The sequence below is a fragment of the Alsobacter sp. P4_H11 genome, assembly GCF_056400925.1.
The window spans coordinates 282,433-338,974 of record NZ_JBFUKI010000007.1 but is presented as its reverse complement, the minus strand read 5'-3'; the positions used below and the strand labels follow the sequence as shown (position 1 = coordinate 338,974).

At 66.9% G+C, this 56,542-nt stretch carries 50 protein-coding genes and 1 tRNA gene (2 of these 51 running past the window's edge); 24 read left to right on the top strand and 27 right to left on the bottom strand.

What is annotated here, in order from left to right; genetic code table 11:
- Window positions 1-888 carry the 5' portion of a lytic murein transglycosylase gene (locus AC1DSZ_RS15015; protein WP_476839142.1) on the bottom strand. Its footprint begins 375 nt before the window's first position, so the window shows 888 of its 1,263 coding nt (coding positions 1-888); it begins with the start codon at window positions 886-888; its stop codon lies off the left edge, out of view.
- A gap of 96 nt (window positions 889-984) precedes the next feature.
- Window positions 985-1,974, bottom strand: coding sequence for a UDP-glucose 4-epimerase GalE (gene galE / locus AC1DSZ_RS15010; protein ID WP_476839141.1), 990 nt, complete (start codon window positions 1,972-1,974; stop codon window positions 985-987).
- Window positions 1,975-2,140: 166 nt separating this feature from the next.
- On the opposite strand from galE, the gene AC1DSZ_RS15005 reads away from it, so the two are divergent.
- Window positions 2,141-3,013, top strand: a complete 873-nt coding sequence (locus tag AC1DSZ_RS15005) for a UTP--glucose-1-phosphate uridylyltransferase (RefSeq protein WP_476839140.1) — start codon at window positions 2,141-2,143, stop codon at window positions 3,011-3,013.
- 209 nt (window positions 3,014-3,222) lie between these two features.
- On the opposite strand, the gene AC1DSZ_RS15000 is transcribed toward AC1DSZ_RS15005, so the two are convergent.
- Entirely contained in the window at window positions 3,223-4,713 is a 1,491-nt protein-coding gene (locus AC1DSZ_RS15000; protein ID WP_476839139.1) for an outer membrane beta-barrel protein, read from the bottom strand.
- 147 nt (window positions 4,714-4,860) lie between these two features.
- Here AC1DSZ_RS15000 and AC1DSZ_RS14995 point away from each other — a divergent pair, with 147 nt between their 5' ends.
- The gene (locus AC1DSZ_RS14995) at window positions 4,861-5,862 is read left to right on the top strand and encodes a KpsF/GutQ family sugar-phosphate isomerase (protein WP_476839138.1); all 1,002 of its coding nucleotides are present in this window, start codon (window positions 4,861-4,863) and stop codon (window positions 5,860-5,862) included.
- 4 nt (window positions 5,863-5,866) lie between these two features.
- Here the strand turns inward: AC1DSZ_RS14995 and AC1DSZ_RS14990 are convergent, their stop codons facing one another.
- The 5 genes from AC1DSZ_RS14990 to AC1DSZ_RS14970 all read right to left on the bottom strand — a co-directional run bounded on the left by AC1DSZ_RS14990 (window position 5,867) and on the right by AC1DSZ_RS14970 (window position 14,372).
- A complete protein-coding gene (locus tag AC1DSZ_RS14990) occupies window positions 5,867-6,307 on the bottom strand; it encodes an NfeD family protein (protein WP_476839137.1) in 441 nt (146 codons plus the stop codon).
- Between the two features lie 7 nt (window positions 6,308-6,314).
- On the bottom strand, window positions 6,315-7,295 hold the full coding sequence (locus AC1DSZ_RS14985; protein ID WP_476839173.1) for an SPFH domain-containing protein: 981 nt from the start codon (window positions 7,293-7,295) through the stop codon (window positions 6,315-6,317).
- A 355-nt stretch (window positions 7,296-7,650) separates the two neighbouring features.
- Window positions 7,651-9,072 carry a glutamate synthase subunit beta gene (locus tag AC1DSZ_RS14980; RefSeq protein ID WP_476839136.1) on the bottom strand — a complete coding sequence of 474 codons (1,422 nt, stop codon included), beginning with the start codon at window positions 9,070-9,072 and terminating at the stop codon, window positions 7,651-7,653.
- 126 nt (window positions 9,073-9,198) lie between these two features.
- Window positions 9,199-13,845: a glutamate synthase large subunit gene (gene gltB / locus AC1DSZ_RS14975; RefSeq protein ID WP_476839172.1), complete on the bottom strand. Its 4,647-nt coding sequence runs from the start codon at window positions 13,843-13,845 to the stop codon at window positions 9,199-9,201.
- A gap of 278 nt (window positions 13,846-14,123) precedes the next feature.
- Window positions 14,124-14,372, bottom strand: coding sequence for a hypothetical protein (locus AC1DSZ_RS14970; RefSeq protein WP_476839135.1), 249 nt, complete (start codon window positions 14,370-14,372; stop codon window positions 14,124-14,126).
- Between the two features lie 158 nt (window positions 14,373-14,530).
- Between AC1DSZ_RS14970 and AC1DSZ_RS14965 the strand changes: the two genes are divergently transcribed.
- Together AC1DSZ_RS14965 and AC1DSZ_RS14960 are read left to right on the top strand one after the other, a co-directional pair.
- Window positions 14,531-15,586: a threonine aldolase family protein gene (locus AC1DSZ_RS14965; protein WP_476839134.1), complete on the top strand. Its 1,056-nt coding sequence runs from the start codon at window positions 14,531-14,533 to the stop codon at window positions 15,584-15,586.
- 96 nt (window positions 15,587-15,682) lie between these two features.
- Complete coding sequence (locus AC1DSZ_RS14960) at window positions 15,683-16,660, top strand: hypothetical protein (RefSeq protein ID WP_476839133.1); 978 nt, start codon at window positions 15,683-15,685, stop codon at window positions 16,658-16,660.
- A gap of 75 nt (window positions 16,661-16,735) precedes the next feature.
- On the opposite strand, the gene AC1DSZ_RS14955 is transcribed toward AC1DSZ_RS14960, so the two are convergent.
- Complete coding sequence (locus AC1DSZ_RS14955; RefSeq protein WP_476839132.1) at window positions 16,736-17,203, bottom strand: Hsp20 family protein; 468 nt, start codon at window positions 17,201-17,203, stop codon at window positions 16,736-16,738.
- A 261-nt stretch (window positions 17,204-17,464) separates the two neighbouring features.
- On the opposite strand from AC1DSZ_RS14955, the gene AC1DSZ_RS14950 reads away from it, so the two are divergent.
- Window positions 17,465-17,794, top strand: a complete 330-nt coding sequence (locus tag AC1DSZ_RS14950; RefSeq protein ID WP_476839131.1) for a hypothetical protein — start codon at window positions 17,465-17,467, stop codon at window positions 17,792-17,794.
- A 65-nt stretch (window positions 17,795-17,859) separates the two neighbouring features.
- Entirely contained in the window at window positions 17,860-18,852 is a 993-nt protein-coding gene (locus tag AC1DSZ_RS14945) for an alpha/beta hydrolase (RefSeq protein ID WP_476839130.1), read from the top strand.
- Here the strand turns inward: AC1DSZ_RS14945 and hisN are convergent, their stop codons facing one another.
- Window positions 18,853-19,635 carry a histidinol-phosphatase gene (gene hisN / locus AC1DSZ_RS14940; RefSeq protein WP_476839129.1) on the bottom strand — a complete coding sequence of 261 codons (783 nt, stop codon included), beginning with the start codon at window positions 19,633-19,635 and terminating at the stop codon, window positions 18,853-18,855.
- A 449-nt stretch (window positions 19,636-20,084) separates the two neighbouring features.
- Window positions 20,085-20,975 carry an N-formylglutamate amidohydrolase gene (locus AC1DSZ_RS14935; RefSeq protein WP_476839128.1) on the bottom strand — a complete coding sequence of 297 codons (891 nt, stop codon included), beginning with the start codon at window positions 20,973-20,975 and terminating at the stop codon, window positions 20,085-20,087.
- 154 nt (window positions 20,976-21,129) lie between these two features.
- On the opposite strand from AC1DSZ_RS14935, the gene cpdR reads away from it, so the two are divergent.
- Together cpdR and AC1DSZ_RS14925 are read left to right on the top strand one after the other, a co-directional pair.
- Window positions 21,130-21,495: a cell cycle two-component system response regulator CpdR gene (cpdR, locus tag AC1DSZ_RS14930; RefSeq protein ID WP_244643996.1), complete on the top strand. Its 366-nt coding sequence runs from the start codon at window positions 21,130-21,132 to the stop codon at window positions 21,493-21,495.
- Window positions 21,496-21,564: 69 nt separating this feature from the next.
- Window positions 21,565-21,639, top strand: a tRNA-Val gene (locus AC1DSZ_RS14925).
- 375 nt (window positions 21,640-22,014) lie between these two features.
- Here the strand turns inward: AC1DSZ_RS14925 and AC1DSZ_RS14920 are convergent.
- The 8 genes from AC1DSZ_RS14920 to AC1DSZ_RS14885 form a co-directional block, all read right to left on the bottom strand.
- Window positions 22,015-23,016, bottom strand: a complete 1,002-nt coding sequence (locus AC1DSZ_RS14920) for a HupE/UreJ family protein (RefSeq protein WP_476839127.1) — start codon at window positions 23,014-23,016, stop codon at window positions 22,015-22,017.
- 32 nt (window positions 23,017-23,048) lie between these two features.
- On the bottom strand, window positions 23,049-23,909 hold the full coding sequence (locus AC1DSZ_RS14915) for a peptidyl-prolyl cis-trans isomerase (RefSeq protein ID WP_476839126.1): 861 nt from the start codon (window positions 23,907-23,909) through the stop codon (window positions 23,049-23,051).
- Window positions 23,910-23,920: 11 nt separating this feature from the next.
- Window positions 23,921-25,726, bottom strand: coding sequence for a DUF3604 domain-containing protein (locus AC1DSZ_RS14910; RefSeq protein ID WP_476839171.1), 1,806 nt, complete (start codon window positions 25,724-25,726; stop codon window positions 23,921-23,923).
- 203 nt (window positions 25,727-25,929) lie between these two features.
- Complete coding sequence (locus tag AC1DSZ_RS14905; RefSeq protein WP_476839125.1) at window positions 25,930-27,954, bottom strand: DUF3604 domain-containing protein; 2,025 nt, start codon at window positions 27,952-27,954, stop codon at window positions 25,930-25,932.
- A gap of 27 nt (window positions 27,955-27,981) precedes the next feature.
- A complete protein-coding gene (locus AC1DSZ_RS14900) occupies window positions 27,982-29,010 on the bottom strand; it encodes a SphA family protein (protein WP_476839124.1) in 1,029 nt (342 codons plus the stop codon).
- Window positions 29,011-29,067: 57 nt separating this feature from the next.
- A complete protein-coding gene (locus AC1DSZ_RS14895; RefSeq protein ID WP_476839123.1) occupies window positions 29,068-30,204 on the bottom strand; it encodes an HlyD family secretion protein in 1,137 nt (378 codons plus the stop codon).
- A complete protein-coding gene (locus AC1DSZ_RS14890; protein ID WP_476839122.1) occupies window positions 30,204-30,398 on the bottom strand; it encodes a hypothetical protein in 195 nt (64 codons plus the stop codon). Before AC1DSZ_RS14890 ends, AC1DSZ_RS14895 begins: the two co-directional genes overlap by 1 nt.
- Before the next feature lie 2 nt (window positions 30,399-30,400).
- On the bottom strand, window positions 30,401-30,769 hold the full coding sequence (locus AC1DSZ_RS14885) for a DUF3302 domain-containing protein (protein WP_476839121.1): 369 nt from the start codon (window positions 30,767-30,769) through the stop codon (window positions 30,401-30,403).
- A gap of 296 nt (window positions 30,770-31,065) precedes the next feature.
- Here AC1DSZ_RS14885 and AC1DSZ_RS14880 point away from each other — a divergent pair, with 296 nt between their 5' ends.
- On the top strand, window positions 31,066-31,758 hold the full coding sequence (locus tag AC1DSZ_RS14880; protein WP_476839120.1) for a Crp/Fnr family transcriptional regulator: 693 nt from the start codon (window positions 31,066-31,068) through the stop codon (window positions 31,756-31,758).
- A 440-nt stretch (window positions 31,759-32,198) separates the two neighbouring features.
- Here AC1DSZ_RS14880 and AC1DSZ_RS14875 read toward each other — a convergent pair whose 3' ends face one another.
- Both AC1DSZ_RS14875 and AC1DSZ_RS14870 read right to left on the bottom strand, forming a co-directional pair.
- Entirely contained in the window at window positions 32,199-33,974 is a 1,776-nt protein-coding gene (locus AC1DSZ_RS14875) for an amidohydrolase (RefSeq protein ID WP_476839119.1), read from the bottom strand.
- 134 nt (window positions 33,975-34,108) lie between these two features.
- Window positions 34,109-35,791 (bottom strand): amidohydrolase, encoded by a 1,683-nt coding sequence (locus tag AC1DSZ_RS14870; protein ID WP_476839118.1) that lies wholly within the window; start codon window positions 35,789-35,791, stop codon window positions 34,109-34,111.
- A gap of 368 nt (window positions 35,792-36,159) precedes the next feature.
- On the opposite strand from AC1DSZ_RS14870, the gene AC1DSZ_RS14865 reads away from it, so the two are divergent.
- The 6 genes from AC1DSZ_RS14865 to AC1DSZ_RS14840 all read left to right on the top strand — a co-directional run bounded on the left by AC1DSZ_RS14865 (window position 36,160) and on the right by AC1DSZ_RS14840 (window position 41,775).
- Complete coding sequence (locus tag AC1DSZ_RS14865; protein WP_476839117.1) at window positions 36,160-37,239, top strand: DUF389 domain-containing protein; 1,080 nt, start codon at window positions 36,160-36,162, stop codon at window positions 37,237-37,239.
- A gap of 338 nt (window positions 37,240-37,577) precedes the next feature.
- Window positions 37,578-38,564 (top strand): ABC transporter substrate-binding protein, encoded by a 987-nt coding sequence (locus tag AC1DSZ_RS14860; protein WP_476839116.1) that lies wholly within the window; start codon window positions 37,578-37,580, stop codon window positions 38,562-38,564.
- Between the two features lie 102 nt (window positions 38,565-38,666).
- Window positions 38,667-39,503: an ABC transporter permease gene (locus AC1DSZ_RS14855; protein ID WP_476839115.1), complete on the top strand. Its 837-nt coding sequence runs from the start codon at window positions 38,667-38,669 to the stop codon at window positions 39,501-39,503.
- On the top strand, window positions 39,500-40,306 hold the full coding sequence (locus AC1DSZ_RS14850) for an ABC transporter ATP-binding protein (RefSeq protein ID WP_476839114.1): 807 nt from the start codon (window positions 39,500-39,502) through the stop codon (window positions 40,304-40,306). The genes AC1DSZ_RS14855 and AC1DSZ_RS14850 overlap by 4 nt, the downstream gene beginning before the upstream one ends.
- Before the next feature lie 9 nt (window positions 40,307-40,315).
- Complete coding sequence (locus AC1DSZ_RS14845; RefSeq protein WP_476839113.1) at window positions 40,316-41,071, top strand: ABC transporter permease; 756 nt, start codon at window positions 40,316-40,318, stop codon at window positions 41,069-41,071.
- 20 nt (window positions 41,072-41,091) lie between these two features.
- Complete coding sequence (locus tag AC1DSZ_RS14840) at window positions 41,092-41,775, top strand: fumarylacetoacetate hydrolase family protein (RefSeq protein ID WP_476839112.1); 684 nt, start codon at window positions 41,092-41,094, stop codon at window positions 41,773-41,775.
- A gap of 94 nt (window positions 41,776-41,869) precedes the next feature.
- Here AC1DSZ_RS14840 and AC1DSZ_RS14835 read toward each other — a convergent pair whose 3' ends face one another.
- Window positions 41,870-42,538 carry a GntR family transcriptional regulator gene (locus AC1DSZ_RS14835; RefSeq protein ID WP_476839111.1) on the bottom strand — a complete coding sequence of 223 codons (669 nt, stop codon included), beginning with the start codon at window positions 42,536-42,538 and terminating at the stop codon, window positions 41,870-41,872.
- Between the two features lie 242 nt (window positions 42,539-42,780).
- On the opposite strand from AC1DSZ_RS14835, the gene AC1DSZ_RS14830 reads away from it, so the two are divergent.
- Both AC1DSZ_RS14830 and AC1DSZ_RS14825 read left to right on the top strand, forming a co-directional pair.
- Window positions 42,781-43,635, top strand: a complete 855-nt coding sequence (locus tag AC1DSZ_RS14830) for a fumarylacetoacetate hydrolase family protein (protein WP_476839110.1) — start codon at window positions 42,781-42,783, stop codon at window positions 43,633-43,635.
- 12 nt (window positions 43,636-43,647) lie between these two features.
- The gene (locus AC1DSZ_RS14825) at window positions 43,648-44,913 is read left to right on the top strand and encodes an LVIVD repeat-containing protein (protein ID WP_476839109.1); all 1,266 of its coding nucleotides are present in this window, start codon (window positions 43,648-43,650) and stop codon (window positions 44,911-44,913) included.
- Between the two features lie 18 nt (window positions 44,914-44,931).
- On the opposite strand, the gene AC1DSZ_RS14820 is transcribed toward AC1DSZ_RS14825, so the two are convergent.
- Both AC1DSZ_RS14820 and AC1DSZ_RS14815 read right to left on the bottom strand, forming a co-directional pair.
- Complete coding sequence (locus AC1DSZ_RS14820) at window positions 44,932-45,660, bottom strand: FadR/GntR family transcriptional regulator (protein ID WP_476839108.1); 729 nt, start codon at window positions 45,658-45,660, stop codon at window positions 44,932-44,934.
- A gap of 43 nt (window positions 45,661-45,703) precedes the next feature.
- Window positions 45,704-46,690, bottom strand: a complete 987-nt coding sequence (locus tag AC1DSZ_RS14815; RefSeq protein ID WP_476839107.1) for an aldo/keto reductase — start codon at window positions 46,688-46,690, stop codon at window positions 45,704-45,706.
- A gap of 147 nt (window positions 46,691-46,837) precedes the next feature.
- On the opposite strand from AC1DSZ_RS14815, the gene AC1DSZ_RS14810 reads away from it, so the two are divergent.
- The 7 genes from AC1DSZ_RS14810 (at window position 46,838) to AC1DSZ_RS14780 (ending at window position 54,246) form a co-directional block, all read left to right on the top strand.
- The gene (locus AC1DSZ_RS14810; protein WP_476839106.1) at window positions 46,838-48,613 is read left to right on the top strand and encodes an ABC transporter permease; all 1,776 of its coding nucleotides are present in this window, start codon (window positions 46,838-46,840) and stop codon (window positions 48,611-48,613) included.
- 40 nt (window positions 48,614-48,653) lie between these two features.
- Entirely contained in the window at window positions 48,654-49,769 is a 1,116-nt protein-coding gene (locus AC1DSZ_RS14805; RefSeq protein WP_476839105.1) for an ABC transporter ATP-binding protein, read from the top strand.
- Window positions 49,770-49,772: 3 nt separating this feature from the next.
- Window positions 49,773-50,696, top strand: coding sequence for an alpha/beta hydrolase (locus tag AC1DSZ_RS14800; RefSeq protein WP_476839104.1), 924 nt, complete (start codon window positions 49,773-49,775; stop codon window positions 50,694-50,696).
- A gap of 56 nt (window positions 50,697-50,752) precedes the next feature.
- Entirely contained in the window at window positions 50,753-51,775 is a 1,023-nt protein-coding gene (locus AC1DSZ_RS14795; RefSeq protein WP_476839103.1) for an ABC transporter substrate-binding protein, read from the top strand.
- A gap of 11 nt (window positions 51,776-51,786) precedes the next feature.
- Window positions 51,787-52,770, top strand: coding sequence for an aldo/keto reductase (locus AC1DSZ_RS14790; protein WP_476839102.1), 984 nt, complete (start codon window positions 51,787-51,789; stop codon window positions 52,768-52,770).
- A gap of 101 nt (window positions 52,771-52,871) precedes the next feature.
- Window positions 52,872-53,051 (top strand): hypothetical protein, encoded by a 180-nt coding sequence (locus tag AC1DSZ_RS14785; RefSeq protein ID WP_476839101.1) that lies wholly within the window; start codon window positions 52,872-52,874, stop codon window positions 53,049-53,051.
- Window positions 53,052-53,208: 157 nt separating this feature from the next.
- Complete coding sequence (locus AC1DSZ_RS14780; protein ID WP_476839100.1) at window positions 53,209-54,246, top strand: alpha/beta hydrolase family protein; 1,038 nt, start codon at window positions 53,209-53,211, stop codon at window positions 54,244-54,246.
- 245 nt (window positions 54,247-54,491) lie between these two features.
- Here AC1DSZ_RS14780 and AC1DSZ_RS14775 read toward each other — a convergent pair whose 3' ends face one another.
- The 3 genes in view from AC1DSZ_RS14775 to AC1DSZ_RS14765 are tightly spaced (at most 60 nt apart) and all read right to left on the bottom strand, a layout consistent with a single transcriptional unit that may run on beyond the window.
- A complete protein-coding gene (locus AC1DSZ_RS14775; RefSeq protein ID WP_476839099.1) occupies window positions 54,492-55,163 on the bottom strand; it encodes an SDR family oxidoreductase in 672 nt (223 codons plus the stop codon).
- A 60-nt stretch (window positions 55,164-55,223) separates the two neighbouring features.
- Entirely contained in the window at window positions 55,224-56,171 is a 948-nt protein-coding gene (locus tag AC1DSZ_RS14770; RefSeq protein ID WP_476839098.1) for a Bug family tripartite tricarboxylate transporter substrate binding protein, read from the bottom strand.
- Window positions 56,172-56,182: 11 nt separating this feature from the next.
- Window positions 56,183-56,542, bottom strand: the final stretch of a protein-coding gene (locus AC1DSZ_RS14765; RefSeq protein ID WP_476839097.1) for a sulfatase. 1,185 nt of this gene lie beyond the right edge of the window; the window shows 360 of its 1,545 coding nt (coding positions 1,186-1,545); its start codon lies beyond the right edge, outside the window; it ends in the stop codon at window positions 56,183-56,185.

The following is a 56,542-nucleotide window of genomic DNA, read 5'->3' as shown; positions in this document are numbered from 1 at the left end:
CTGCGGCAGGCGCCGGCCGTCGGCCCGCTGCGCGCCCAGCACGGCCCAGTGGGCGAAGCTCGACGCGTGGGTGCGGTAATCGAAGCGGCGCGGCAGGCGCACCTCCACGGCCCAGGGCAGCCCATGCTTCCAGCCGTGCTTCTTCAGGTAGTTCGCCGTGGACGCGAGCGCGTCCGGGATCGAGGTCCAGATGTCCTTGTGGCCGTCGCCGTCCTGGTCGACGGCCCACTTGGTGAAGCTCGACGGCATGAACTGCGTCTGCCCCATGGCGCCCGCCCATGAGCCCTTCATGTCGGCGCGCGCCACATGGCCCTGCTGCAGGATCACCAGCGCGGTGATGAGCTCGTGGCGGAAAAACGTCCCGCGATAGCGGATATGCGCCAGGGTGGCGAGCGAGCGGATCACGTCCTTGCCGCCCGTGAATGACCCGTAATTCGTCTCCATGCCCCAGACGCCCAGCACCACCGAGCGTTCGACGCCGTAACGGCGCTCGATGGCGGCCAGCGTGGAGGCGTATTGGAACGCGACCTCGCGGCCTCGCGCCAGCCGGGCCTCCGACACCGCGCCGTCCAGGTAGGACCAGATCGGCTTCACAAACTCGGACTGCTTGCGGGTGAGCTCGATGATCTTGCCGTCGGGGGTGACGCCCGCGAAGGCCTGGTCGAAAATCTTGCGTGAAACACCGCGCGCCTTGGCGGCGGGCCAGAGGCCGGCCACGAAGGCGTCGAACGACGCGGACGCCGGCCGGGCCTCGGGCGTGAAGCCGGGCGAGCCGAGCGATCCCGTGTTGACCGGGTCGGCCAGGGCGGAGCGAATGGGCTGGGCCACGGCGCCTGCCGCGCCAAACAGCGCGCCCGTTCCGATCGCCGCAACAATCCACCACCGCATGCCAGCACCTCCACCGCGCCCTTCGCGGCTCAAAGCCAGCATGGAAGGGCGTGGTGAAGGGGAGCTTAACCGGCCAGCTCGAGCGCTACGGCAGGTTCAGCGCGCGTTGGGCGTTGTCAGGTGTTTTTCCCATTCGAGCGCGTGGGTCACGATGGTGTCGAGGTCGTCATATTGGGGCGTCCAGCCGAGCACTTCGCGCACGCGCTCGCCGGTGGCCACGATGGCGGCAGGGTCGCCGGCGCGGCGGCCGGACCGGCGGGCCTCGAAATCCACGCCCGACACGCGCTTCACGGTCTCGACCACCTCCAGCACCGAGTAGCCCTGCCCGTAGCCGCAGTTCAGCGTCAGATTATCGCCGCCCGCGCGCAGATGGTCGAGTGACGCGATATGGGCGTTGGCGAGGTCGGTGACGTGAATGTAGTCGCGCAGGCACGAGCCGTCGCGGGTCGGGAAGTCGGTGCCGAAGATCTCCAGATAGGGGCGCTGGCCCAGCGCGGTCTGGCACGCGACCTTGATGAGGTGCGTGGCGGCCGGCGTGGACTGGCCGGTCCGGCCCTTGGGGTCGGCGCCCGCCACGTTGAAGTAGCGCAGCACCACGAATTTCAGCGGGTGGGCGGCGGCCGTGTCGCGCAGGATCCACTCCGTCATCAGCTTGGAGCGGCCATAGGGGGACACCGGCGAGGTCGGGTCGTCCTCGTTGACCGGGTCGCCGCTGACGTCGCCATAAACGGCGGCCGTGGACGAGAACACGAAGTGCTTCACGCCGCACTCCACGGCGGTCTCGATCAGCGCGCGGGCCTTCACGGTGTTGTTCAGGTAATAGCCCAGCGGGTCCGACACGGATTCGGGCACCACGATCTTGGCCGCGAAGTGCACCACGGTATCGACGTCGTGCTCGCGCATCACCGAGGCCACGAGAGCCTGGTCGCCCATGTCGCCGACCACGAGCGGAACGTTGGTCGGCACCGCCGATGCGAAGCCGGTGCTGAGATTGTCGAGCACCACGACCTTCTCGCCGCGGTCCAAGAGGGCCAGCACCATGTGGGAGCCGATATAGCCCGCCCCGCCCGTCACCATCACAGCCATTGCGTCATCTCCAGAAATTCCAGGGGTGCAATCTGCCCCAGAGTGCATAAACTTTCCTGAACTCGTCCGGAACGGATGGTCGTGCTAACGGTTTGCCCGCGAACCACGACCGGCGCCTTGAGGGGCGACCCGTCCCGATCCCCTCCAGTCGAAGCAGTTGCGATCCATGACCAAGAAAATTCGCAAAGCCGTCTTTCCTGTCGCGGGCCTGGGCACCCGCTTTCTGCCCGCCACCAAGGCGGTGCCGAAGGAAATGATGACCGTGGTGGACCGCCCTGTCATCCAGCACGTGGTGGACGAGGCGAAAGCCGCCGGAATCGAGCATTTCGTGTTCGTCACCGGACGTGGCAAGGCGGTGATCGAGGATCACTTCGACATCAATTTCGAGCTCGACCGGACGCTGGCCGAGCGCAACAAGAACAAGGAACTCGAGGCGCTGAAGCGCGACCTGCCCGGCGCCGGGCAGACGAGCTTCACCCGCCAGCAGGCGCCGCTCGGCCTCGGCCACGCGGTGTGGTGCGCGCGCGACATCATCGGCGACGAGCCCTTCGCGCTGCTGCTGCCCGACATGCTGCACCTCGGCAAGACGTCCTGCCTCGGCGACATGATCCGCGGCTATGACGTGCATGGCGGCAACATGATCGCCGCCTACGAGGTGCCGGACAGCGAGACGCACCAGTACGGCATCGTCGGCGTGCAGGACGAGGGCGGCCACCAGCGCATCACCTCGATGGTGGAGAAGCCCGCCAAGGGCACGGCCCCCTCCAACCTGGCAATTTCGGGCCGCTACATCCTGAGCCCCGCGATCTTCGACATCCTGGAAAACCAGGAGCGCGGCGCGGGCGGCGAGATCCAGCTCACCGACGCGATGATCACGCTGGCCAAGAGCGAGCCGTTCTTCGCCCACACCTTCGCGGGCGAAATCTACGACACCGGCTCCAAGATCGGCTTCCTGATGGCGAACGTCGCCTATGCGCTCAGCCGCGAGGACGTGTCGGCCGCCTTCTCGGTCGAGCTGCACAAGCTGCTGGGGCGCTGAGGCAGAAGTTTCCTACTCCACACCCCTCATCCTGAGGAGCCATGCGGCTTCGCATGGCGTCTCGAAGGACGAGGGGCTCAGGAGGCTGGAGCCTTCGTCCACGCTGGATTCCCTCGTCCTTCGAGACGCAGGCCGAAGACGGCATGCTCCTCAGGATGAGGGTATCGAAGCGGTTTCGGTCATTGTCTTGAGCCAGCCCAGCCGTTCGCTCACGGCTGGAGCTTCAGGCCTACCATGAACACGTTGGCGGTGTAGTCCGAGCCCGCCGTGGCGGCGTTCAGGCGCTCATGCGTGAAGCTCGCCTTCATGGCGACCGAGCGCGTGAGCTTGTATTCGAGCTTGAGGCCGGCCGTGTAGCCGCTTTCGCGCAGCGGCTGGCCCACATAGTCGTTCTGGTAGAACGCGCCCACGGCCGAGATGATCAGGTTGCGCAGCAGCGCGTGCGAGACGTCCACCGCGACCGTCCGCACCTGCGCGCCGGCGGCGCCCACCACGGTTGTCTCGGCCAGCGACGACGTGCCGCGCAGCGTCACGGTGGTGAGCGGCGTCGCCGACCAGATCAGGGCCGCGTCCGCGACGGGGCCGCGCAGCCCGCTCAGGCGCGGATCCTCGTAGTCGCGGGTTCCGTAGCCGGCCGAGGCTTCGCCCGTGAGCGTGCGGGTGATCTCGAAGGTGGAGCCGACACGGCCCTGCACGCCCGAGGACGAGCGCTCGTAGCCGCCCACATTGATGGTCGCATCGTAGACGCGGCGATCCACCAGGGCCTCGACAAATGGGATCACGCCCGGCGTCAGCTCGTAGCCGCCGCGCAGGCGCAGCGAATAGGCGTTGAGGTCGCGATTGTCCTGGCTGACTTCGACGCCGTCCGGCTGCGTGACCGCCCCGTATGCGGTGCGGTCGACCGCGCCGCGCACCGAGACGAGGGCTGGTCCGAAGCGCTGCGTCAGCGTGGCGTTCACGCCCGTGTTGAGGATGGTGGACCGCTTGCTGGTCGCGAGAGGCTGCTCGATGCTGCCGGGACGTTCGGTCGCGATCGCGTAGGCGGCGCCGAGATCGAGCTGCGTGTCGCGCAGCACGTCGAGGCGCAGATTGACTTCGCCCTGGCCCTCGGGCCGGTTGGCGGAGCGGACCGCCGGATATTCCATGTAGGCGCCGCGCAGGTCGGCCCTGAAAGCGTGGCGTTCCCACTCGCTGTCGACCCGCAGGCCGCCTTCCTGACGGAACGCCGCCGAGCCCTTGTGGGGGCCCGGGGTGCGGTTCGGGTTCGTGTCGTAGCCGCCCGAGGCCTCGATCGAGGGGCGAAACACGAGGCCGCCGGTGTCGATGCCGAGCGGCTCGTAGGGGTCGGCCTCTGTCTTGCGGCGGCTCTTGCGGGGCGGGTCGAGCGGCGGCAAGCCCGGGGCCGCGAGGATGGGAGCCGGCGACGCCGCGACGGTCGCGGCCGGGACGACGGGCGCGAGCGGGGCGCTCTGGCGCAGGCGGCGCGATTTCGCCGGCTTGGCGGGGCGGATCGGCGCACCCACGGCCGGGTAGGAGCCGCGAAAGCTGGGCTTCGCGGCCTGTGGGACCGGCGGCGCGGCGACGGCGCGTGCGGACGGGTCGGGGCCGACATCCTGTGCGGAGGCCGCGCTCGCATGCGCCAAGGCGGCGACCAGCCCGAGAAGGGCCGTCACAGAGGCGTTCTGGCGAAAAGCGGCCAAGGAAGGCTCCGGCCCGGGGAATGCGGAACGGCCGGCGCGAATGCGGACCGGCTCCGTTAACAGGTCTATAAGATCGATGGTTAACAGCCGGTAAGCAGATGCGGCTCCGGCGTTCCGTCGGCCGCGTCCACGTGCTATGGGCGGGCCATGTCCAAGTCCGCACCCGGCGCGCGAGTCGCGCCTGCGCTTCCGGCGCTGCCGTCCGCCCTCCGCGCCATCGAGGCCGAGCGGGCCGGTCTCGACGCCTTGCTGGAAGCGCTGCAGAACGGTCTCGGCGTTCCCTTCCAGCAGGCCGTGTCGCTGATCGCGGCGGCGGCCGGGCGCGTGATCGTGTCCGGCATGGGCAAGTCCGGCCATGTCGGCCGCAAGATCGCGGCGACGCTCTCGTCCACGGGCACGCCCGCCTATTTCGTGCATCCGGCCGAGGCAAGCCACGGCGACCTCGGCGCCATCCAGGCCGATGACGTCATCCTGGCGCTGTCATGGTCGGGCGAGACGTCAGAATTGTCGGACCTCGTCGCCTATGCGCGGCGGTTCCGGGTAGGGCTCATCGCCATCACGGCCAACCGGGACAGCGCGCTCGGCCGGGAGGCGGATGTCTGCCTGACGCTGCCGAAGGCGCGCGAGGCCTGCCCGAATGGGCTGGCGCCCACCACGTCCACCACCATGCAGCTGGCGCTGGGCGACGCGCTCGCGGTGGCGCTGCTGGAGGGCAGGGCTTTCAGCTCGCATGATTTCCGCGTGTTCCACCCGGGCGGCAAGCTCGGCGCGCAACTGAAGCAGGTGCGCTCCGTGATGCACACGGGCGAGCGGCTGCCGCTTGTGTCGCGCGGCATGCGGATGTCGGACGCGCTGGTGCGCATGAGCGAGAAGGGCTTCGGCTGCGTTGTGGTGGTCGAGGACGACGGCGCCATCGCGGGCATCGTCACGGATGGCGACCTGCGCCGCCACATGCAGCCGGACCTCATGGCGCTGACCGTCGATGTCGTGATGACGCCGCACCCGACCACGGTGGAGCCCAGCCTGCTCGTCGCCGAGGCGCTGGAGATCGTCGAGACGCGCAAGATCGGCGCGCTGATCGTGGCCGAGAATGGCAGGCCGGTGGGCCTCGTCCACGTGCTCGACCTGCTGCGCATCGGGGCCGTCTAGATTTTTAGCGCGCCGGCGCGACCCGCAGCAGCGTGCCGTCGACGCCGACCACCTTCACCTCGGTTCCGCTCGGCAGGTCCGGGCCTTCGACGCGCCAGACCGTGTCGTCGATGCGCACGCGGCCGCGGCCTTCGGCGATTGGCTCCGTGAGCATCACCAACCGGCCCACCATCGCGCCGCCGCGGTCGTTGATGATGCGGTCCTGCGCCTTGGGCTTCAGGTCGCGCATGAAATGGCGGCCGACCGCCACGGACCCGATCGCGAGCGCGGCGAACAGCAGCGCGGTGGCTTCGCCCGACAACGTCACCACGAAGGTGATCACGCCCGTCGCGATGGCGGCGACGCCGAGCCAGAGCATGAAGGCGCCGGGCGCCAGCACCTCGACGCCCACCAGCACCAGCCCGGCGATGATCCAGCCCCAGGGGCCGAGCGAGAGATCGATCATCGCGCCCTCAGCTCTTGGGCGCGCCGGCGCCGGTCGACGGCACCGAGCCGCGGCGTCCGGCCGACTGCGCGCTGTCCGGCCCGAACGCGCCGCGCGACAGCTCGGCGATGCCGGCGATGGAGCCAATGACCGACGACGCCTCCAGCGGCATCATGATGACCTTCTGGTTCGGGGCCGACGCCACGGCCTGCAGGGCCTTCACGTATTGCTGGGCCACGAAGTAGTTGATCGCATTGACGTCGCCCTTGGCGATGGCCTCGCTGACCATCTGGGTGGCTTTCGCCTCGGCCTCGGCGGAGCGCTCGCGCGCCTCGGCGTCCCGGAAGGCGGCTTCCTTGCGGCCCTCGGCTTCGAGGATTTGCGCGGTCTTGTGGCCCTCGGCGCGCAGCACCTCGGCCTGGCGCTGGCCCTCGGCCTCCAGCACCACGGCGCGCTTCTCGCGCTCGGCCTTCATCTGCCGGCCCATGGCGTCCACGAGGTCGCGCGGCGGCACGATATCCTTGATCTCGACGCGGTTGATCTTGATGCCCCAGGGCGAGGTCGCGGCGTCCACCACGCGCAGCAGGCGCTCATTGATCTCGTCGCGATGCGAGAGCAGCTGGTCGAGGTCCATGGAGCCCATGACGGTGCGGATGTTGGTCATCGTCAGCGTCAGGATGGCCTGCTGGAGGTTCGATACCTCGTAGGAGGCAAGCGCGGCGTCCAGAACCGTGTAGAAAGCGACGCCGTCCACCGTCACGATGGCGTTGTCGCGGGTGATGACCTCCTGGCTGGGAACGTCGAGCACCTGCTCCATGATGTTCAGCTTGTGGCCGATGGTCTCCACATAGGGGACGATGAGGCCGAGCCCCGGGCTGAGCGTGCGCGAATAGCGGCCGAAGCGCTCCACCGTGTACTGGTAGCCCTGCGGCACCGTCTTCACGCCCGCCATCAGGGTGACGATCACGAAGATGACCAGCACGATCGCGAAGATCGTGAATCCCGAAATGACCATGCCCGCCCCCTGATTCGGCCCGAGGCCGCCAGCATCATATGGGGGCTTGAGCGCTGCAAGGAAATGACGGGGGTTGGTAGGGACAGCTTCTTGCCGTCGTCTTTGTTGACGAGTGGGCGAATTCTCTCCGTCATCCCCGGCGGCCCGAAGGGCCGGGAAGGGGATCCAGGGGTGAGCGCTTTGCCCTGGATCCCCTTCCCGACCTGCTGCGCAGGTCGCCGGGGATGACGGTGGAGAGATCGGCGGGCTGAGGCCGTCATTGCGAGCGACAGCGAAGCAATCCAGCCTAAAAGCCGGGCCATAAGACTGGATTGCTTCGCCTCCGGCTCGCAATGACGGCGAGGGGGCCCTACCGGGGCAGGATGGTCTCGCCCATGAGATGCAGGTCGATGGCGTGGGCGGCCTGGCGGCCCTCGCGGATGGCCCAGACCACCAGCGACTGGCCGCGGCGCATGTCGCCGGCGGCCCAGACCTTATCCTGCGAGGTGCGGTAGGCGAGTTCGTCGGCCACCACGTTGTTGCGGCGGTCCAGCGCGACGCCGGACGTTTCCACCATGCCGGGCACCTGGGAGCCCGCAAAGCCGATGGCCAGGAACACGAGGTCGGCGCGCAGAATGAACTCGCTGCCGGGGATCGGCACGCGCTTCTCGTCCACGCGGGCGCATTTCACGCCCGTGACCTTGCCGTTCTTGCCCTCGATGCCGAGCGTGGCGGCCTGGAACTCGCGCTCCGCGCCCTCGGCCTGAGAGGACGAGGTCCGCATCTTGGTCGGCCAGTAGGGCCACACGGCGAGCTTGTCCTCGCGCACCGGGGGCTTGGGGCGGATGTCGAGTTGCGTGACTGACAGCGCACCCTGGCGGAAGGAGGTGCCGACGCAGTCGGAGGCCGTGTCGCCGCCGCCGATCACCACGACGTGCTTGCCGCCGGCCGTGATCGGAACCTCCTCGACGGGCTCCTGGCCGACGCGGCGGTTCTGCTGGGTGAGATACGGCATGGCGTAGTGGACGCCGGCCAACTCCTGCCCGGGCAGGCGCGGATCGCGCGGGTCCTCGGCGCCGCCCGCCATCAGCACGGCGTCGAACTCGGCCGTGAGCTCGGCGAAGGGCTTGGTGACGCCAATGTTGACGCCGTAGTGGAAGGTCACGCCCTCCTGCTCCATCTGGGCGACGCGCCGGTCGATGTGGCGCTTCTCCATCTTGAAGTCCGGGATGCCGTAGCGCAGCAGGCCGCCGGCGCGGCTTTCGCGCTCGAAGACATGGACGTCATGGCCGACGCGGGCGAGCTGCTGGGCGGCAGCCATGCCGGCCGGGCCGGAGCCCACCACGGCGACGCGCTTGCCGGTCTTCTGCTCGGGCGGCTCGGGCACGACCCAGCCTTCGGCCCAGGCCTTGTCGGCGATGGCCTGCTCGATGGTCTTGATGGTGACCGGCATGTCCTCGAGGTTCAGCGTGCAGGCTTCCTCGCAGGGCGCAGGGCAGATGCGGCCGGTGAACTCCGGGAAATTATTGGTGGAATGGAGGTTGCGGGCCGCCTCGCGCCAGTTGTTGGCGTAGATCAGGTCGTTCCAGTCCGGGATCTGGTTGTTGACCGGGCAGCCCGGGCCGGAATGGCAGAAGGGCACGCCGCAATCCATGCAGCGCGCGGCCTGGCGGCCGACATCCTTCTCGTCCAGCGGCAGCGTGAACTCGCGGAAATGGCGAATGCGGTCGCCGGCGAGCTGATACTTCTGCTCCTGCCGGTCGAACTCCAGAAAGCCTGTGACCTTGCCCATCGTCGTCTCCGAGGCCTCGCCTCAATTTTCGCACCCGGCTGCGTTGGACCGCGGGCCCTCGGGCCCGCAGCGTCGCACGGTGGCGTTCAAAGATGCGGGCCCGAAGGCCCGCGGTCCGGGTGAGCCTTACTCCGCCGCCTGAAGCGTGCGCAGCTTGTCCATTTCCTGAAGCGCCCGGCGGTATTCCACCGGCATGACCTTCACGAAGCGGGTGCGGTAGTCGGCCCAGTTCTCCAGGATCTCCTTGGCGCGGGTCGAGCCCGTGTGGCGCAGGTGATCGCTGATGAGCTGGTGGAGGCGCTCCTCGTCGTGGCCGGACATGTCGGCCATGATGTCGATGCGCCCCTTGGTCTCCAGATCGCCGCCATGGTGGTGGAGGCGCTCCAAAAGCTCCTCCTCCTCCTCGACGGGCTCCAGATCGACCATGCTGAGGTTGCAGCGCTTGCGGAACGTCTTGTCCTCGTCGAGCACGTAGGCGATGCCGCCCGACATGCCGGCCGCGAAGTTGCGGCCAGTCGGGCCGATCACCACAACGACGCCGCCCGTCATGTACTCGCAGCCGTGGTCGCCCGTGCCCTCGACCACCGCGACAGCGCCGGAGTTGCGCACGCCGAAGCGCTCGCCGGCGACGCCGCGGAAGTAGCACTCGCCCGAGATCGCGCCATACAGCACGGTGTTGCCGACGATGATGGACTGCTCGGCCGGGGCGCGGGCGTCATCCGCCGGGCGGATGATGAGCTTGCCGCCCGACAGGCCCTTGCCGACATAGTCGTTGGCCTGCCCGACCAGCTCCAGCGTGACGCCGGCGGCCAGGAACGAGCCGAAGCTCTGGCCGGCGGTGCCGTCGAGGCGGATCCGGATGGTGTCGTCCGGCAGCCCGGCGTAGCCGTAGCGCTTGGCGACCTCGCCCGACAGCATAGCGCCGGTGGTGCGGTCGACGTTGCGGATCGTGGAGCGGAGCTGCACCGGAGCGCCGCCCTCGATGGCCGGCATGGCCTCGGCGATGAGCTTGCGGTCCAGCACCGCGTCGATCGGGTGCTTCTGGCGCTCGACGTGGCGGACCGGCACGTCCGGGCCGACATCGGGCTTGTGGAAGATGCGGGAGAAATCGAGCCCGCGCGCCTTCCAGTGGTCCACGGCCTCGCGCTTGTCGAGCAGCTCGGAGCAGCCGACCAGGTCCTCGAAGCGGCGGAAGCCCATCTCGGCCATCATCTCGCGCACTTCCTCGGCGACGAAGAAGAAGTAGTTGATGACGTGCTCGGGCGTGCCCTTGAACCGCTTGCGCAGCACCGGGTCCTGCGTGGCGACGCCGACCGGGCAGGTGTTGAGATGGCACTTGCGCATCATGATGCAGCCGGCCGCGATCAGCGGCGCTGTGGAGAAGCCGAACTCGTCGGCCCCCAGCAGCGCGCCGATGATGACGTCCCGCCCGGTGCGCAGGCCGCCGTCGACCTGCAGGGCGATGCGGCCGCGCAGGCGGTTCAGCACCAGCGTCTGCTGGGTCTCGGCGAGGCCCATCTCCCAGGGCGAGCCGGCGTGCTTCAGGGAGGTGAGCGGGCTCGCGCCCGTGCCGCCCTCAAAGCCCGAGATCGTGATGTGGTCGGCGCGCGCCTTGGCGACGCCCGCCGCGACGGTGCCGACGCCCACCTCGGAGACGAGCTTCACCGACACGTCGGCGGCCGGGTTCACGTTCTTCAGGTCGAAGATCAGCTGCGCGAGATCCTCGATCGAGTAGATGTCGTGGTGCGGCGGCGGCGAGATCAGGCCGACGCCCGGGGTCGAGTGCCGGACCTTGGCGATCACGGCGTCGACCTTGTGGCCGGGCAGCTGGCCGCCTTCGCCGGGCTTGGCGCCCTGCGCGATCTTGATCTGCATGACGTCGGCGTTGACGAGGTACTCGGCCGTGACGCCGAAGCGGCCCGACGCGACCTGCTTGATCGCCGAGCGCTTGGAGCGCCCGTCCGGCAGCGGAACGAAGCGCTCCGGCTCCTCGCCGCCTTCGCCGGTGTTGGACTTGCCGCCGATGCGGTTCAGCGCGATCGCGAGCGTCTCGTGCGCCTCCTTGGAAATGGAGCCGAACGACATGGCGCCGGTGGCGAAGCGCTTCACGATGTCGGCCGCGGGCTCAACCTCGTCCAGCGGCACGGGGCTGAGGCCCCGCTCGGCGGCGGTCTGGATCTTGAACAGGCCGCGGATGGTGGTGAACCGGCTCTCCTGCTCGTTCACCTGCCGGGCGAACTCGCGATAGCGGTCCTGGGCGTTGTGGCGCACGGCGTGCTGCAGCGTCGCGACGGTGTCGGGCGTCCAGACATGGTCCTCTCCGCGGATGCGGTAGGCGTATTCGCCGCCGACATCGAGCGCGTTGCGGTACACCGGCGCGTCCCCAAAGGCGTCGCGGTGGCGGCGCACGGTTTCCTCGGCGATCTCCTCCAGGCCGACGCCCTCGATGGTGGTGGCGGTGCCGAAGAAGAACTTCTGCACGAAGGCGCTCTGCAGGCCGACGGCGTCGAAGATCTGCGCGCCGCAGTAGGACTGGTAGGTCGAGATGCCCATCTTGGACATGACCTTCAGGATGCCCTTGTCGACCGACTTGATGTAGCGCTTGACGATCTCGTCCTCGTCGACCTCCTCGGGAATCTCGCCCCGCATGGCGGCCAGGGTGTCAAAGGCGAGGTAGGGGTTGATGGCCTCCGCGCCGTAGCCGGCGAGGCAGCAGAAATGGTGCACCTCGCGCGGTTCGCCGGTCTCGACCACGAGGCCCGCAGAGGTGCGCAGCCCCTTGCGGATCAGGTGATGGTGCACGGCCGCGGTGGCGAGCAACGACGGGATCGCGATGCGGTCCGGCCCGACCTGGCGGTCCGACAGGATGATGATGTTGTAACCGCCATGCACGGCCGCCTCGGCGCGCTCGCACAGGCGGTCGAGAGCGCCCGCCATGCCGGCGGCCCCCTGCTCGGTCGGGTAGGTGAAGTCGATCGTCTTGGTGTCGAAGCGGTCCTCGAAATGACCGATGCAGCGGATCTTCTCCAGGTCGCCGTTGGTGAGGATCGGCTGGCGCACCTCGAGGCGCTTGCGGCGCGAGGAGCCTTCCAGGTCGAAGATGTTGGGCCGCGGGCCGATGAACGACACCAGGCTCATCACGAGCTCCTCGCGGATCGGGTCGATCGGCGGGTTCGTGACCTGGGCGAAGTTCTGCTTGAAATAGGTGAAGAGCGGCTTGGAGCGCGACGACAGCGCCGAGATCGGCGTGTCGGTGCCCATGGAGCCGACGGCCTCCTGGCCGGTGACCGCCATGGGGGACATCAGCAGCTTGAGGTCTTCCTGCGTGTAGCCGAAGGCCTGCTGGCGATCCAGCAGGCTCACGTCGGTGCGCGACTGGCGCGGCTCGACGGGCTTCAGGTCCTCCAGGATGATCTGGCCGCGCTTAAGCCACTCGCGATAGGGGTTCGCGGTGGAGAGCGAGGTCTTGATCTCGTCGTCGGAGACGATGCGGCCCTGCTCGAGGTCGATCAGCAGCATCTTGCCGGGCTGGAGGCGCCACTTGGTGACGATCTTGTCCTCCGGGATCGGCAGCACGCCGAACTCGGACGCCAGCACGACGAGGCCGTCGTCGGTGACGAGATAGCGGGCCGGGCGCAGGCCATTGCGGTCCAGCGTCGCGCCGATCTGGCGGCCGTCCGTGAAGCACACCGCGGCGGGGCCGTCCCACGGCTCCATCAGGGCGGCGTGGTACTCGTAGAAGGCGCGCCGGTCCTCGTCCATCAGCGGGTTGCCGGCCCAGGCCTCGGGGATCAGCATCATCACCGCGTGGGCGAGCGAGTAGCCGCCCTGCACCAGGAACTCGAGCGCGTTGTCGAAGCAGGCGGTGTCGGACTGGCCTTCGTAGGAGATGGGCCAGAGCTTGGAGATCTCAGCGTCGAACAGGTCGCTGTCGACGGAGGCCTGGCGGGCCGCCATCCAGTTCACGTTGCCACGCAGCGTGTTGATCTCGCCGTTGTGGGCGACCATCCGGTAGGGGTGGGCCAGCGACCAGGTCGGGAAGGTGTTGGTGGAGAAGCGCTGGTGCACGAGCGCGAGCGCCGAGGCGAAGCGCGGGTCGGTGAGGTCCTTGAAGTACTCGCCGAGCTGGCCGGCCAGCAGCATGCCCTTGTAGGTGATCGTGCGGGACGACAGCGACACGGGATAGAACCCCTTCGTGCGCGCGTCGCGCATGTCGTAGATGGTGTTGGAGATCACCTTGCGGAGAATGAAGAGCCGGCGTTCGAAGGCGTCGCCGGCCTCCGTGGAGGCGGCGCGGCCGATGAAGACCTGCCGGATGCAGGGCTCGGTCGGCTTCACGCTCTCGCCCAGGCCGGAGCTGTCCACCGGCACGTCGCGCCAGCCGAGGAACTGCTGGCCCTCGTCGGCAATCACCTTCTCGACGATGCTTTCGCAGAGCTTCCGCCCCTCGGGGTCGCGCGGCAGGAACAGCATGCCGGCCGCGTAATCGCCAGCCTGCGGCAGCGCGAAGCCGAGGCGGGTCGCCTCCTCGGCGAAGAAGGCGTGCGGGATCTGCACCAGCATGCCGCAGCCGTCGCCGGCCTTGGGATCGGCGCCAACCGCGCCGCGGTGGTCGAGGTTGAGCAGGATCTGCAAGCCCATCTCGACGATGGCGTGTGACTTGCGGTTCTTCATGTCGGCGACCATGCCGACCCCGCAGGCGTCGCTTTCGCGCGCCGGATCATAAAGGCCCTGGGCCTCGGGCAGGCCGGGGTCGCGCACGACGAGGGGCATGCGATCGGCCGTCGCGCGCTTCGAAGCCTCGAAGCTCGCGCCGATGGGGGCCTGTCCTGTCCGCTCGCTCATGGTCGCCCTCGTGTGGTCCGGTGTCGTCCCTCGAGCCGTCTCTGACGCGGCCCATCCTGCTTCGGCCGGTCGGCGCGGCCCTGCTCGAAGAAGCAGGCTTGCGCCATCCGGGTCGGGGCCTGTCTTGTGATTGGGAGGTCCGGTCGCGCCCCGTTTGCGCCCGCTCCCCGCGGGCGTCCGGTTCCGAGGAACCGGCGTGCGCCCGCTCAGCCCGCGTGTTTGCGGGTGGCGCGTTTACGATCGCGCGTGGCGGCCTTGCCGCGCACCGTCATCGTCGTATCCGCACCCATCATCCGCACGTGGCGTCCGCCATAAAAGAAGGGCCGCAGCCCTGTAAATTGGGACAGCAAGGCTGTCCTATCCGGGCCGGACAATGCCAGATAACCATACGCCGCACAAGGGCCATTTTTCGTCGTTTTCGCAAGAATGTTGCGGTGCCGGTTTCCATCGCGCAAGGAACGGAACGTCGCGGCTGCGGGCGCGCAAGTGTCTGACCCTCGCGGGCGTCGCGGGTCTCGCCGGGCGCACGGCCTCCGTGCGGTGCGGGGGCTTGCTCGCCCGGCGCAGAAATGCATCGTGCGGCGCGACGCCTTCGATCGATGGGTACCCACGCATGAACCTCGCCAGCGACAACGTGGTCGGCGCCAGCCGGCCGGTGCTCGAAGCCCTTCTGGCCGCCAATGACGGCGCCGAGGGCGCCTACGGGGCGGACGCCCATACGGCCAAGGCGGAAGCCATGCTGTCGGCCGTGTTTGAGCGGGAGTGCGTGTCCTCCCTGGTGGCGACCGGCACGGGCGCGAATGCGCTGGCGCTCGCGGCCCTCACGCCGCCTTGGGGAGCGGTGTTCTGCCACGCCGAAGCGCATGTGCTCGACGACGAGTGTGGCGCGCCCGAGATGTTCACGGCCGGGGCCAAGATCGTCGGAATCCCGGGCGTCGCCGGCAAGTTCACGCCCGCCGGGCTGGAAGCCGCGCTGGAGCGCTTCCCTAAGGGTGTCGCGAAGGCGGTCCAGCCGGCCTGCGTGTCCATCTCGCAGGTCACCGAGGCGGGCACGCTCTACACGCTGGAGGAGATCCGGGCGATCGCCGACACGGCGAAGCGTCACGGCCTGAAGGTCCACCTCGATGGCGCGCGCTTCGCCAATGCGCTGGTCGGCCTCGGCTGCACGGCCGCCGAGATGACCTGGATGGCGGGCGTGGACGTGGTGTCGTTCGGGGCCACCAAAAATGGCGGCCTCGCCTGCGAGGCCGTGGTGTTCTTCGACAAGGCTACGGCCGAAAATTTCACCTTCCGGCGCAAGCGCGGCGGCCACACCGTGTCCAAGGGCCGCCTCCTCGGGGCCCAGATGGTCGGCTACCTGCAGGACGACCACTGGATGCAGAATGCGCGGCACGCCAACGCGGTCGCGAGCAAGTTGTCCGAGGAGCTGGCCGCCGTCGCGGGCGTGCGGCGCGTTTGGCCGACGCAGGCCAACGAAGTGTTCGTGTCGTTGCCGGGCGCCGTGGCGGCGCGGCTGAAGGACGCCGGCGTTCGTTTCGCGCCCTGGTCCAGCGGCAGCATGCCGGACGGGTTCGCGATCGCGACCGACGAGGTCTTCGCGCGCTTCGTGACGTCCTTCGCGACCCGCGAGGACGACATCGCGAAGCTTGTCACGATCGCGCGGGGTTAGCGTCGCCTGCGACGAATCAGGACGTTTGTCCGTCGCAGCGCCGCCTTAATCGCTCTTTAACCCTCGATCGCCTGCCATTCGAGGGAGCAAGCCCGTATGTTCGCGTTCATCGCCGCCGGCGTTCACGCCGGGGCCGTCCGTCGCTTTGCCCGCCGGGGCGCTTTTGCGCTTGCGGCGCTCACGGCCGCCACGCCCGCCCTGGCGGCGCCGCTCGGTTTCATCGATGCGCCGGCTGGCGCTCTGGTCGAGCGCGCCCAGTGGTTCGGCTTCCGCGTGGCGCCGGAGGAGATCGCCGACATTCTTTACGCCCGGTACGGCATGCAGCGCGTGATGCGCATCCGTTCCGTGGGCGACGTGTACGAAGCCGACGCGGTGGATCGGCGCGGCTTTCGGGTCCACCTGACCCTGGACGCCCAGAGCGGCCGCATGCTGGAGAGTTTCGTGGTCGGCGGCCGCGCCTATGATGCGCCGGTCCCGACGCCGCCCCGCGGCGTGCCCGGCGGCGCTTATCGCGATCCTTATCGCGACCTGCCGTCCTTCCCGGGCGAAGAGGTCGAGCGGCGCAGCGTCCGACCGGCCCCGGACGGGTTGAGCGGCGAGCGCACGCCCGCACGGCCGCCGCGCAGCCGGGAGGCCCGCACCCCGGACGCCGCTACGGCGCCGGCCGCGCCGCGCAAGCCAAAGGCGGTGCCGACCCCGCCGAAGCCGACCGAACAGGCCGTTCCGCAGCCCGCGCCCGTTCCCGAGAAGCCTGCCAGCACGGCGGCCCGTCCAGTCGCGCCGGAGCCGGACGCCGCCAAGCCCGCCGCCCCGCAGGCGGTTCCCGCCCCCGCTCCGACGGTCGTGCCGCCCAGCACGACGCCGCCCGTGGTCGCGCCGCCTAAGCCGGCCGCCGAGGAGCCCGCCGCTCCGGCGGTTCGCCAGGCCGCGCCGGCGCCGCAGCGGATCCCCGAGCCGTTGGTGGATCCCAAGACCGGGCAGCCGAACGGAGCGGTTCCGGTCGCGCCGCTGGACGATTCCAGCAGCAAGGCGCCGTCGTCGACCCCGAGCGTGCCCCCCGCCGCGCTGGACTAAGCTGCGGGGCGACCCAGGGCGTAACAAAAAGGGCGGCCAAACGGCCGCCCTTCTGGTCAACGCATGTGCGTGCGATTACGCAGCCACCTTCGCGGTGGTGTCGATCACGGTCTTCTGACCGGCGCTGATCGGGATCAGGCGGGGCTTCTTGGCCTCCGGGATCTCGCGCACGAGGTCAATGTGCAGCAAGCCGTTCTCGAGGCTCGCGCCCGTCACCTGGACGTAATCGGCCAGCTGGAAGCGGCGCTCGAAGCTGCGGGCCGCGATGCCCTGATAGAGCACCTCGCTGGCGCGGTCGCCGCCGGCGGCCTGCTTCTCGCCGCGCACCGTCAGGCCGTTTTCCTTGGCCTCGATGGCGATGTCCTGGTTGGTGAAGCCCGCAACCGCGATCGAAATGCGGTAGGCGTTCTCGCCGGTGCGCTCGATATTATAGGGCGGGTAGCTCGCGGCCGGGTCGCCATTGCCCATCTGGTCGAGCATGGAGAACAGGCGGTCGAAGCCCACGGTGGAGCGGTAGAGGGGCGAAAGATCGTAGTTACGCATAGCATATCCTCCTAGAAGCGACATGCGGGCGGTCCGCCGAATGGCCGGACCGGCCGTTCTGCGCAGCCATTGTGGCCTGCGCATCCCTCAGGTGGGCATCAGTTTTCCGCTGTTCAAGTCCCCCTGCAAAACCCCCGTGCGCGTGATCGCGATGGCGCGCATGAATGGCGGGTGAACGAAGTTTTCCACAGCCGTTCAGGGTGAGGGCGCCATAGGAGACGCCAAGGCGGGACCAGCGGCGGCTCCCGAAAGTTTGACCCCATGCGTGCTTTCGTTCGATCAGCTCTCGTCTGCTCCTGCCTGCTTGCGGGCGCGCTGGCGTTCGGCCCGCCGGCTGCGCGCGCCGGCGACGACGTCTCGCGAGGCGGCCTGGAGCCGGGCGCGGTGGAGACGGTTCTCGGCCGGCAGGGCTATTCGGACATCAGGAATATCCGGCGCAAAGGCGCGCTCTGGCTGGCCGAGGCGTCCAGCCCGCGCGGCCAACGCGTGCGCACGGTGGTGGACGCCTTCACGGGGGAAATCACCGGGCTGGCGCCCGTCCAGGGCGGCGCCGAGCCGGGCGCGCGGAAGTCCGCCGACGCACGACTCTGAACGCGGCGCCTGTCAGTTGGTCGTCGATGGCGTATAAACGCGTCGCCGCAGCTGCAGGAGCGATCGTGGACCTCGTCGCGACCCCCGGTAATCCGATCCCGTCCAACCACGTCACCACAACGGTGACCAGCGCGGGCGGCGTGCGCCTGCGCGTCGCGCGCTGGCGGCCGACATCCCGGCGGAACCGCGGGACGGTGTGCATCCTCCAGGGCCGGTCCGAGTTCATCGAAAAATATTTCGAGGTGATCGCCGAGCTGCGCCGGCGCGGTTTCGCCGTGGTGGCGTTCGACTGGCGCGGGCAGGGCGGCTCGGAGCGGCTGCTGCTCGATCCCCGGAAGGGGCATGTCGACGACTTCGCGGACTTCGACGCCGATCTCCACGCCGTGATGGACGGCGTGGTGCGCCGCTCGTGCCCGGCGCCCTATTTCGCCCTTGCGCACTCGATGGGCGGCTGCGTGCTGCTGCGCGCGCTGATGCAAACGCCGGACCTGTTCGACCGGGTCGTCCTGTCCGCGCCGATGATCGAGATCTCGGGCCTGCGCCGCCCCCGGCGGGTTCGCCTGCTCGCGGCTGCGCTCGACGTGCTGGGGCTCGGCGGAGCCTACATTCCGGGAGGCGGCCAGACGGCCGTGAACACCAAGCCATTCGCCGACAATCCGCTGACCTCCGATCCGGCTCGTTATGCGCGGACAGGCGACATCATCGCGGCTGCGCCCGGCCTGGCGCTCGGCGATCCCACCATCGGCTGGGTGCATGCGGCGTTTCGCGCCATGGAGCCGTTTCGCGACCCGAACGTGCCGCTGCAGATCGCGACCCCGATGTTGATCGTGGCCGGGACGGCCGACGTCGTCACCGTGACGGCGGCGGCCGAGCGGTTCGCGGCGCGCCTCAAGGCCGGGCGGGCCGTGATCCTGCCGGGCGCGATGCACGAATTGCTGGTGGAGCGCGACGCTTATCGCAGCCTGTTCTGGGCCGCGTTCGACGCGTTCATTCCGGGCGCGGCGCGCCCGGCGCGGGCGGACGCGGCGGAAACCGGCGCCGAACCCGCTTTGGCTTGATCAGGCGTTCAGCAGCCGCAACACCTGTTCGTGCAGCCGCGGATCGCCGGCCGCCACGACGGCGCCGCCCTTGGCCGGGGACTCGCCGGACCAGGTCGTCACCACGCCGCCGGCGCCCTGGATGATCGGCGCGAGCGCGACGATGTCGTAGGGCTTGAGGCTGGTTTCGATCACGACGTCGATGAGGCCGGCCGCCAGCATGCAATAAGCGTAGCAGTCGCAGCCGAAGCGGGCCAGGCGCGCTTCCTTCTCGACCCGCTCGAAAGCCTCGAGCTCCGCGCCCTCGAACATCCGGGGCGTGGTGCAGGAGATCGTCGCCTCGGCCAGGCTCACGCCCGTGCGGCTGCGCAGCACGCGCTCGCCGGTCGGCCCGCGCCATTTCGCCTCGCCGCCGTCGCCGGCGAAACGCTCCCGCGTGAAGGGCTGGTGCATCATGCCGTAGCAGGGCTCGCCGTGGCGGGTGAGCCCGATCAGCGTGCCCCAGGTGGGCAGGCCGGAGATGAACGCCTTGGTGCCGTCGATCGGGTCGAGCACCCAGACGAACTCGGCGTCGGTGCGCTCGTCGCCATATTCCTCGCCGACAATGCCGTGCGACGGAAAGATGCGTTTGATCATCTGCCGCATGGCGGCCTCGCCGGCGCGGTCGGCCTCGGTGACGGGATCGAACACGCCGCCGCGCGACTTGTCGGCCGCCGCCATGGTGGTGCGGAAGAACGGCAGGATGGCCTTGCCGGACAGGGTGGCGAGATCGTCCACGAATGCAGCGAAGTCGACGGCCGTCATCGATCCATCCCGTTTGACGCAAGGGCGCTTGAACGGACTGGCCGCCCGCCCGGCGCAGAATGCAGCGTTCCGCCAAAGCCGCGCAAGCCGCGTTCGGAGGACGAAGCCCGGCCGTGATAGTGAAACGGCGTCGCGTTGGCAAACGGAGCCGGCCCGGGTGGGGCTCCGAAGGGTTCATAGACGAACTATCAGGTTCGCGTGGGGTCTGTGCTGCAGTGCACGCATGCCGCAGAATGGCGGCGATCCGAGGCGCAGCAACGAATTCTGACGCGAGGCGGCCTGCGGAGCCGGGCGAAAAGGTCCTTGTAAATTGTGCAGTGCAATGCGATATTCATCGGGCGTTGGGACGCGCCTCGCGCGTTCGACGTAGCCCTCCTTGGGCGTTTCCTCCCTAGACTTGGGCCGCCGGCATCGCTGGCGGCCTCTTTCTTTTTGGGGGAGCGGCCCGGCTATTCGGCCGCGAGCCGGCCCGCGCTCCGGTAGAGATCGATTTCCCGAATCAGCGCGTCCGCGACCGCCATCAGGTCCTGCGACACCCTGGCGAAGTTGGCCGTGCGGGTGAACTTACGCTCATCCATGTAGAGGCCGCGGCAGATCTCGATCTGGATCGCGTGGCAGCCGCCGGCCGGATCGCCGTAGTGCTCCGTGATGAAGCCGCCCGCATAGGGCTTGTTGCGGGCCACCACATAGCCGCGGTTGTAGAGCTCATGCTCGATCACGTCTGCGAACAGGCCCGCCGCGCTGGACCCGTAGCGATCGCCGATCACCACGTCGGCGCGCGAATGGTCATCCCGGTTCGCCACGCCGGTCGGCATGGAATGGCAGTCCACCAGCAAGACCGTGCCGAAACGGCGCAGGCTTCGCTGCAGCAGCTTGTCGAGGGCGCGATGATAGGGCTTGTAGATCTGGTCGATGCGCTGCAGCGCCTCGTCGACGGGCAGGCGCCTGGCGTAGATCTCCTGCGCGTCGCCGACGATGCGCGCGATGGTGCCGAGCCCGCCCGCAACCCGCATCGAGCGCGTGTTGGCGTAGGCCGGGAGCCGGCCGTCGAACATGCGCGGGTCGAGCTCGTAGGGCTCGCGGTTCACGTCCAGGTAGGCGCGCGGAAAGTGAGCCGTCATCAGGGGCGCGCCGCGGCCGACCACGTCGGCGAAGAGCTCGTCCACGAAGGTGTCTTCCGAGCGGCGCAGCGTCATGGCGTCGAGGCGGGAGGCCGCCACGAAGCTCTCTGGGTAGGTCCGGCCGGAGTGCGGGGAGTTGAACACCAGCGGGGTCGCCAGCGCGGCCGGTTCGTGGATCTGGAAGGCGGGAGCGAACAGGTCGGCGGGGCTGTGTGTCATCGGGTGTCCGCGAGCGCAAAGGCTGGTATGAAGTCTGCCTGCAACCGTCCGAGCTGTCCACGATCGGGACGGATATCGCCTTTCACGGGAAATTTACCCTCATCGCGCTTCATGAGGCTGTCGTCCGGAGTTCTCCATGTCCGCTGAATCCACCATCACGACCCGCATCCTCCTGGCCGAAGACGACAACGACATGCGTCGATTCCTGGTCAAGGCGCTGGAGAACGCCGGGTACAACGTCGCGTCGTTCGACAATGGCCTCTCGGCCTATAATCGTTTGCGCGAGGAACCGTTCGAGCTGCTGCTCACCGATATCGTGATGCCCGAGATGGACGGCATCGAGCTGGCGCGCCGCGCCACCGAGCTCGACCCCGACATCAAGGTCATGTTCATCACGGGCTTCGCGGCCGTGGCCCTGAACCCCGATTCGCAGGCCCCGAAAGACGCCAAGGTGCTGTCGAAGCCCTTCCACCTGCGCGACCTCGTGAACGAGGTCCAGAAGCTGCTCCAGGCGGCCTGATCGAGGCTTGCCATCTTTGAATCGAGTGGCTATACCCGCGCCACTCGCGGTCGACCTCGCGTCGACGCCGGGCGCGTAGCTCAGCGGGAGAGCACTACGTTGACATCGTAGGGGTCACAGGTTCGATCCCTGTCGCGCCCACCATCTTCCAAGCCCTGGAAACCGCTAACTAAAGCGGTCTCCGGGGCTTTCGTTTTGGGGCGACGTCACGCGCAGATACTTCTCGCAGTCTATGAATCAGTTCTCTCCATTGCGCCCGAGAGCACTCGACGTTCAACAAGGGTCAGGCGAATAACGCCGGAATCCCTGTTCTCGAGACGGCTTTGGTTTCTGTTCGTGAAGGTGCGCAGCAGGCGGCGGCGCTGACGCATTATTTTGCGTGGGCCTGCTTGTACTGGAATCATTCTTGGCCTTATCGCTTCTAACCGCCAATAATACGGTTTCAGCACAACCTTCGTGATCGCAGGGCACAAACGCTTCCGCACAGCGTCCTGGCCGCTTGCCTCGACGGTTTCGTGGCTATGGCAACATGGGTCCAAAGCCGACGAGGCGCTCGATGAGCCACGCGGACGCGAGTGTCCCGATGGCGTAGCCCGTCCCGACGCGAAGGCGCTCCCCCGCACGGCCGCTGCTTGTCGCCGCCATCCACGAGCGGGAGAGCTGCCGGGCGGTGGCCATGCTCAGCAGAATGGCGCCGACGAAGAGAAGTTGCCCGGCCTCGACGCCCAGATTGAAAGTCAGCAACGCCGTCGCCAGGTCCTGCTGCGGCAGGCCGACCTCCTTGAGCGCGCCGGCGAAGCCGAGGCCGTGCAGGAGGCCGAAGGAGAAGGCCACCGCCCATGGCGCGCGCTCCGACAGGCGGGGCCGACCTGATTCACTCTTCACGATCTCGCATGCCACGAACGCGATGCTGAGCGCGATGCAGGCCTCGACCGGTGGCTGGGGCAGCGCGATGTAGCCAAGCGAGGCGCCCGCCAGCGTGATGCTGTGCGCCAGCGTGAAGGCCGTGATCGTCTGGACCAGTTTCCTGCCGTCGCGGATGAGCACCAGCAGAGCCAGCACGAAGAGCAGGTGGTCGAACCCGGTCAGGATGTGTTCGACGCCGATGGCGAAATAGGTCCAGGCGGTCTCGCGCCATCGGGGCGCCGCGGCGATAGCCAGGACCGGGTTGTCGGGCGTGAGCCGCCCCATTTGCACCGTGCCGTCGAGATGGGCGATGCGCACCAGCACGTCAGTCGCGCTCGTGGCCAGTCCGTCCACCGTGAGCGTCGCGCCCTGAAGGCCGGCGGAACAGCGGATGTTCCAGCGCGCCGTGAAGAAGGACGCCTCGAAGGCGCGGCTGGGCTCTGCCAGGGCCCGACAAGTAGACGGAAAGCGGGGATCGATGGCGAGCTTGCGGTCGCCAGAGGCCGGGACGCGCCAGAGCACCGCGAAGCTGTCGGCGGCCCGTTCGCGCAGGTCGAGGTAGCCCGGCCGCAGCTCATCGGCCCGGGCGCCTCCCGCGTAGAGAATTGCCAGCAAGCTCAGGACACGAGTGAGAAGAATCGCGGGGCTCAAGGCGCGGCCGCCTGTTTGGAGGGCGCCACGGGCTCGATCACGACCTTGGTGCGGGCCAGCATGGAGTCGAGGCGCTGCCTTTCCAGCGCCTGGCGGGCCTCGCCCCGCCATTCCCGTTCAACGGCGGGGCGGATCTCCTCCAGAACCGGCAGCCGGCCGGGGCGCTGTTCCGTTATATGGACGAGGTGAAGGCCGTAGGGGGACGCGATGGGCGGACCCCACTCTCCTACGGGAGCCGCCGCAAGGGCGGCCGCGAAGTCGGCGCCGAACATCTGCTCGACCGTGCCGTTTGCGATGCCGGAGAGGACCGCCGGAAGCATCATGGGATCGCCCAGCGTCGAGGGGTCCGGCGTCTGGCCGCTGCGCAGGATCGCGAGCGCGGCGGCGGCGTCGCTGTCGATTCGGTCGCCGCGCGTGTCGGGCCTCAGCACGATCTGGCGGAAGCTGTAGACCGGCTCGGTCGCGAACCGGTCGGGATGGCTGGCCAGAAAGGCCTGCAGCGCGGCCTCATCCACCGGCATGGCCTCCACCTCGGCCTCGTATAGGTACTGCACCTTGGCGCGCAGCCGACGGCGGATCGCTTCGTCGTCACGGTCGAGGCCGAGCGCCGTCGCCTCTCGCACGTAGAGTTCGTCCTTCACGGCGTCGTCGACGAGACCCTTCATCTCGGCCGAGGTGGGCGGGCGCTGCCAGGTCCTCGTGAAAACCGCGGCCAGCTGCCCGACCTTGGCGGCGCCAATGACGATCGCACCGCTCTCGGTCCGGTCCCCGCGATGCAGGAGCGCATAGGTCACGAAGACGAGCGCACCCAAGGCGAGGAAGTGGAGAAGTGGCTCGCGCAGGATCCGGCTGAGCATGGCCAGTCTCCTCAGGGCGTGTACCAGATGGGCGAGGTCCAGGCCCGCTCCTGGACCGTGGCGGCGACGCCTTCCAGCAGGGGCAATTTCGCGCGCACGGCGTCGTACGTGCTCCAACGCGGCGTCGGAATTTGCAGGACCCTTGCATAGTAAAGCGCGTGCTGGGCGGGATCGAACTGGTCGTCGACCCAGCTCCCCGTCAGCTGCGGGCTGCCCACCGTGTTGCTGTAGGTGGCCGTCTTGAGGTCGACGGTATTGCCGACCGAGGGAAGTTTTCCGTCGCCGCCAGGCGTGCGGTCGCCCGACCAGGCGACGTTGACGATGGTCTCTCGCGGCGTTCCGTCCGACCCGATCCAGCCCTTGATGATCTGGATGCGGTCGAGATTGGCGTCCTTGGCCCCCTTGATGGCCATAACGTTGAAGCGCAGGGGACGCTTCTCGCCCACGGCGACAGAGGGAAGCGTCCCGCCCATGGGCACGCCAGCGCGGTAGCCAGCCGCCACGGTGGCCATCGGGTTGGCGTCAGGGCCGGGGAGATCGAAGCCCGCGAACATCCGCACCTTGATGCGCACGCCGCTGGTGGCGAAGGTCTCCTTGGCCTTCATCGCGTCCCAGATGGCGCCGCGCGTGTTGCTGGTCGCCCAGACGCCCGTCAGCGCGCCGGGGTTCAGGTCTACGCCGGCAAGCCAGCCGCCCACTTCGCCGGTTCGGCGGCGCTCGATGGAGCCGTCGGCGGCGCCATGGCTGCCAATTGCGAAGTTGTTTTCGGCGGTGTCGGCCGGCGTGCCGTTGTGGCTGTCCGTGCCGCCGACAAACCCATACTTGTAGGGGTTCGCGCCGATGTCTCGCTGGTATTCGAGCCCCTTGATCACACCAGACCGGACAAAATTCTCCTTCTTGAACTCGCGTGCGCTGTAGTTGGCGATCGAATTGGCGTTTTCGAAGTTCGCGAACTCGTCCGCCCCCCAGAAGTTCGGGTGAACCTCGGAATTTCCTTTGATCTGCATCATCTTGATAAGCGGCTCGAAATGCGCCCGCGTCCTCGCATAGGCAGCGTCGATCGGCTTCCCCTCTGGGTCGAGCGGATCGAACATCATGGCCTTGCTGGCGTTCGAGTTGTGCGGAATGGCCAGCACCGTCGCCCCAAGTTTTTCGAGGCCGCCCATCCACGCCCAGAGGCCGTCCTCGCGGACGATTTCGATGGAACTCATCGGGGTCTCGGGAACGCGGATGTCCCGGAAGAAAACGTTGCGGTGCAGGTTTCCGCCCTTCGGCGCAGCACTCCATTCGAAGGCCGGGATGGTCGTGAACTTGCCCGGCTTGTAGTTGCGTTCCGCGGCTTCGAGTTCGATGGTCCAGGCGCTCTTTACCGTATCCGGCCCGGCGAAGAAGGGCGGATGCTGCGGAACGCCGGAACGGTTGTTCTTGACGACATAGTCCAGGAACCACTTCTCGCGGTCCTCGTACGACGTAAGCGAGCGTAGTTCTTTCAGCTTTTCTTGGTCGTGGCCGGGGGCCCCGTCGACCATCGTTGAATACATTTCGCCGAGGTATTCAGCGTGGTCGGTCACGGCGGCGAAGTCGAGCGGCTCGACGATGCGATGCATCTGGCCGTTGACCATCATCTTCTCGCCCTGCGCGAACTTGTAGGCCAAGTCAGGGCTTAGGCGCGTGCCCCCGAGATAGGCGTCCAGGGAGTAGGATGTGTGGACGTGCGTCTCGCCGAAATAGGCGTCCCGCAAAGGGTTTGTCCGAGCCCTGGCCTCCGCGGCGGCGATCCGGGCCTGCTCGGTCCGGATTGTCGGACCAGGCGTCATCAGCCTGAGGTCATCCGCCCAGGCGCTCGGGGCGAGCAGGCAGGTCACCAGAGCCAGAGTCGGGCCAGCGGCTGAGAATGCCTTTCCGGTTGGCCAGAAGTCGCGTGGGCGCTGTGTCATCGCGGTGGTCCTTCCCAATCCGGTCGGCGGAAACGGCTTTGAAGCGGCGCAGCTGACGCGGCAGGTGCCGCGCCGCGGGAAGGTCAGGGCGTGTACCAGATGGGCGAGGTCCAGGCCCGCTCCTGGTGCTTCATCAGCACCTCCGGCCCCATCGTGACGCCGAAGCGGACCTGATCGTAGGCGGTCCAGCGCGGCGTCGGGATCTCGATCACCCGGGCGTAGTAGAAGGCGCGCAGGCTCGGGTCGAAGTCGGGGTCGGTCCAGGCAGCCGAGAGGTCGGGATCGCCGATCGTGTTGGTCCATGTCGCCTTTGAAACATCCACCGTGTCGCCGACCGCCGGAACACGGCCGTCGGAGCCTCGCGCACGGCGCTTCGCCTCGCCCAAGGCCACGTCGTAGATCTGCTCGTGGGGCTTGCCGTCCTTGTCGACCCATCCTTTGATGATCTGGGCGCGGTCGAGATTGGCGCCCACGGGGTCCTTCAGGGCCGCGACGAGAAACGTCGGGGCCTTCGCAGAAGCGGGGGATCTGGGCAGGTCGCCGCCCATCGGCACGCCCTTGCGATAGCCCGCGTCGGCGACATTCTGCGGCTGCGCATCGTCGGACGTGTACTGCCAGCCGCCAAAGAAGCGCACGGTCATTCGCGTGCCGGAGGTGGCGTAGGTCTCCTTACGCTTCATCGCGTCCCAGAGGGATTCGCGCGTGTTTTCGGTGGCCCAAACGCCGGCGTAGCCCGCCGCCTCGTAGATCCAGTTGTACCGCGTCTTGCCGAAGCCCTTCTTGGCCACCTTGGACCAGCGCGTCGGGCTCGGCTCCTGGTCGACATGCTTGCCGTAGAAGTTGTCTTCTTCGATCGCGGTGAGCGAGTTGTGGACGTCGGTGCCGCCGATGAAGCCGAACTTGAAGGGGTTGACGCCGAGCTTCTGCTCCTGCGCGAGGCCCTGCAGCAGGCCGCCGCGCAGGTACATGTATGGCCGCATCTCCGGCGTCTCGGGCGATCCTTCCAGCGTCAGGTTGCCGTAGTCCCAGCCCTGGACGCCGAAGTCGGCGAACTCGTCGTTAGGCGAAAGCGTCGGGTGCGTCTCGCTGCTGCCCTTCGTCTGCATGACTTCCTGCAGCACCTCCCAACGGGCCCGGCGCTCGGCGTAGTCCTTCGACAGCGGCTTGCCCGCGAAGTCGATCAGCTCGAACATGCGGCCGTTGGAAAGATTGCCGTTGTGCGGGATGGCGAGGAGACTACCGCCGGTCTTGGCCTCGTACCTGTCCATCCAGTCCCAAAGCTTTTCCGGATCCTCACTCTGCCAGGCCGAGAAGGGGAGGATCTGGTCCGCCTTTTCCTTGTTGTCGCGGAATATGATGTTGCGATGGAGGTTGTTGCCGCCGGGCACCGACGTCCACTCGTAGCCGATGAGGGCCGTGAACTTGCCCGGATCGTTGAACTTCTCGGCCGTGGCCGTATATTGCTGCCAGACCGACTTCATGATCGGCACGACAACCTTGGGGTCCTTCACCGGGGCCGGGAGCTTGCCTTGCGCCTGCGCCGAAACGAGCTCGCGCATGGTCACCGAGGCCTCCTCGCCACCCGTCTTCATGGCCTTGCCCCAGCGCTGCAAGGTCGGGTCCGTCGCGAAGGCCGGGTTGCCTTCGTAGACCTGCAGCATCACTCCGAGACCCTCGGCGTGATCGGAGATCACAAGAAAGTCGAGCGGGCGCGCAAGCCTGGCGGGCACGCCGCTGGAGGAAATCACCTCCTCGCCGCGGGCGAAGCGATAGGCCTGCTCGGGCGTCAGCCGGTTGCCGCCCATGAAGGCATCGCCCGAATTGGCGGTGTGATGATGCGTGTCGCCGAAGAAGGGCCGCATCGGATAGGAACGGCCGGCATAGGCGGAATAGGCCGCGCCCTTGCCGGCTTCACCGCCGGGGGCCTTCGCCTCGTCTGCGACGAGGTCGTCCGCGTCAAAGGCGCCTTTGATGTCGGCGGGGCTGGGGTCCGAGGACGTGGCGTCCTGGGCGTGTCCCGGACCGGATAACAGCGGCAGCACGGCGAGCGCCGATGTCAAGATGAGAACGCTGCGGCTGGGCGTGAGATAGGTCCTGGTCCGGCGCATGGCTAACCCCCTGACGTGACGACGCAATCAGAACTTGGCGACAACCGCGGCCTGCTCGGCGGTAGCGCTCTTCGGAACGACGTAGAGCGGCATTGACAGCGTGAAGAAGCCGGCGGTCCCTTCCAGGCGGTTCTTGACGTCGAACTCGCGATAGACCTTCAGCCGGGTGGAGACGGGCAGGTCCCCCACCTTGAACGTGTACCCGACGGACCCGCCGAGCGCCGCCACGCGGCCCTTGAAGTCGCCCAGGATTGCGCCCGAACCGCTGTCGCCGTTGAGCTGCTGGTAGTAGTAGCCGACGAGCCCCACGGAGAACTGGGAGCTGAAGTTCTGGGTGACGGCGCCCTCCAGATGCAGCTCGTTGCCAGTTCTGTAGTTGGTGGCCGTGTTATCCAAGTTCGTCGTGACGCCCGCCGCCAGCGACACGTCGAGGCCAATGGCAGGATCGAGCCAGGTCACCGCCGCATTGAAGTCGGCCGCGGCGCGATGATTGGCGACATTGGCCAAGGCTCCCTTCTGGAAGTCTCCGATCGGGAAGAAGGTCGTGACCCCGGCCGTCCAATGGAAGTTGCCCTGGCGCCAACCCATGAACGTGGTCAGCGCCGGGTCGCCATAGGTGCTGGCTGAATCATGCAGCGCCCGTGCGGGCGAGCCCGGCAGGAAGGGGGACGTCAGCCGGGCGTTCGCGTCGACGTTCGGGCCTCCGAGCGGGACGAGGAAGTTGAAGCCGAGATGACCGCCCAGCAGCTCCAGCGGCGTCACGACGGTGAGGGCCGGCAAGTCCAGCCAAACGGTGGCCTTCACGTCGGCGACGGTGCTGCCTCCGACAACCGGAAACGGACGGTTGGCGCCGTTCGAGCCCTCGTACCAGTAGACGTTGTTGGTCACGAAGACGCCCGGGGGCGGCGTGATTCCGGCGCCTGGACCCTTGAGACCCAGCAGGTACACGCCGTGGCCGCCTTCGGCCGCCGATACGGGCTCCGATGGAAGCGCCCCGCTCACGAGGGCCAGCGCTACGGCCCCGGCTTGGCGGGTCGCCCTTGTGATCCGTGTCATGCCCTACGCCCCCAACGCGCTTCACTGTCGTGTGCTTCAGCCGGGCCGCTCCGGTGGCTAGGCCGTGAAGAAGAGGTAATTCGTCCAGCTCGAAAGCCGCATCAGCGCCATGCGGATCACGCCCGCGATCTGGACGTTCCCGGTGTAGATCGCGGCGCTGCCCTGCGCGCCGGCTGGAAGGCGCAGGGTGTCGGCGTCGTCGAGCCTGATGCGGACGGCGAAGCGGGCGACACCCGGCGCGTTCGTGCCCGGGAACAGGCCGCTCGCGCTGAGCTGGCCCTCGCTCGCCATGTCGACGGTGGTGATGACGCGGCCGGAGAAGACGTCGCCTGGATAAAGCGGGAACACCGCCTCCGCGTAGTCGCCCGGCGCGATCTGCAGATACGGGCCTTGCATGAAGCTGGCGACGACAACGCCCCGGTTGCTGTCGTCGCGGTCGCAAACGAAGGGCACCACCGAGGCCGCCGCGCTCACGACAGCGCCGGGCACGAGTTGAACGTTCGTGGCGTACCCGTCGCACGGCGCGCGGACGGTCGATTCCTCGACGTTGTACTGCGCCAGCGCCAGTTGTTGCCTGGCCTGCGCGACGGCCGTGTTCTCGTTGCCTATATTGGACTGATAAGCGAGCTGCGCCCGCTGCTCGGCCGCCTGCGCGCCCGCGAGGGATTGCTGCGCCGTGTCGCGGTTGCGTTCGACTTTGTCGAGCAGCGCCTGGGCGATGACCTGCTTCTGGAAGAGCTCCGTCTGCCGATCGAGTTCGGCCTGCGCGAGATCGAGCTGCGTCCTTGCCTTTTCGGCGGCAGCCGTGGCCTGGTCGAGCGACGATTTGAGCTGCGGCACGGCTTGCTCGGCGGCCGCCAGGGCGGCCTCGAGCCGCTTCACGTCGAACTGGAACTGCCGGGGATCGATGGTGAAGAGCACGTCGCCCTTGCGCAAAGGCGTGTTGGGCTGGGCGACGACCTCCAAGACCCGGCCCGGCGCCGTGATGTGCGGCACGATGGACACCACACGCTGGAACACCCGTGCGTCCGAGGACGACGGATGGAAATTGTTCATGGCGACGAGAATAAAAAAGGCGAAGAGCGGCCCCACGGCCGAAAGCGCCAGCGCCAGCGGAAGGCTCAGGCGTACGACACGCAGCTTGTCGAAGACGAGCCAGACGATGGCGATGTAGGTGATGAAGATCGCCGCCATCATCGGACGGGATCCTTGGTCTGCCGCTCGACCAGCCGCGCCTCGATCGAAGCGAGGCGTCGGTCGAGCGCATCAAACGTCGTGCCGAGGTCGCCGGAAAGTTTGGGCAGCGCAATCTGGGGCTGCTCGGCCCCCGGCTTGAGCTTTCGGTAGAGGTAGAAGATGTAGGCGGAGCTCACGAGGGCCCAGAGCATGGCTATGCTCCCTGATCGGCGAGCTTCGCGACGCGCGCGTCGATCACGGCCACACGGAGGGAAGCCGCGTGAAGCCGCTGCAGCAGCGCGGCGTCATCTTGGCCAGCCGCCTGCTCCGCTCCGCCGAGCGGCTGGCCCGGAACGAGATAAGCCCAGACCATCGCGACCGGCCACAGCACGAGTGTGACGATCCCCATCCAGCCGCAGATATTGATCGCCTCGGCCTGCGGGTGGCGCCGCGCCTTGGCGATCGTGCCCGGAAGGCTCCCGAGCTTGTAGATCACGACGGCTCCCAGGACCGGCGCGACGGCGAGGACGCCAAGCGTGAGCCAGTGCAGGAACGGCCCGAAAGCCTGCAGCGTAAAACCCATGGGTTGTCCTCCGCCTGTCCGTGGATCGGCCGTCAGCTCTGCTATTCGGCGGGAGACCAGCCCGGACGACCTTGGGCCCCGGGCGTGCAGGACGGAGTTGCACAAGGCGGTGTGCGTGCCCTCAATAGAGGCACGACCACTTTTCAAGCGTTAAGTATTGGTCCCAGCAACGCAGCCGGTTCGCTCTTAGGGCGTCGTCGATGACCTGCAAGTCTCCCGTTAAGCTAAAGTCACTGATGCTTTAACACGACTAACCGTGCGACATTGTCCGCCCACGATCAGTTTGGGAGGGCGCCATGAAAATATCTCCGGCCCAGGCGCTCGTCGCGGGCCAGGGGTGGTTGAGCCTGGTCCCGTCGTCTTTCCGGGACGCTGTGCTGGGCCGCAGCCTTGTCGTGACTGCCGCAGCGGGGGAGACCCTTTTTCAAGTCGGAGACGAACCCGGTGGGCTGTACGGTCTCGTTTCGGGCAGTCTGGGCGTCTCCGTTGCGCCGGGCGATGACGGGCCCTATCTCGCCCACTTCGTCAGGCCAGGAACCTGGATGGGCGAGGGTTCCGCCGTTACCGGAGGGCCGCGCATCGTCGGCCTTGCGGCCACGCAAGACAGCGTCCTGCTCCACTTGCCGCTGCAGGCCCTGCAGGAGATCCTGTTCAAGGATCCCACGGGGTGGCGGTGGATCTCCCTCCTGACCACGCTTCATCTGGTCACCGCCATAGGAGCCGCGGACGACTTGAAGATCCGCGACCATGTCCAGCGCTGTGTCGCCATCCTTCTGCGGCTCAGCGGCTGCCGGCTATCAACCCCCGCGGGCGATGATCCGCCGGCTGTCCAGGTGAACCAGAACGATCTGGCGCACCTCGCCAACATCGCCCGCACGACCGCCGGGACGGTCCTTCGCCGGCTCGCCAGCGAGGGCCACATCGAGCACGCCTATCGCCATATCCGCATCCTCTCCCCCGATGCGCTGCGGGCCATGCTGGCGCGGTGAGGAGGGAACTGGCCGCCAAGGCTCGTCTTGATGCTCAGTGGGCCGCAGTGGTGAAGAGGATACGCCCCCCTGACGGTATCGGCGCCGCGTGCGCCATCACGCGCGCGATATGGACGTCTTGGAGCCGCGTGCTCCCCGTAGGTGACCGGCCGCCATGATCAGCGTTTTTGGTCCTTCGCTGAAGACGAAGGCCTCGATGGTGTGACCGTCGCAGTTGGCGGAGCTGGCCAAGGCCATCGCGTCCAGCGCGGGGATCAACTTGCGCCGATCGTTGCTCGCGTTCGCCTGGGGGATCGACGCCAGGCTGGCGGCGCCGACTGCCGCTGCGGCCCCGGTGAATTAACGCGTCGACGTAATCTTCAAGGCTCCAGCGCTCATTTGTTCCCCCTCCTGGCCTCGTGCATCCCGCAGTCGGCGGCTGCGCGTCTTGCTGCGACCGCTCAGGTCGCCCTGTAGACGCTCTTTCCTTCCTTGATCGTCTCGACGACCTTGAGCGTGATCAGCTGCTCGGGTTTCAGCGCAAGCGGGTTTTCGCTCAGGATCACGAAGTCGGCCAACTTGCCGGGCTCGATCGTCCCCTTGCTCGCCTCCTCGAAATACTGAACCGCAGGCCAGATCGTCATGGCTTTGAGCGCCGTGAGAGTGTCGACGCGCTCCTCGGGGCCGAGCACATAGCCTGACCGCGTCGTGCGCGTCACGGTCGCGGACAGCACGCGGATCGCGTCCGGGTTTGCAACAGGCGCGTCGTGGTGAGTGGTGAAGATCATGCCGAGCTTGCGCGCCGAGTTGCAGGGCGAGATGCGTTCAGCACGCTCCGGCCCCAGAACCGAGCTGCGATGCCAATCGCCCCAGTAATAAGTGTGCATCGGGAAAAAGGACGGCAGGATCGCCAGTTCCTTCAGCCGTGGCAGCTGGTCGAGCCTCGCAGTCTGGCCGTGGATCAGGACGGCGCGCCGATCGCCTTGGCCATGCTTCGCCGTCGCCTGGCCGACGGCATCGATGAGCCAGTCCACCGCCGCGTCGCCATTGGCGTGGGTGATGACCTGCCAGCCATTGGTGAAGGCGAGGTCGACAGCGTCGATGATCTGCTGCTTCGTGATCGCCGCGTAGCCGCGGTAGTCGGGGCCCTGTCCCTCCGGCGGCTTGTAATAGGGCTGCGAAAGAAAGGCGGTCTTCCCCTGCGGCGAGCCATCGATCGTCGCCTTGGCCCCGCCGATGCGGACACGGTTTCTGTAGTCGCGCGAGGGCGCGATATCTTTCACGGATCCGAAGATGTCGGGGTACACGACGACGTCGACGTCGAGCAGGCCGGCCTCGCCCGCCTTTGCGAGCATGGTCGCGCTACCCGGCATGGCGCGTCCTTCCTGGACCGTCGTGTAGCCGAACGAGGCGTAGAAAGCCGCGCCTGCCTTGATCATGTCGAGATAGGCCTGCTCGTCGAGCCGGCTCAGCAGCTTGCCTGCGGAGGCAAAGAAGGCCGCCTCCTCGCAGACGCCGTTCGGGCTTTCTCCGTCGGCCTCGCGACGGAACGCGCCGCCGGGCGGATTGGGGGCGCCTCTCGCAACACCCGCCTCCGTGAGCGCCTTGCTGTTGAGAACGCCCAGATGGCCGGACTGATGCACGATCAGGATCGGAATGTCCGTCGACACAGCGTCGAGGTCGGCGCGGGTGGGGTGCCGCTGTTCCTGGAGCTGCGAGTCATCGTAGCCGAAGCCGATGATCACGCCGTAGCGTGCGATGATCTTCCCGTTCTTGCCGACCCAGTCGCGGAGGATCCGTTGCAGCGCAGGAATTGCGTTGCCTTCGCCGTCGGGCATCGGCAGGAGGTTCGCGGCAAGCGCCTGCAGCCCGACCATGACGACATGGCCGTGAGGATCGACGAACCCCGGGAGCAGCGCCTTGCCCTTGAGGTCGATGATGGTGGGGCCGTTCGCCTGCTTTTCGACCTCGTTCCGCGCTCCCACGGCGATGATCCTGCCGCCGCGCACAAGCACCGCCTCGGCGGTCGGCTGCGTTTCGTTGATCGTGACGATCGGGCCGCCGACATAAAGCGTGTCGACGTTCTCGCCGGCTGCTTCGGCAGGACTGCAACTGAACCTGCCTGCCGCTCCCGCGACCCCGGCCCAGGCTGCGCCCGCGACCGTGTGTTTCAGGAGCGAGCGGCGCGACAGGGCGGCAGAGAGCGCGCCGGCGAAGGGACTGCAAGCGATGCACATGGTTTTTCGCTCCCTTCCAAGAAATCATTGTGGCCGGTGACGGCTTCGGCCTCGTTTCGTCGGGCCAAGATCCCGGCGGCTATAGAAGCCGCGGGGACCAGATCGCGACACGCCAGGAGAGCGCCGCAGATCCTTCAGGATTGCGCGACGGGCAGGACCTTCCCTTCGAACACGGTTCCCCACACGGGGATGTCCTTGATCTTGGAAGCGTCGATGGTCAGCGGGTTGTCCTCGAGGATGCTGAAATTGGCGAGCTTGCCCGGGACGATGCTGCCCATGTCGTTCTCCAGGCGCAGGGAATGCGCTGCGCTGAGGGTGACGCCCTTCAGCGCGCCGAGGCGCGTCGCGCGCTGGTCCGGCGCGGCGACCCGCCCGGAGACTGTCGTGCGGTTCACCGCGCAGTGCACCAGGAGCAACGGCTGACCGGGCGCCATGGGCATGTCGGAGTGCAGCGAGTAGGAAATGCCGGCCCGCTCGATGTCGCCAATGCGCACCATGGTGTCGGCCCGCTCCGGGCCGAGGCCGTCCTTCGAGTAGGCGTCGGCCAGCGCCTGTACGTAATAGGGGTTGGCGCTGACGATGACGCCAAGCCGCCTCATGCGGTCGACCTGATCCTTCTGCGACACCGCGAGGTGAATGGCGACCGTGCGATGATCGTGGCGCGGTTGGCGGCGCATATTTGTCTCGACATTGTCGAGAACCGTGTCGAGACCGGCGTCGCCGTTGACATGGACGTGGATATGGTAGCCGGCGTCCCAGTAGATCCTGAAGGCCCGCGCGAAGACCTCGGGCTCCATGATCCACTCGCCCGTTCCGCCGCCGAGATAAGGCTCGCGCACCCGCATCGCGAGGGAATAGATGGCGCCGTCCGCGAACAGCTTGATCGCGCCGGGCATCATCGCGGTCATGCCAGCGCCCCAGTTGAGAACCTTCTGCGTCTCGCTGATCGTCGAGTCCGGGAAGGCCGCGCTGATCGATTTGCCGTCCGGGATGAAATAGAAGCGAAACGGGCTGTCGGGCCGCGAGAGAACTGCGTTCTGGGCGTCCTGCAACTGTTTCGAGAACAGCCCGCCGGGCTCGCAGCCCAAGGTCACGCCATTGGCGTGGTAGTAGCGCACGACGAATTCGAGGCCACGCCGAAGCCGGTCCGGCGTGGCGATGGCCGGCAGCAATTTCGGGATGACGGCGAACATGCCGCCTTCCCAGAAGTGCCCGTCCTGAAGGTCGGCCTGTTTGCGCGCGCCGTCCGGAAAGCCCGAAACGAAAGCCGCGTCGACGCCATACGCCTCCAGCGCCTTGCTGTTGACGATGAACTCGTGAGCGGACCTGTGCCAGACGATGATGGGCCTTGCGGTGCTGATGCGGTCGAGATCGGACCGGGTCAGGGGGCCATGGAAGACGGGGTGATAGCCCCAGGTCACAAGCAGCTCAGCAGGATTGTTGAGCTTCGCATTGGCTTCGGAGAGCCGCGCGCGATACTCACCCGGGCTTTTGGCGGCGGGCACGACACCGGAGGGCAAAACCCAGTCCTCGATCGCGATGATCTCCGATACCATCGTGAGACCCGTGAGGAGGGGGTGGTCATGCTGCGCGATCAGGCCGGGCGTGATCACCTTGTCGGCGAAGGTCTCGTCGACTGCGTAAGGTTGGCTGCCCGCCGCCGCTTTCAGCTCCTCGACGGCCCCGACCGCTAGAATTCGGTCGCCCAGCACCGCGATAGCCGTTGCCGAAGGCTTGTCGGGATCGAGCGTGATGATCTCCTTTGCCCGAAAGATCGTGACCCGCGGCAGCGCTTTGCGATCGAACTGGCTGGCCATGTCCTGGAGGGATCCCTCCCGGGCCAGCGCCGGCGTCGAGGGCGTCGCCTCGCAAATAAAGGCTCCGGCCGTGGCAGCGGCTGCGGACCTCAGGATTTGGCGGCGCGAGGGGAACGCAGAGCTCCGGAATGCTTCGGCGAAGGCCGAGTTGCACATGATGCACATTGCGTTGCTCCGACCTTACGCGGATTCGGGCCTTGAGGGTCCGGCCGAACCGGACGAGAGCGGGGTCGCAGCCCCGGTCAGTGTATGCAGCCGAGCGCCTCTGTTTCCTGATCCATATCAGGCCGAGGCGCCTGTTTTCGGCGCAAGATGAGCCCAGGATCGTTGCGGGGGAGGGCCGCGGTGCAAGCAAAGCTCGAGCGCCGATGGCCAATGACGAGATGAGCCACCCGCCGTCCGCATCTTTAGCCGGGGCCAGATCATGGCTCAGGATCGGCGCCGATCCGTTGCGAGCCCCTGACGAAACACGCCAGTTGGTGACCGACGGCGCACGACTGTCCGTGAACTACCTCGTGATGAATGCGGCGGCCACGCTCATTGCAGGCTATGGCCTTCTCGCCAATTCGGAGGCGGTCATCATCGGCGCGATGCTGATCGCCATGCTCTACGGGCCGATTCTCGCCATTGGCCTCGCTTTCGCGGAGCTCGACGGTAAGCTCCTCGGGCGCGCGCTGATTGCGGAGATAGTGGGCGCGTTGTGGGTTTTCTCGATCGGGCTGCTTCTCGGCTGGCTTCACTTCAGGGTGCCCGTCAGCGACCAGATGCTCTCGCGGACCGCGCCGAACATTCTGGACTTGATGATTGCTCTCGTCGGGGGAGCGGCCGGAGCTTATGCGGCGGCGGCTCCGCGCGTGAGCGCGGCGGTGGTCGGCGTCGCCATCGCGACCGCGCTCTGTCCGCCCCTGACGGCCTGCGGCATTCTCGTCGCCCATGGCTACCCGCGGCTGGCGCTGGGCGCCTTCATCCTGTTCTTCACGAATCTGACGGCCATCGCGGCCGCGGCGATGGCGGTCTTCCTTGCCATGGGACACCGGGCTCGCCGGTCCGAAGGCGCCGTCCGGACCACCTGGGCGGCGCGGGCAGCCCCTCTCTTGATTTTACTCGTGCTCGGAATCTACCTCGTCGACGCGTTCCGGGCGACGATCGAGGACACGACCCTGCGGGACACGATCCAGCGCTCGCTGGAGTCCGATATTGCCGACAACCCCGGCGCGCGGGTGATCGAGGTCCAACTGGCGCGCGAAGGATCGCGGCGCGTCGCCACTGCGGTCATCAGGACGCCTCGCCCTTTCACGCGGGAGACCGTCGCCCGCCTCGACGATACGATCGACAAGGCTACGGGCCGCGACGTGTCGCTGCATGTCAGAACCGTCCTGGTGGAGGAATTGACCCGGGAAGGCCCGATGACGGCGCCCCAGTCGGAGCGTGGGCTAATCGGGCGCTGACCCCCCGCGAACGCCGCACGGAAAGTGGGGCGTGATCGACGCCGGCCCCGCCGAAGGTCCGCTCCAGGCGCTCAACCGTACTTCAGCTCCGGCGCGAGGCGGACCGATATAGATCGGCGCTTTTGGACCAAGGTCGACGCCTGCGGAGGTCTGTTTGGCGATCCGCAGCTTGTCACCTCACAGCTGTCAGGCAAAGGCGCGGGCCGTCGCGCGCTAAAAATATCGATAAAACAGTTTACCTGCCCCACATAAGCGATATGCTGCTTCTGCTCTGCAGGATGGTAACCGGAAACAATCCGGCCGGCTGCAGAGCAGGAAATGCAATCGAGGTGCACGCCATGACCTTTCTCTCGCTGATCAAGGGAGCGCTCGCGGGCGCTTGCCTGACTGGAGCGCTGATCGCGCCCGCCGTTTCGCAGACCACCAAGGTGAGGGTCGCGCTGGGTGACACGATCTCGGTCGAAACACTCGCCTACGTGGTCGCGCTGGAGCGCGCCAAGGAACGCGGAGTCGACTACGAGCTGACCTCCTTCGCCAAGGAGGACCTCGCGATCCAGGCGGTCGTGAACGGGCAGGCGGATCTCGGGATCGGGACGCCCTACGCGGTCGCTCAGAAGTCCAAGGCGCCGTTGCGCGGCGTGTTCCAGGTGACGCGCCTCGTGTTTTTCCCGGTCGCCGAGAAGTCCATCAAGACCTGGAAGGATCTTGACGGCCAGCCGATGACGTTTCATGCGCGCGGCACCGGCACGGAAGCGATCGGCAACATCTTGGCAGAGCGCAACGGCATCAAGTTCGGCCAGCGCAATTACGTGGCGGGATCCGAAAATCGCGTGATCGCGATGATGAACGGCCAAATCAAGGCCACCATCCTGGATCTCGCCAACAAGAACCTGCTTATGAGCAAGGCCGGAGATCGATTTACAGTTCTGCCTGGCCTCGACGAGAAGGCGAGCGACGAAATTCTGTTCGTGAAGTCCGACTGGATGGCGCAGAACCAACAGAAGGTCGACATCATCGTTGAGGAGTTCGCGCGGTTCTGGAACGAACTGGCGGCCAATCCGGCCGTCGCCGACCAGGAGCGGCAGAAGCGCGGCCTGCTCAAGGACGTGCCGAAGGAGCTGCTGGCGGACGTCACCAAGTTCTACGCCGAAGCGGTGCAGAACGGGGTGTTCGACAAGACTGGCGGCAGCCCGACCGCCATCAAGGCCGACTTCGTCTTCTACACCCAGGCCGGACAGATGACCGGCAAGCCGGACGAGCTCAAGGTCGAGGACTTCTGGGATTTTGGGCCGCTGGAGCGGGCTCGCAAGAAGATCGGCAGCTGAGCCTACCGTCCCGCAGCCCGGCCGCGCGCATTGCGGCCGGGTGTTCCCGCCGGCCGCCGTTCTGAGCGCCGCCCCCTCCCTCGTACCAGCCGGTATCGCCGCATGACGCCGACGACCCGTGAGTTCGTTCCCGCCGCCGTCCCGTTGGGCAGGCCGGCTTCGCCTTCGCTGTCCCTGCATGCGCTGGCGCGCAACCCCTACGCGCTGCGCCTCGTATCCTTCGCCATCGTGGCGCTTGCCTGGGAATGGGCCGGGCGTGTTCCCGTGAGCCCGTCGTTCCCGACATTCGGCGAGACCGCGGCTGCGCTGTTCGCCATGCTGGCCGACGGCTCGCTGCCGACCGCCTTTGCGAACACGCTCGTTCCGCTCGCGATCGGAATCGCGTTGTCGTCCGTGGTGGGCGTCGCGATCGGCGTCGCGATGGGGTTGAACGAGAAGGTCGAGTGGTTCGGCGTGCCGATCTTCATCGTTCTTCAGGCCGCGCCCCTGGCCGCGCTCGTGCCCCTGCTGGTGCTCGCCTACGGTATCGGGGTGACCACCAAGGTGTTCGTGGTCTGCATCATGGCGATGCCGGTGATCGTGCTGAACTCGTTCAAGGCGGTGCGGCACACGCCGCACTCGCTGATCGAGATGGGCCGCAGCTTCATGGCCAACCGGCCGCAGCTCATCGGCAAGATCATCCTGCGCTCGGCGACGCCCGTGATCTTTGCCGGGCTGCGGCTCGGCACGGCGGCCGGCTTCGTCGGCGCGATCCTGGCCGAGCTGCTGGTGACCCCCACTGGCGTGGGCGACATCATCACCTACAGCCAATCCACCGCGGACTACCCGCGGATGTACGCCGCCATTGCGGGCGTAATCATTGTTTCGGTGCTGTTCATCGAGGGCCTCGGATGGGTCGAGCAGCGTTTTCTCCGGCCCGAAAAGCGGAGCGCATCATGATCGGGTTGCAATCACAAACAGCCGCGCCGCCACTGGCGGCGGTCGCCGCCCCCATCGTCGAGGTGTGTGGACTGTCCAAGATCTATCCGGGCGGCGTGGAAGCGCTGAACGACATCAGCCTCAGCTTCCCGGAAGGCGAACTGACGACGCTTCTTGGACCCTCCGGCTGCGGCAAGACCACCCTGCTGAAGATCATCGCGGGTCTGCTCCAGCCGACCGGCGGCGAGGTGAGGGTGCGGGGCAGGGCGGTTTCCTTCCCCGGCCCGGAGCGTTCCTTCGTGTTCCAGGACTTCGCCCTGATGCCCTGGGCGACCGTGATCCGCAACGCCGCCTTCGGGCTCGAGTTGCGCGGCGTCCCGCGCTCCGAGCGCGAGGCGGTGGCGGAGAAACACATCGCGTCGGTGGGCCTGAAAGGCTTCGAGACGAAGTATCCGCACGAACTCTCCGGCGGCATGCGCCAGCGTGTTGGCCTCGCGCGGGCGCTCGCCGTCAACGCCGACATCGTCATGATGGACGAACCATTCTCGGCCGTGGACGAGCAGACCCGCCGGCAGTTCCAGGAGGATCTGCTGCGTCTCGTCGCTCAGGAGCGCAAGACGTTCCTGTTCGTCACGCACAGCATCGAGGAGGCCGTTTACGTCTCCAACCGCATCGTGCTGCTGTCGCGCCGCCCGAGCCGCGTTTCGGAGATCATAGACGTCAACCTGCCGCGTGACGCCGAGCCGGACCAGATCCGTCGCCATCCCGCCTATCTCGATACCGTGGAGGGAATTTGGCAGACCCTGAAGCGCTATCTGGACTGAGGCAGGGCGATGATCATCAATGGAATGCGCATCCCGGCCGCGTTTTCGCTCCTGCTTTGGGCGGTGTTGTGGGAGATCGTCGGGCGCCTCGGCCTCACAATCCTGATCCCTCCGCTGTCGACGACGATCGAGAAGCTTATCGAGATCGTCGGCACGCCGGGCTTTTGGGACGCTCTGGCGCTGACGCTGAAAACTTTCGTGATCGGCAGCGCCATCTCGATCCTGGCGGGAGTGCCGATCGGGATCCTGATGGGGCGCTTGCCGGTGCTGGACCGCCTGCTGCTGCCCTGGGTCAACACCTTCATCAGCGCGCCCCTGTCGGCGCTGGTCCCGGTCGTCATGGCCCTGTTCGGCTTCGGAGAGACGACGATCATCCTGACGGTGGTGCTCTTCGCGATCTGGATCATCATCCTGGACGCGCGGGCCGGCGCGCATGCGATCTCGCCGTCGCTGGTCGAGATGGCGCGCGTCTACGGCGCCACCAATTGGCAAGCCTTCAGCAAGATCTTCGTCCTGTCGGCGATGCCCGAAATCCTCACCGGCGTGCGGCTCGGGCTGTTGCGCGCCGTGAAGGGCGTGATCATCGGCCAGCTTCTGGTGTCGGTCGTCGGCTTCGGCCGGCTGTTCGAGATCTACTCGTCGAACTTCCTCATGGAGCACATGTGGGCGCTGCTGCTCGTGCTCTTCGCGCTCGCTTCCGCCATCGACATGGCCTTCGGGCTGATCGAGCGGCGTGTCGAACACTTCGCGTCTTCCCGCAACTGACCACAACGACGGAGCCTGTCGTGCAATATGTGATTTCGCCTCCTCCCGTTCCGACCCTGCCGGTGGCCGGGTCCGACCAGCAGTTCCCGGTGCGCCGGATCTACTGCATCGGCCGTAACTATGCCGAGCATGCGATCGAAATGGGCCATGACCCGAACAAGGAGCCGCCGTTCTTCTTCCAGAAGAACCCCGACAACATTGAGCTCAGCGGTGAATTTCCGTATCCGCCCAAGAGCAGCGACGTTCATTTCGAGATCGAGCTCGTGGTGGCGCTGAAGAGCGGCGGCGCGAACATCCCGGTCGACCAGGCGATAAACCACGTGTTCGGCTACGCGGTCGGGCTCGACATGACCCGCCGCGACCTCCAGGGCGAAGCCAAGAAGCTCGGCCGCCCATGGGAGATCGGCAAAGCCTTCGAGCGCTCCGCGCCCTGCGGGCCCCTCGTGCCGGCCGACCGCGTCGGTCCGCTGACGCAGGGTGCAGTCACCCTGGAGGTGAATGGCGAGCTGCGGCAGAAGGGCGACGTCAACCAGATGATCTGGAAGATCCCCGAGATGATCTCGTACCTGTCAGACTACTTCACGCTGGCGCCGGGCGACCTGATCATGTCCGGCACCCCGGCGGGCGTGGGCGCGGTGAACAAGGGCGACCGCATGCGCGGCGTCGTCGAGGGCGTGGGCGAAATCACCGTCACGGTGGTGTGAGCCGCGTGAGGCCGGAGCGCCTGGCGCTTCGGCCCGCATCCGGCGGGCCGATGGTGTGGGGCTGGATCGCGACCGGGCCGTAACGAAGTCGCGATTACTTGAGGTCTTGTTCGACGATCGACTGGGTCTTCCGGTAATGGTTCTGCAGAAGCCCGACCGCGCGCTCGACATCGCCCTCGACGGTGGCGTCCAGGATGGCGCGATGTTCATCGGGTCCCTGGCGCTGCGGATAGACCCGGGCGGCCGCCAGCTTGCGGTACCGATCCGCCTGGTCGCGCATTTCGGCGCAGAACGCCAGGAGCCACGCCGAGCCGCAATTCGAAATGAGCGCATGATGAAACGCGCGGTGCCGCTCTTCCCACTCCGGATTGAACGTGTAGGCGCCGTCGTCGAGCGACCGCTTGGTGCGGGACAGGCGATGAAAGGCCAGTACGAGCGCTTCCTCCCATTCGGTGGACCGGTTGGCGATCGACTCGCGCAGCCCGATGGATTCCAGCCAGCAGCGGGTCTTCACCAGTTCGGCGAATTGCTCCCGGCTCACCGGCGCCACCAGGAAGCCGCGCTGGTCGCGCCGCACCACCAAGCCGTCCTGCGACAATCGGTTCAGCGCTTCTCGTACCGGGCTGGCGCCGATGCCGTACCGCTCGCAGACGAACTCGATCCGAAGCTTCAGGCCGGGGGCGAGCGAACCCGACAGGATGTCGTCGCGGATGCGCTCGTACACGGTGGTGGCCGTGGTCCGGATGATGGCTTGGTGGTTCATGGCGGGGTGCTTCTTGGCTCAGCGTCAGAGACTTGCATACCACGCCGGGCTGCCGGCCGAAATATCGAGATTTCTGGATTGCAGCGTAGGTTATGATTTTTTCCAAGCGCGACGCGATGAAAGCCAACATCGATCTGCACGGATAAACCAATTGAACCAATTGGGTCACATGAACGCCTAATTGGTTGACAGCACGCGCCCCGCAAAGAGACACTGGCGACAACGAGGCTGGGAGGATCGACATGAAGCTCGCGACCGTGTCGCACGAGGGCGCAACCTTGCCTGTCGCCTTGGATCCGGAGCGCGGGCTCATGACGTCGCTCGGCGCGGGTTCGATGCTCGATTGGATTCAGGCGTCCTCGGAGGGCCGCGCCCGTGCGCCCGCCGGCCAGCCCATGGCGTTCGCGGGCGCACGGTTGTGCGCGCCGCTCGTGCCGCCGCGCAACATCTTCTGCGTCGGCAAGAACTACCGGGAGCATGCCCGGGAGTTTGCGCAGAGCGGCTTCGAGGCCAGCGCCGTGCAGGGCGCCGAGATCGACGCGTTCCCGGCGGTGTTCACCAAGCCGGCAAGTTGCATCGTCGGCCCGGACGATCTCGTGGACCTTCATGCCGCCGTCACCAGCATGGTGGATTACGAGGTCGAATTGGCGGTGATCATCGGCCGGGGAGGGCGCGACATCCCCCGCGCCCGGGCCTTCGACCACATCTTCGGCTACACGATCATCAATGACGTGACGGCGCGCGACCGGCAGCGAAACCACAAGCAGTGGTTTCTCGGCAAGGCGCTCGACGGCTTCTGCCCCATGGGTCCCTGGATCGTTACGCGCGACGAGATCGACCCCGAGAACCTCGAGGTGAGCTGTTGGGTGAACGACGAGTTGCGCCAGCACGCCAACACTCGTGACCTGATCTTCGACATTCCTGGCCTGATCGAGACGCTCTCGGCCGGCATGACGCTGCTGCCGGGCGACATCATCTCGACCGGCACCCCGGCCGGCGTCGGTATCGGCCTCAAGCCGCCGCGCTTTCTGCAGAGCGGCGACGTCGTCCGGATGAGCATCCAGGGCATCGGCGAGTTGAGCAACAGGTTCGAATAGCGCGGAGGCGACATGCAGGACGAGATCGCGAAGAATGTGCGCAAGCTCGGCCAGGTCGACATTCCGGGCGGCGGGCAGGTCGTGATGGACGGCAAGGGCTTTGCCTATGTGGGGCACATGAAGCCGCCCTTCGGGACGAGCATCATCGACGTCTCCAACCCGTCGGACCCCCGCATCGTCTCGCAGATCCGGCTCGACGATGATCGCTCCCACACGCACAAGGTGCGGGTCGTGGGCGACATCATGATCACCAATGTGGAGCAGAATGAGCGGCACCCGAAGCGCCGCGCCGCCCGACTGCGCGCCCTGGAGCAGCGCTGGCTCGCCGAGCGCGGCGCGCCAGCCTCCGACGCGGAGCTCGCAGCCGAGCTCAGGTTGAAGCCTGAGAGCCTGCCGGCGCTGCGCAAGATCCAGCCGCAGCCTTATGACGACGGCGGCTTCAAGATTTGGGACATCTCGAACCGCGCCCAGCCTCGGTTCCTGGCCTATCAGCGCACCTTCGGGTTCGGCGTCCACCGCTTCGACATGGACGAGAACTACGCCTACATCTCCACCGAGATGGAGGGGTACCGCGGCAACATCCTCGTCATCTACGATATCCGCAACCCGGAGCGCCCCGAAGAGGTGTCCCGCTGGTGGATGCCGGGCCAGCATGAAGCCGGTGGCGAGACGCCGTTCTGGCGCGGCGAGAGCAACCGCCTGCACCATGCCATGCGGGTGGGCGACGAACTCTGGGCGGCGGTCTGGTATGCGGGCGTGCGCCGGATCGATGTTTCGGACATTTGCAATCCTCGCACGGTGGCGGAGTTCAACTACCATCCGCCGACACCCGAGCCGACCCACACGATCCTGCCGGCGCTGAAGCCGATCGGGGGACGCCGCATCGCCGTCGGGGTGGACGAGGAGCACGATCACACGCCCGGCCAGCCGCATGCGCATCTGTGGATCTTCGACGTGTCAGATGGCGAGTTCAGGCCGATCTCGACGTTTCACGTTTCCGAACTCGACAGCCCCTACGCGCGGGAGGGGCGTTTCGGCGCGCATCAGTTCCAGGAGCACATCGACGACACGCTGCTGTTCTGCGCATGGTTTTCCGGCGGGCTGCGGGTCGTGGACATCGCCAATCCGGAGGAGCCGCGCGAGGTGGGGCATTTCATCCCGACGCCGCGCGCCGGGCATAGCAGCCCGCAGACCAACGACGTCGACGTGGACGCAAGCGGCGTCGTGACGCTGATCGACCGCAACCACGGCTTCGACGTCCTGGCGTATGAAGGCTGAGCCCGCCGGGGCGCCTCCTTACTCCTCTTCGGCGCGGCCGAGCAGGTTGCGCCCGACGCTGCTGAGATGCGCCCGCATGGCCTGGCCGGCGCGTGCGACGTCGCGATCCTCGATGGCCGCCACGATGGCCTCGTGCTCGGCGAAGCTGTGATGGTCCTCGCTCGGGCGCTTCGGCGAAGCGCGCAGCCGCCCCCAGTTCACGGCCTGACGCACCGCGCTGAGCGTGTCCAGAAGACTGAGAAGCAACGTGTTTTGCGTCGCGGCGCCGATCACGCGGTGCAAACGGGTGTCATAGCTTTCGTATTGCCGCCATGTCTGGGCCTGCCGGCTCTTGCGCAAGAGGGCGTGCATCTCGGAGATCTGCGCCGGCGTCGCATTGAGCGCAGCGAGGCGGGCGATTTCGGGCTCGATGGCGAGGCGGGTCCGCATCACCTCGGCCGGATTGGTGAGGCGAGCCATGCTGGCGACGTCGGCGGCTGGATCAGCCGGCCGGGCGCCCAAAAAGGTCCCCTTGCCGACATGGCGCCAGAGCTGGCCCTCGGCCTCGAGCTTTGCGAGGGCCTTGCGCAGTTCGGCGCGGGTGACGCCCAAGGCCTGCGCCATCTCGCGCTCGGGCGGCACGCGGCCATCGTCGAGCGTGTCGGCCTGCGTGAGAAAGGCCCGGATGCGCGGCAACACATCGGACGGGCGGGCCTCTGAGGGGTCCCGCTTCGCGCCGGCATCGTCCATGTCCTCGGCGACGCTCATCTGGTCTCTCTTTTCGTGTATCCGGCGCTGTGATCCTGCCGGATCAGATCCCAAGCCCTCGCAATTGCTTCTCGGGGTATCGGGCGCCCGCCGCCGCGCCGGGCGGGAAGGCGGCGTTCAACGCCGAAAGGTCGTTTTCGTCAAGCCCGAGCTCGAGAGCATCGACATTCTGCCGCAGCCATGCGCGCCGCTTGGTGCCCGGGATCGGGACGATGTCGTCGCCCCGGGCGAGCAACCAGGCCAGCGCGACTTGGGCGGGCGCGCAGCCGCGCCGCGCCGCGACCTGCTCGATAGGGCCGAGCAGCGCGAGATTCTGCTCGAAGTTGCCGTCCTGGAACCGAGGATGCGCGTGGCGCCGATCGCTGGCGATGAGGTCGTCGCGGGACCGGAAGGAGCCGGTGAGAAAGCCGCGGCCAAGCGGGCTGTAGGCCACCAAGGCGACGCCGAGCTCCCGCAGGCACGGCAAGATCTCGCGCTCGGCGTCGCGGGTCCAGAGCGAGTACTCCATCTGAACGGCCGCGAGGGGGTGAGTCGCGTGGGCGCGCCGGATGGTGTCGACGCCGGCCTCGCACAGCCCGATCCGGCGGACCTTGCCGCACTCCACCAGCCGCGCCATGGCCCCGACGGTGTCCTCGATCGGCACGGCTGGGTCGATTCGGTGCTGGTAGTAGAGGTCGATCACGTCGGTATTCAGCCGGCGCAGGCTGGCGTCGCACGCCGCCGCGACGTATTCCGGCCTGCCGTTCACGCCGCCGCGCTCGCCGTTCGGGCCACGGATATTGCCGAACTTACTGGCGATCATCGCCTCGCCCCGCCGCTGGCCCAGCGCCGCGCCGAGAAGCTCCTCGTTGCGGCCGGCTCCATACGCGTCGGAGGTGTCGAACAGCGTCACGCCAAGGTCGAGCGCAAGCGCGATGGCGGCCGTCGACTCGGCGTCGTTGGGCGTGCCGTAGTCCGATGTCATGCCGGAACAACCAAGCCCGATCGCCGAAACGGCGGGGCCGGACAGGCCGAGGCGTCGCGTCAGCATCGGGCTTCCTCCTACGAGGCGTCATCATCAAACCAATGCCGACCAAGTGCAACCAATTTCATTTCAACAGACTTTGGTTGACAGTAGAGGGGTGACGGGAAATGATCTCCTCAAAATCAATAAGCCTCTCGGGGAGTGAAGCCGCCCATGAGCGTCGCCGATCATGCCGGACAGGGTCAGGACGGCTCCGCCTCGCGGGATCCGCTTGTCGCGATCCCGACCCTGAAGAGCGGCGCGCGCCGCGGACTGCGGCTCGAGCACGTCGTCATGATCCTCGGCGTGGCGCTGCTCGCCATTCTTGTGGTGCTGCCGCTCGCGACGTTGATGAAGAGCAGCATCTGGGGCGAGGACAGCCCGACGCTGGAGCACTTCCGCGAGGCGCTCGAGGGTCGGCTTTATCTCACCGCGCTCTGGAACTCGCTGGTGCTGGGCTTCTGGACGGGACTGTTCAGCGTCGTGATCGGCGTGCCGCTAGCCTGGGCGGTGAGCCGCACCGACGTGCCGGGCAAGAAGCTGATCAAGTTCACCGCCAGCGTCGCCTATCTGTCTCCACCCTTTCTGGTAGCCATCGCATATGTGAACCTGTTCAGCCCTAATGCGGGGCTCGTGAACGTGTTCTTCCGCGACGTCGCCGGAATGCCGTTCCTGACCGTCAACGTCTTCACGATGACCGGCCTGGTGCTCGTCACCGTGCTGCACACGTTTCCATTCGTGTACCTACTCGCGTCCAGCGCGTTGCAGTCGGTGGACGCCTCCTATGAGGAAGCGGCGCAGATCCTGGGCGCGGGCAAATTCCGCACCGCGTTGCTGATCACGGCCCCGCTGGTCGCCCCCGCGATCTTGTCGGGCGTGCTGCTGGCCTTCGTCAACGCCATCGCGCTGTTTGGGTCGCAGGCCATCATCGGCCTGCCGGGTCGCATCGTGACGCTTCCGACGCGGATCTACTCGCTGTTCGACTATCCGCCGCAATACGGGCTGGCGTCGGCGCTCTCGCTGATGTTCGTGCTGATCACCGTGGCGGCGCTGTTTCTGCAACGGCGCTACCTCGCGAAGCGCTCCTTCGTGACGCTGGGCGGCAAGGGCTCGCGGCCGCAATTGATCACGCTCGGGCCACTGCGCTGGGCCGTGTTGGGTTTTTGCATCGTGATCTTCATTCTGGCGGTGCTGCTGCCCTATGGCACGCTCTTGGCGGTGTCGTTCTCCAAGTCCTGGGGCCTGAACTTCTGGAAGGGCCTGACGCTCGCAAACTACAGATTCGTGCTGTTCGAGTACGACATTACCCGCCGCGCGATCATGAACAGCCTGCTTCTCGCCGTGTTGGCGTCCACCATCGCGGTGCTGCTGGGCTCGGTGATCAGCTGGATTGACCTGCGCACCAAGGTTCCAGGCCGCCGCCTGCTCGACTACATCGCGCTGGTGCCGCTTGGCCTGCCCGGCATCGTGATGGCGGTGGCGTTGATCCAGTTTTGGCTGGCGCTGCCCTTCGCGCTCTACGGCACCTTGGGCATCCTGCTGCTGGCCTATGTGGGGCGCTACATTCCGCTCGGCGTCCGCGCGGCCAACACGGCCTTGCGCCAGATCGATCCGTCGCTGGAGGAAAGCGCCCGCATTCTCGGCGCGGGGTGGGGCGTGACCATGCGCGAGATCACTTTGCCGCTGATGGGCCCGGGCCTGTTCGCCGGCTGGCTGCTGGTGTTCGTACCTGTCGTTCAGGAGCTCAGCGCCTCGATCCTGCTGTTCAGCTCGAGCTCCATTACGCTCGCGGTAGCGATCTACAACCTCTACGAGACCGGGTACACGGAGCCCGTTTCGGCTCTCGCCCTCGTCAACATGATCATCATCGGAGCGGCGATCTGGCTTGCCAGTCGGGTCGGGCAGGGGCGCTTCGGCGCCCGCAGCGAAGCCGCCGCGCAGGGTGCGTGATTGCAACGCCCGGCCCGCGGCCGGGCCTCGGGAGCCGCTCATGGCAGGGATTACGATCCGCAACTTGACAAAGAGCTACACGGGCGACGCCGCCGCGGCGGCGCTGACAGACTTGTCGCTCGATATCGCCGACAACCAGTTCGTGACACTTCTGGGTCCGAGCGGATGCGGCAAGACCACGACCCTGCGGGCCATCGCGGGCTACATCACGCCTGATCGCGGCACGATCCACGTCGATGGCAGGCTGGTGTCGTCGCCCGGGTCCGTGGTCCCGCCCGACTCGCGCGGCATGGGCATGGTGTTCCAGAACTACGCCGTGTGGCCACACAAGACGGTGTTCGAGAACGTCGTCTTCGGCCTCAAGATCCGGAAGATGTCGGCCGGAGACGCGCGTGACCGGGTCGCGCGGGCGCTGGACCTCGTCAACATGACCGGCCTCGAGGGACGCTACCCCAACGAACTGAGCGGCGGCCAGCAGCAGCGTGTGGCGCTCGCCCGCAGCCTCGTGGTCGAGCCCGAGATCCTGCTGCTGGACGAGCCCCTGTCCAATCTCGACGCCAAGTTGCGCGAGCGCATGCGCGTGGAGTTGAAGCAACTGCAGCGGCGCACCGGCATCACGTTCATCTACGTCACGCATGACCAGGCCGAGGCCCTGGCGCTCTCCGACCAGATCGCCGTGATGCACCAGGGCAAGCTGCAGCAGTTCGGCTCGCCCTTCGAGGTCTACGCCAAGCCGTCCAACAGGGTGGTGGCGGACTTCATGGGGCTGGTGAACATCGTCCCGGCGCAGCTCGACGCCGTGGCGGGCGGTCGTGGCCACATCGCGGGGCCGCATCTGGCGCTCGACTTACCGGTGCCCGATTGGGCGAAGGCCGGTGACGCCATCGAACTCGCAATTCGTCCCGAGAACATCGAGATCAGATCCCGGGGCGCAGATACGGCCGCCGCCGTTGCGACTGTCACCGAGCGGACCTTTCTCGGCAACATCAACGAATATTACGCGACCCTGAACTCCGGGCAGGTGCTGCGGGTGCAAACCCATCCGCTCCAGCAGTTCGACGTGGGCGACACGGTTGCGGTCACCATCGACGCGAGCCAGTGCAGCATCTTCATGCGCGCCGGCGCGTCTACTTCAACTTCTCGCATGCAGGGATAAGCCATGGCCATCGAAGAGACCGTCGCCGGAGTGGAGCACTGGACCAAGAAAGGCGACGTCAATCTGTTCCTTTGGGAAAAACGCGCCGTGACGCCGGGCGCGCCTCGCGGCACGGTACTGTTCGTTCACGGGTCCTCGATGGCGTCGCAGCCCACGTTCGATCTACAGGTCGAGGGTCGCCCGGACTCCTCCGTCATGAACTGGTTCGCCAAGCAGGGCTTCGACACGTGGTGCGTCGACATGGAGGGCTATGGCCGGTCCGACAAGAACCGCCCGAACAACGCGGACATCGCCAACGGGGCCGACGACCTCAGCGCCGCCAGCGACTACATCCTGAAGACGCGCAACTGCGGCCCGATGTTGGTCTACGGCATCTCGTCCGGCGCGCTGCGGGCCGCCGCCTTCACGGAGCGGCATCCGGAACGGGTGAAGCGGCTTGCGCTGGACGCGTTCGTATGGACCGGGGAGGGCGCGCCGACCCTGGTCGAGCGGCGCAAGAAACTTCCGGAGTTCCAGGCCAAGAACCGTCGGCCGATCGACCGGGCCTTCGTGTACAGCATCTTCAATCGCGATCATCCGGACACGGCCGAGAAGAAGGTCGTTGAGGCGTTCGCGGACGCGATCCTGGCGCTCGACGACAGCGTGCCGACCGGCACCTATGTGGACATGTGCTCGCGGTTGCCGGTCGTGAGCCCCGAGAAGATCACGGTTCCCACCATCGTGATGCGCGGCGAGTTCGATGGCATCGCGGGCATCGACGATCTGCTGGCCTTCTTCAAGAAACTGCCCAACGCCGACAAGTGCTTTTCGGTGATGGCCGGCATCTCGCACGCATCGTTTCAGCAAAAGAACTACCTGATGGCCTACCAAATCCTGTTCAACTTCTTCACCCAGCCCGAACCCGTTTATCGGGGCGATCATCAATGACCACCACCGTCTGAGCGCCTCAAAGAAGGGCGCCGTCGCCGACAAGGGAGGATGCCGTGACCCGTTCAAGCCGTAGATCCGTGCTCGCAGGCGCCGTGGCGCTGAGCATCGCCATGATGGCGCCAGCCGCATGGGCGGCCGACGTCGATATCGCGGCCGCCAAGAAGGAAGGCAAGGTCGTCTGGTACACGTCGACCCCGATCGAGACGGCGCAGAAGATCGCCAACCTTTTCGAAGCCAAGATGGGCATCAAGGTGGAGCTGTTCCGCTCCGGCGGATCGGCAATCCTGCGCCGCTTCCAGCAGGAGATGCAGGCCGGGCGCATTGCGTGTGACGTGCTCACCACGTCGGATCCTGCCGCGTCGGAGCAGTTCGCCCGCAAGGGCGTGTTCGTGGCTTTCAAGCCGACGGACTTCGACAAGGTGCCCAAGGAGGCGCGCAACGAGGACGGCTACTTCGTCGCCCAGCGTCTCAACATGATGACGATCTACATGCGCTCGGACAAGGTGGCGCCGGCCGATCAGCCGAAGACCTGGGCTCAGCTGGTCGATCCCAAATACAAGGGCAAGCTGGTGACGACCGACCCGTCCTTCACGTCGCTCCAGCTTTCCGTGATCGGCATGATGTCGAAGAAGCTGGGCTGGGACTACTTCGAGAAACTGCGCCAGAACGACATCATGATCGTGCAGGGGAACCAGCAGGTCTCGGACAACATCAAGCGGGCCGAACGCGTGATTGCGGTGGGAGCCAGCGATTCCTACGCGGCGGACGACCGTAAGGATGGGCATCCAATCCTGACTGTGTACCCCGAGGACGGCACCTTCATGATCCCGTCCCCGACAGCGGTGGTGAAAGGTTCGCCGAACCCGAACGCCGCAAAGGCCTTCGCCGACTTCATGCTGACCTTCGAGGTGCAGAGCCTGTTTCCGGGCGACGGCGGCTATGCGGCGCGCCTCGACGTGCCGGCCCCGGATGGAAGCCCGCCGCTCTCCAGCCTGAAGATCTCGACGGTCGACTATGATTTCATCGAGAAGGAAGGCCAGCGGATCAAGAAGAAGTTCACCGAGGTCTTCCAGTAGGAGCTAAGCACATGGCCATGACGACGCGTCGCCTCGGGGGCCTGGAGGTCTCCGCCATCGGGCTCGGCTGCATGAGCATGACGCCGATCTACGGGGCGCCGGATGAGGGCGAGGCCATCGCGACGCTGCACCGGGCCGCTGAACTCGGCGTAACGCTCGTGGACAGCTCGGACGCCTACGCCTTCGGCAAGAACGAAGAGCTGGTTGGCCGCGCGATCAAGGGCAAGCGCGACCGCTACGTGGTGGCGACGAAGTTCGGCAATGTCCGCCATCCCGACGGCAAGCAGGAGGTCGTTGGCCGGCCGGACTACGTCCCCCAGGCCTGTGAGGCGAGCCTGAAGCGTCTCGGGGTCGACGTCATCGACCTCTACTACATTCACCGCATTGATACGTCGGTGCCGATCGAGGAAACCGTGGGCGCGATGGCGCGCCTGGTCGAGCAGGGCAAGGTGCGCCACCTCGGCATCTCGGAGGCCGCCCCGCAAACGCTGCGGCGCGCCCACGCGACCCATCCGATGGCGGCGCTCCAGACCGAGTACTCGCTCTGGACGCGTGACGTGGAAAACGAGATGCTGCCGATCTGCGAGGAGCTTGGCGTCGGTTTCGTCGCCTATAGCCCGCTCGGGCGGGGCTTCCTCACCGGGACGGTTCCGACGCTCGACGTGCTCGGGCCGACGGACCGGCGCCGCGACATGCCGCGCTTCCAGGGCGAAAACCTGGGCCACAACCTGCAGCTCGTGGAGAAGCTGCAGGAGCTGGCGCGGGGAGAGAACTGCACTCCGGCGCAGTTGGCGATCGCCTGGCTGCTCTCCCGGCGCCCCTTCGTGGTTCCGCTGCCTGGAACGAAACAGCGACAATGGCTGGAGGAGAACGTCGAAGCTGTCGCATTGGCCCGGTCCGCCGAAACGCTCGCCGCCCTGGACTCGGCCTTCCCGGCTGGAGCCGCGAGAGGAACGCGCTACCCGGAACCGCAGATGAAGCGGGTTGGTCTCTGATTTCGGTATGAGGTGCCATGCAGCATCGCCATACCGCAGTGCAGCAATTCGCGGTATAGCCCTCCGCACAACGGCGCAGCACCGTGTGCGGAGACTGGATGATGACGTTCTACACCCTGCATCGCCGCAGCGAGTTGCGCAGTGTTTTCGTGGCCCGTGTGTTCGCGGGCCTGCGCGCCGCAACCACCCGGCTCGCCAAGAGCGCGCCCGAGGCTCCGCCCGCGCCGTCGTCCTACGACCTTGGCTCGGTGCAAACCTTCGCGATGTTGCTGCGGAACTAAAACTCCGCCGGCGAACCGCAGCCGATTTCGATACTTACCCCGGGCCGAGCATAACGCCGGCGCGCTCGTCGTGCCGGCGCACATCGGCGTCGTTTCGGTGGCTCCTGAGGCCATTACCTGCGGCCGTAACTGGACATCGCTTGATTGCGGAGCGCGCATGACGGCGAGCAAGCGGCCAACGGCGGTTGATGGCGCCAGTGATGGCCCCGAACAGGCGAAAATCCCGCCTCTCGTCGGATACTTCGGCCCGCTGCGGCTGAAGTGCGAACGCAGCTTCTTTGTTGGCGTCCGGACGCGGACGGTCGCTGCTCCGTATTACGGGCGCACCGGGCTCGCCGGCGCCGGCGAAATCTCCTACGGGCAGATGTATGTGCATTTCCGCTGCCCGGAGGCAGCGACACGTCCGCCGATCATTCTCATCCACGGTTCCAACCACACCGGCGCAACCTTCGAGACGACGCCGGATGGCCGGGAAGGTTGGGCGACCCTGTTCGTGCGGCTGGGGCATCCGGTCTACGTCGTGGACCAAGTCGGCCGCGGCCGATCGGGCTTTGATCCGACGGCCCTGAACGAAGCGATCGATCAACGCGACATGTCGCTCACGCACAAAGCGCCGCTCTACGCTCGTGCTGGCGCATGGGTGAACTTCCGTTTCGGGCCTCGATATCCTGAACCCTTTTCGAATGTTCAATTTCCCGTCGATTATCTCGACCACTACATGGCCCAGCTCGTGCCCAATGCGGAGGAACTTGCGGCAGGGCGGTCGGGCGAGGCGACAATCGAAGCGTTGGTCAGCTTGCTCGAGCGTGTCGGACCCGCTGTGCTGATCACACACTCACAGGCCGGGCTTTACGGGTTGGAAGTGGCGAGGCGCTGTCGAGATGGCGTTCTGGCGCTGATCAGCGTCGAGGGCGGCTGCGCTCCGATCGACGAGGCGACGATAGCGGCGATGCGAGCGATTCCCTTTTTCTCTCTTTGGGGCGACAACAGCATTGGCGCGGTTGGCGCAAATGGCGACGCGCGCCGCAACGACGCGCACGATCTCGCGGTCGCCCTCGCTGCGGCGGGAGGCGACGCAACGCACCATGTCCTTCCTGACCACGGCGTGCTCGGCAACACGCACATGTTGATGATGGACCGAAACAACGGCGACCTCTCCGAACTTCTATCCGCCTGGATAGCGCGGGCGACCTGACATTAAGTCAGGCTGCTGAACCATTCAGGTCCATTTCTCACACATTTTGGCGGGGCGACTGGTCGAAAACGCCAAGCCCGAGCGATGCGGACCCACAAATTGCTCTGTTCACCCGGAGAGGATGTCCGGCCGCTTAAGTGTAGCCAGGCGCTTGGTTGCGGTCTTGGACCCAATCGGCTTGAGCTTGCGGCTTCTTGTCAGATCTGCGCTGTCGAGTGCTGGCTCCGATACTTGGCCCCACCTCCTCACCAAGGAAGCGGCTGGTCATGGTAGGTCACGAAACTGCCGCTGTGATGCGGACCGGCCCTGTGCAGCACGCCCCGCATGCCGGCGACGCTTTCCTCGACCGGGATGCGACCGCCTGGCTCCGTGGCTGCCCAGCCGGGATGAAGCGCCATGACGCAGATCCGGCGCGGCGCAAGGTCCACCGCGAGCGAACGGACCATCATGTTCAGCCCTGCTTTGCTGGTCCGGTACGCGTAGGCGCCGCCGGTCAGGTTGAGGTTGATGGATCCCATTCGGCTGGACACGAAGGCCATTAGCCGAAAATCGCTACGGGCGACGTGATCGGCGAAGGATTCGGCAATCATCATCGGCCCGATCAGGTTCGTTTCCAGCACACGCCGCCAGTGATGGTAGTCCATCTGCCCAAATGGCTTGTGCGGATGGCCGATGCCGGCATTGCTGACCAGGATGTCGATCGGCTCGCCCGAGAGGCGCGCGGCCAGCGCCGCGATCGCCGCATGGTCGGTGACGTCGAGGCCGATCGCCTCGACGTTTCCGACGAGATCGGACGCGCCCTGCGCGGTTGCGGGATTCAGGAAGGTCGCCAGAACGCGATGGCCTTCGGCCGCGTATTGGCGCGCGAACTCTCGCCCGAGGCCGGTGTCGCAGCCTGTAACCAGAACTGTGGGCAAGGCGGAAACCTCTCTGTCCTGACTGCGATTTTGCGTGAGCGGGCGTGTGGCGCCCCGCGCTTACCTGATGCGCGCGCCCGTTTCCTCTACGACGGTCTTCCAGCGCTGCTTTTCGGTTGTGATAAACGCCGCGTAATCGTTCGGCGCCAAGTAGGCCGGGTCGGTGCCCTGCTTGCTGAGCACGCCGGCCAGAACCGGGTCCTGCAGGGCGGCGTTCACCTCTTTATCGAGCCGCGCGACCACATCCGCGGGTGTTCCGGCCGGCGCGGCGACGCCTTGCCAGCCCAGCACGACGAAGTCCTTGACGCCCGCCTCCGCGGCGGTCGGCACGTCGGGAGCGGTGCTCGACCGCGCCGAGCCAGTCAGCGCCAGCGGCCGCACGTCGCCGGATTCGGCGAAAGGTTGAACCAGGTTCACGCCATCAACGACCAGGTCGATACGCCCTGCCACGAGTTCGTTGATGGCCGGGGCGCTGCCGCGAAAGGGCACGTGCTGCAGCTTCACGCCTTCGCGGCTGGCGAACAGCTCCACGGCGAGATGATTGATGTTCCCAACGCCGCCCGAGCCATAGTTAAGGGCTCCAGGCTTCTGCTTTGCGAGCGCCACGAAATCGGAAACCGTTTTGGCCGGAGAGGTCTTGGGCACCGCCATTAGCAGCGGGGTGACCACCGTGCGTGCGATATGGACGAAGTCCTTTTCGGGATCAAAGGACTTCATCTCGTAGAGGTAGGGGTTGATCGACACGATGCCGAGATTTTCGGCCAGGAGCGTGTAGCCGTCCGGCTCCGCTTTCGCGACGCTTTCGGCCGCGATGTTGCCGCCCGCGCCGGCCTTGTTCAGCACGGTGACGCGCTGGCCCATTTGCTTGCTCAGCTGCTCGGCCAGTTGCCTCGCGACGACATCGACGCCTCCGCCGGGCGCGAACCCGACCACCAGAATGATCGGCCTCGTCGGGTAGTTATCCGCGCCGGCCGCGGCGCCCGAGCAGAGCAGCAGAATGGCCGCCAACACTGATCTCATCATGCGTCCTCCTTGTGGCCTGCCATGGCGGCGTAGCGCTCATGCAATCCTAGGCGGCGGAATACTTCGACCGGGGCGTCATGCGCCCGCATCTCGCCAATGAGCAGGTCGATCATCCGCGCCTCGACGTCGGCGATCTGGCGCGGCGCCGTCTGGCCGGGATCGCTCGAGAGGTCGTAAAGCGCCGTGCCGGCGTCGAGCAGCGGATAGCGCGAGACCATGTTGGCCTTGGCGTCCGCGACCACCGGCAGGCGCAGAACCTGGCATCCCTTGGTGAAGTCGAAGGGTCCGAACAGCGTCGCGCGCGCGAGCTCGATGGGCTCGAAGAAGCTGCGCATGTGCACCGGCATCAGCGTGTA

Bases quoted from the DNA above. Each gene is read 5' to 3' on its own strand.
- galE (WP_476839141.1), bottom strand. From the start codon at position 1,974: ATGGCTGTGATGGTGACGGGCGGGGCGGGCTATATCGGCTCCCACATG.
- AC1DSZ_RS15005 (WP_476839140.1), top strand. From the start codon at position 2,141: ATGACCAAGAAAATTCGCAAAGCCGTCTTTCCTGTCGCGGGCCTGGGC.
- AC1DSZ_RS14995 (WP_476839138.1), top strand. From the start codon at position 4,861: ATGTCCAAGTCCGCACCCGGCGCGCGAGTCGCGCCTGCGCTTCCGGCG.
- AC1DSZ_RS14990 (WP_476839137.1), bottom strand. From the start codon at position 6,307: ATGATCGATCTCTCGCTCGGCCCCTGGGGCTGGATCATCGCCGGGCTG.
- AC1DSZ_RS14980 (WP_476839136.1), bottom strand. From the start codon at position 9,072: ATGGGCAAGGTCACAGGCTTTCTGGAGTTCGACCGGCAGGAGCAGAAG.
- gltB (WP_476839172.1), bottom strand. From the start codon at position 13,845: ATGCCCCTCGTCGTGCGCGACCCCGGCCTGCCCGAGGCCCAGGGCCTT.
- AC1DSZ_RS14965 (WP_476839134.1), top strand. From the start codon at position 14,531: ATGAACCTCGCCAGCGACAACGTGGTCGGCGCCAGCCGGCCGGTGCTC.
- AC1DSZ_RS14960 (WP_476839133.1), top strand. From the start codon at position 15,683: ATGTTCGCGTTCATCGCCGCCGGCGTTCACGCCGGGGCCGTCCGTCGC.
- AC1DSZ_RS14955 (WP_476839132.1), bottom strand. From the start codon at position 17,203: ATGCGTAACTACGATCTTTCGCCCCTCTACCGCTCCACCGTGGGCTTC.
- AC1DSZ_RS14950 (WP_476839131.1), top strand. From the start codon at position 17,465: ATGCGTGCTTTCGTTCGATCAGCTCTCGTCTGCTCCTGCCTGCTTGCG.
- hisN (WP_476839129.1), bottom strand. From the start codon at position 19,635: ATGACGGCCGTCGACTTCGCTGCATTCGTGGACGATCTCGCCACCCTG.
- AC1DSZ_RS14935 (WP_476839128.1), bottom strand. From the start codon at position 20,975: ATGACACACAGCCCCGCCGACCTGTTCGCTCCCGCCTTCCAGATCCAC.
- AC1DSZ_RS14915 (WP_476839126.1), bottom strand. From the start codon at position 23,909: ATGCTCAGCCGGATCCTGCGCGAGCCACTTCTCCACTTCCTCGCCTTG.
- AC1DSZ_RS14910 (WP_476839171.1), bottom strand. From the start codon at position 25,726: ATGACGCCTGGTCCGACAATCCGGACCGAGCAGGCCCGGATCGCCGCC.
- AC1DSZ_RS14905 (WP_476839125.1), bottom strand. From the start codon at position 27,954: ATGCGCCGGACCAGGACCTATCTCACGCCCAGCCGCAGCGTTCTCATC.
- AC1DSZ_RS14900 (WP_476839124.1), bottom strand. From the start codon at position 29,010: ATGACACGGATCACAAGGGCGACCCGCCAAGCCGGGGCCGTAGCGCTG.
- AC1DSZ_RS14895 (WP_476839123.1), bottom strand. From the start codon at position 30,204: ATGGCGGCGATCTTCATCACCTACATCGCCATCGTCTGGCTCGTCTTC.
- AC1DSZ_RS14890 (WP_476839122.1), bottom strand. From the start codon at position 30,398: ATGCTCTGGGCCCTCGTGAGCTCCGCCTACATCTTCTACCTCTACCGA.
- AC1DSZ_RS14885 (WP_476839121.1), bottom strand. From the start codon at position 30,769: ATGGGTTTTACGCTGCAGGCTTTCGGGCCGTTCCTGCACTGGCTCACG.
- AC1DSZ_RS14880 (WP_476839120.1), top strand. From the start codon at position 31,066: ATGAAAATATCTCCGGCCCAGGCGCTCGTCGCGGGCCAGGGGTGGTTG.
- AC1DSZ_RS14875 (WP_476839119.1), bottom strand. From the start codon at position 33,974: ATGTGCATCGCTTGCAGTCCCTTCGCCGGCGCGCTCTCTGCCGCCCTG.
- AC1DSZ_RS14870 (WP_476839118.1), bottom strand. From the start codon at position 35,791: ATGGCCAGCCAGTTCGATCGCAAAGCGCTGCCGCGGGTCACGATCTTT.
- AC1DSZ_RS14865 (WP_476839117.1), top strand. From the start codon at position 36,160: ATGGCCAATGACGAGATGAGCCACCCGCCGTCCGCATCTTTAGCCGGG.
- AC1DSZ_RS14860 (WP_476839116.1), top strand. From the start codon at position 37,578: ATGACCTTTCTCTCGCTGATCAAGGGAGCGCTCGCGGGCGCTTGCCTG.
- AC1DSZ_RS14855 (WP_476839115.1), top strand. From the start codon at position 38,667: ATGACGCCGACGACCCGTGAGTTCGTTCCCGCCGCCGTCCCGTTGGGC.
- AC1DSZ_RS14850 (WP_476839114.1), top strand. From the start codon at position 39,500: ATGATCGGGTTGCAATCACAAACAGCCGCGCCGCCACTGGCGGCGGTC.
- AC1DSZ_RS14845 (WP_476839113.1), top strand. From the start codon at position 40,316: ATGATCATCAATGGAATGCGCATCCCGGCCGCGTTTTCGCTCCTGCTT.
- AC1DSZ_RS14835 (WP_476839111.1), bottom strand. From the start codon at position 42,538: ATGAACCACCAAGCCATCATCCGGACCACGGCCACCACCGTGTACGAG.
- AC1DSZ_RS14830 (WP_476839110.1), top strand. From the start codon at position 42,781: ATGAAGCTCGCGACCGTGTCGCACGAGGGCGCAACCTTGCCTGTCGCC.
- AC1DSZ_RS14825 (WP_476839109.1), top strand. From the start codon at position 43,648: ATGCAGGACGAGATCGCGAAGAATGTGCGCAAGCTCGGCCAGGTCGAC.
- AC1DSZ_RS14820 (WP_476839108.1), bottom strand. From the start codon at position 45,660: ATGAGCGTCGCCGAGGACATGGACGATGCCGGCGCGAAGCGGGACCCC.
- AC1DSZ_RS14815 (WP_476839107.1), bottom strand. From the start codon at position 46,690: ATGCTGACGCGACGCCTCGGCCTGTCCGGCCCCGCCGTTTCGGCGATC.
- AC1DSZ_RS14810 (WP_476839106.1), top strand. From the start codon at position 46,838: ATGAGCGTCGCCGATCATGCCGGACAGGGTCAGGACGGCTCCGCCTCG.
- AC1DSZ_RS14805 (WP_476839105.1), top strand. From the start codon at position 48,654: ATGGCAGGGATTACGATCCGCAACTTGACAAAGAGCTACACGGGCGAC.
- AC1DSZ_RS14800 (WP_476839104.1), top strand. From the start codon at position 49,773: ATGGCCATCGAAGAGACCGTCGCCGGAGTGGAGCACTGGACCAAGAAA.
- AC1DSZ_RS14790 (WP_476839102.1), top strand. From the start codon at position 51,787: ATGGCCATGACGACGCGTCGCCTCGGGGGCCTGGAGGTCTCCGCCATC.
- AC1DSZ_RS14785 (WP_476839101.1), top strand. From the start codon at position 52,872: ATGACGTTCTACACCCTGCATCGCCGCAGCGAGTTGCGCAGTGTTTTC.
- AC1DSZ_RS14780 (WP_476839100.1), top strand. From the start codon at position 53,209: ATGACGGCGAGCAAGCGGCCAACGGCGGTTGATGGCGCCAGTGATGGC.